The sequence below is a fragment of the Aquincola agrisoli genome (assembly GCF_036621135.1).
Lineage (GTDB): Bacteria > Pseudomonadota > Gammaproteobacteria > Burkholderiales > Burkholderiaceae_C > Aquincola > Aquincola agrisoli.
On record NZ_JAZIBG010000017.1, the window covers coordinates 57,015 to 113,591 of the forward strand.

A 56,577-nucleotide genomic window follows, 5' to 3' on the forward strand; every position below is an offset into this window, starting at 1 on the left:
GCTCTACCGCGAAGGCCTGGCGATGCAGGTCGACCGCGGCGACGACGCGATCCGCGAACGGGTGATCTTCAAGGCACTGAGCATCCTGGAGACGGACATCAAGCAGCCGCCCTTCGACGATGCGCTGCTGCGCGGCTGGTTCGAGCAGCACCGCGAGAAATACGACGAGCCGGCGCGCTACGACTTCCAGGAAGCCGTGCTGTCCGGCGACATGACCGAAGCCGCCGCGACCGGCTTCGCCCACACGCTCAACACCGGCGCGCCGGGCGATTCCGGCGCAGGCCTGCGTGTCTTCAAGGGCCGGCCGCACGCCAACATCGTGCAGAGCTACGGCGAGGACTTCGCGACGGCGCTGGAATCGACGCCGCCGGGCGAATGGCGCGCGATCGCCGGCCGCGACGGCTGGCGCGTGATGCAGCTGACGTCCACCACGCCGGCCAGGCCGGCCGACTTCGACACCCTGCGCGGCGTGGTGCTGCAGGACTGGACGGACGCCGTGATGGCGCAGCAACGCACGGACGCGGTGCGCAAGCTGGCCGAGCGCTACAAGATCCAGATCGAGGCCGAGCAACCATGAACGCGCTCTGGAAGAAGCTGTGCCTCGCGGGAATGGCGCTGATGGCGCTGCTGGCCGCCACGGCCTCGGCGCACGAGCTGAGCATGGCCGAGATGGCGCTGCGCGAGACCTCCCGCGGCGAGTTCACCTGGCAATGGACGGCGCGCGAACGCGCGACCACCCGCGACATCAACCCGGTGTGGCCCGCGGGCTGCACGGCCGAAGGCAACTTCCTGCACTGCGGCCCCGGCGGCCTGCAGGGCACGCTGTCGGTCGACGGCGTCGGCAAGCGCTACTCCGCCGCGATCGTCAAGATCCAGTGGCTCGACGGCCAGACCCGGGTCTACACGCTCACCTCCGGACAGCCCACCGTGCAGCTGTACGGCGCGGCCGACGACGAACGCGGCGTGGGCGAGATCGCCTCGGCCTACACCCTCCTTGGCATCGAGCACATCCTCACCGGCACCGATCACCTGATCTTCGTGATCAGCCTGCTGTTCCTCGTGGGCTTCAACCGGCGGCTGGTGTGGACCATCACCGCGTTCACCGGGGCGCACAGCATCACGCTGGCGTTGAGCGCGCTGGGGCTGCTGACGCTGCGCCCGCCGCCGGTCGAAGCGGCGATCGCGCTGTCGATCATGTTGGTGGCCGGCGAGGCGCTGCACAAGGAAGCCACGCTGTCGCGCCGCTGGCCTGCGCTGGTGGCCTTCCTGTTCGGGCTGGTGCACGGCCTGGGCTTCGCCGGTGCGCTCAAGCAGATCGGCATGCCCGAGCAGCACCTGCCGATCGCGCTGCTGACCTTCAACGTGGGCGTGGAGATCGGGCAGCTGGCCGTGGTGCTCGCCGCGTGGGTGGTCTACAAGACGCTGTCGCCCTGGCCCCGCTTCGCGCAGGCCCGCACGCCGAGCCTCTACGCCATCGGCAGCGTCGCGGTGTACTGGGCCTGCGGGCGGATCTTCGCGATCGTGGCCTGATCAGGCCCGCACGGCCGTCAGCGTCAGCACGAGGATGGCGCTGGCGGTCAGCCAGGAGCCGACGACCCGCACGCCGATCCGCGCCCAGGGGCGTCGCGCGCCGTGCACGAGGCCGGCGACGCAAGCGGTGCACAGCGATGCGCCGATCATCGTGCCCAACAGCGCGCTCCAGCGCTGCGAGCCGCCCATGCCGTCGGGCGCCGAGCCGAGGCCGACGGCCAGGCCGACCAGCAGCGACAGCAGGCCGAGCGCCAGCGCCGGCCACTGCCGCGCGGCCACCACCGTCCCACCGAGCAGCGCCGCCAGCGCCAGCAGCGGCAGCTCCGGCTCCAGGCCGCCGGCGCGGCCGCTGAACCCCAGGCCGGCGGCGAGCGCGGCCATCAGCGCCGCCATCGCGTGCCGGCTCGCCGGGACACCGCGCTGGCCGAACAGCAGGCCCAGCGCGAGCAAAGCGATCAGGTGCGAAGGGCTGACGAAGGGATGCAGCAGGCCGCTGTAGAAGGCGCCGATGCCCTTGATCTCGCCGTGCGCCCAGGCCGCCGCCGGCAGGGCCAGCGGCGCCAGTGCCCCGGCCCGTGCGGCACGGCGGCTCACAGGGCCGCCCGCAGGAACACCAGCCCGGCCAGCGCGATGGCAGCGCCGCAGGCGCGCACGGCCACCCGCCCGGCCGACGAGCGCACCAGCGCGCCCAGCCCGATGCCGCCCAGGTGCAGCAGGCCGGTCGAGACGACGAAGCCGAGGCTGTAGACGATCGGGTTCGCGGCGTGCGGCAGCTCGGTGCCGTGCGCATGGCCATGGAACACCGCGAAGACGCCGACGATGGCACCGGCCACCCACAGCGGCGGCCGCACGGCGAGCGCCACCATCGCGCCCAGCAGCACGGCCGACAGCGCGATGCCGATCTCGACGCCGGGCAGCGGCACGCCGAGCAGGCCGAGCGCGCCGCCCACCGTCATCACCAGCGGAAACACGACCGGCAGCACCCAGAGCGCGGGCTGGCCGAGGAAAGCCCCCCAGAGCCCGACGGCGACCATCGCGGCCACGTGGTCGGGCCCCAGCAGGGGATGCAGGAAGCCGGCCGCGAAGCCGCCCCCCACGCCTTCGACGGAATGGGCGAGCACGGGGCCGGCCGCAACGGCCAGCAGGGTACAGACGACGACGCGCAGGGTGGAACTCATGATGGAGGCAGGTCAACTACAGGCCGGGCGAATGTAGTCGGCCTGTGTGACATGTCATCGAAACGTCTTTGGGCGCTACGCGAAGGCCCTCGGCCGCGGCAGCCAACCGAGGTGGTAGCCCTGGCTCGGAAGGCACCAGGCCTGCAGGCGGCGGGGCGTTTCGCGCCGCGCGCCCGCCAGGCGGCCGGCCACCGCGGCCGCCCTGCCCCAGCCTTCGGCGTCGAGCGACTCGCGCCAGGCCGTCAACGCCGGCATCGCCTCGGGTACGAGCCAGGCATCCCAGCACGCCTGGTCGTCCTGCGGCCGCTTGAGGCCTTCGTGGAGGATGTCGGCCAGGCGGCGCAGGCGCAGGCGCGAGCGCTCGCTGGCGCAGGCCGGCAGCAGGTCGCGCACGAGGCGGTTCTTGCCGGCTGGCCGTCGGGCGTTGACGATGAACAGCCGCTGGATCTGCTGCTGCGCCAGCCGGACTGCGCGCGAAGGCAGCGGTGCACACAGCGGCAGCGGCGGCGCGTCGTGCGGGCGGGTGGCGAAGGCCGGGCCGAGCATCAGCACCGCGAGCCGCAGCCATTGCACGGGCGTCAACCCATCGGTGGGCACCTCCCGCGTCGACAGCGCCAAGGCCTCCTCGAAGCGGCGCGCGCCCTTGGCTCGGTTCGCACGCGTGCTCATCACCGCGAGGTTGCTGGCGGCATAGGCCGCGTCGTTGTTCAGCCGGTCGACGGACCAGTCGGTGTCGGCGCGCTCCCCGTGGGTCAACGGCTCGCGTGTCACCGGGCAGTGGGTCAGGTCCAGTTCGCGCAGCAGGTCGACGGTGACATCGTCGTCGACGATGCGGCCGCGGCGGCAGGCGCCCAGGCGAAGCTGCAGCCATTTGCGCTCGAAGCGGTCGGGCGTGCGGCGCGCCAGGCCGTCGAAGGCGGCGGCGCTGAAGCCCTCCTGCACCGCCTCGGGCCAGCCGGTGTGCTTCGGCAGCCGGGTGCCGACGTAGAGATCGTGGCCGAGGCGGCGCGCGGCCTCGACGGGGTCATGTTCGTTCCAGGCCGTCATGGCGGATCCTCATCGATGCGGCGCGGCGGCGCAGGCGCAGCCGCGCCGGTCAACTGGTCGTGCGGCAGGCCTGCGCAAAGGCAAGGCCATGCCGGGCGGCGAAACGGTGAGGTGGCCGGGCGCGGGCGCCGGATGCAGCGCACACGCTGGCGCAGACACAGGGCGTCGATGCCGCTGGCGATCCGTGGCGTGCATCGCGGCACCGGCGTGGCCGCGGCGGTGCCGCAGGCAGCGCCGGCGAGGCACCCACCGGATCGGATCACCCCACCGTCGGCGGCCCGGGGAGGGCCGCGGGATCAGCCGCGGGGCGGGCGCTCCAGCCGCGCAACCGGGCGGCTGGGCCAGAAGGCTTCGGCGTGGGGCGGCCAGCTCCCGCGGACGGCCAGCGGGGCAGGCAGCGCCAACGGGGCGGCCAGGGCCAGTGGCAGCGTCATGCTGCCCGCACCGGCAGCGGCGTCCGGCGAGGCATCGGCCTCCGCGCTGCGCCCGCCGAGCGCGACCACGCTGTCATCGCCGGCGTGGTGGTGGTGGCGGGCGAAGAAGCCGTGGTGATGGGCGTGCGCGTCCTCAAGCTGCCGCTGCTGCTGTCGGGCCTGGGCGCGCAGCGTGTCGAGCAAGGCCGACGCCTGGGGACCCATCCACTCGCGCAGCTGGTGCTGCAGCGCGGCGGTGAACGGTACCGACGAAGAGGCCGCCGCCTGGTGGCGGTGCTCGGGGCCGAGCACCCGCAGCAGCACGCCCGCACAGCCATAGAGCGGTATCGCCACCAGCAACGCCCACAGGACGAGCCGCCGGAGTTGCCTAGACAACTGCAGCGGAAACCGGCAATGCTGCACAGACGCGTCCACGGGAATTCGGGCCCTCGATGAACCGCCCGATTGTCCCGTCTTGTGTGAAAGCCTGATGACGCGCGCGCCCCGCGCAGACGCGTTCAGCCGCCGGCCGTGAGCACCACCGAGGCGGCGGAGCGGGTGGCCGGGCCGTGGAACACGGCCTCGATGTTGTTGCCGTCGGGGTCGAGCACAAAAGCGCCGTAGTAGCCGGGGTGGTAATGCCGCTCGCCGGGGCCGCCGTTGTCCCGCCCGCCGGCGGCCAGCGCCGCGCGGTGGAAGGCATCGACGGTCTGCCGGTCGGGCGCCTGGAAGGCCAGGTGCACGTGCGAGACGGGGCCGTCCGCGCGATCCACGTACAACTCGTCGGCAAAGAAGTAGCCATCGCCCGCCTCGAGGAGGCCGGGGTGCCCGAGCGCAGCGAAGACCGCGCGATAGAACCGCTGGCTGCTATCGACGTCTGCGACGCGCAGGTGGATGTGGTCGATCAACCGGCCTCGATGAAACTGCATGGCTGCCTCCTGATGCGGGAGGCTTCATTCTGCTCATGCACCGGACCGTGACGATTCCGGAGCGCAAAAAGCAAAACGGCGCGTAAAGCGCCGTTTGCCGTCTTGCGCCGGCAACCTGTGGCTGCCGGTTTGCCTTTGTTGCACATCGCTTGGATATCAAGCGACGCTGAACTTGGCGTCCCCTAGGGGATTCGAACCCCTGTAATCACCGTGAAAGGGTGGTGTCCTAGGCCTCTAGACGAAGGGGACTTGATCTTCGTGCATCTTCAACGACGCTCACTTGGTGGAGGTAAGCGGGATCGAACCGCTGACCTCTTGCATGCCATGCAAGCGCTCTCCCAGCTGAGCTATACCCCCTTTTTCCAACCTGCCGCATTGTGTGCAGCGGGCTTCAAAGAAAGCGTCGTTTGAAGCGAGACCAAGAGTATAGCGACCTTTTCAGAGATTGCGCAAGCGATTCACCACAATTTCTTTCGGGAAGAGTTCGAGCACCGCATCCACCGAAGGCGTCTGGGCCCGGCCGCACACCGCAACGCGCAGCGGAATGGCCAATTGCGGCATCTTCAGCCCATGCGCGGCCAGGGCCTGCTTGAGCGCCTGGCTGATGGCAGCCTTGTCCCAGGCGGCCAGGCCGGACAGCGTTTGCGCCAGCTCGCGCAACACGGGGCGGGCGGCCTCGGTCAGCTGTGCGGCGTCGGCCTCGGTGGCCTTCACATCGGCGTAGTACATCGCCAGCCAGTCGGCGAGCTCGGCCGTGGTGGCGCACCGGTCCTTGAACAAGGCCACCCGCCGCAGCAGCAGTTCACTCTCTTCCGCCGCAATGCCGCGCGCGGAAAGTTGCGCCACGACCAGCCGGGACAGGCGCTCGTTGTCCGCCTGCTTGATGTAGTGCGCATTGACCCAGCTGAGCTTGGCCGGATCCCATTGCGCCGGGCTCTTGGAGAGGTGTTGTCCGTCGAACCACTCCACCAGCTCGCGGCGCGAGAAGAGCTCGTCGTCGCCGTGGCTCCAGCCCAGCCGGGCCAGGTAGTTCACCATCGCCTCGGGCAGGTAGCCGGCCTCCTCGTAGGCCGTGACGCTGACGGCGCCGCGGCGCTTGGAGAGCTTCTGGCCGTCGTCGCCGAGGATCACCGGCACGTGGCCGAACAGCGGCAGCGGCGCGCCGAGGGCGTTGAAGATGTTGATCTGCCAGGGCGTGTTGTTGACGTGCTCGTCGCCGCGGAAGACATGGCTGATCCTCATGTCCCAGTCGTCGATCACGACGGCGAAGTTGTACGTCGGTACGCCGTCGGGCCGCACGATGATGAGGTCGTCGATCTCGCGGTTGGCGATGCTGATCGGCCCCTTCACGAGGTCGTCCCAGGTCACGACGCCGTCGAGCGGGTTGCAGAAGCGGATGGCCGGCGCGACGCCCTCCGGCACGGGCGGCAAGGTCTTGCCCGGCGCGGGGCGCCAGCGCCCGTCGTAGCGTGTCTTCTCGCCGCGGGCCCGCTGCGCCTCGCGCATCTCGTCCAGCTCCTGGGGCGTGCAGTAGCAGCGATAGGCCGTGCCGGCAGCGAGCATCTGGTCGACCACCTCGCGGTAGCGGTCCAGCCGGCGCATCTGGTAGACGGGGCCTTCGTCGTAGTCGAGGCCGAGCCAGCGCATCGCCTGGAGGATCTGCTCGACCGACTCCTGGGTCGAGCGGGCGACGTCGGTGTCCTCGATGCGCAGCACGAACTCGCCGCCGTGGTGCCGCGCGTAGGCCCACGAGAACAGCGCCGTACGGGCGGTGCCGAGGTGGAGGAAGCCGGTAGGCGACGGGGCGATGCGGGTGCGGACGGTCTGCTTCATGGGATCGGAAGGGGGCTGTGTCGAGGCGGGAGGCGTCACGCCTGCTCGGGAGCGCTTTGCAGCGCGAGCCGGCTGCGGTTGGCCTGCTCCTCGTCGTCGCCCTGGGCGCGGCGCTGCGCCTCCATCGCGCTGAAGTCGGCGGCGCTCACGTCGCCGGTGATGTAGTGGCCGTCGAAGCACGAGGCTTCGAAGCTGTCGATGTGCGGGTTGAGCGTGCGCACGACGCGCTTCATCGCATCGACGTCCTGGTAGATCAGCGCATCGGCGCCGATGTACTCGCGGATCTGCTCCACGCTGCGGTCGTGGGCGATCAGCTCCTCGCGCGTCGGCATGTCGATGCCGTACACGTTGGGATACCGCACCGGCGGCGCGGCGGAGGCCATGTAGACCTTGCGGGCGCCGGCCTCGCGGGCCATCTGCACGATCTCCTTGCTGGTGTTGCCGCGCACGATCGAATCGTCGACCAGCAGCACGTTGCGGCCCTTGAACTCCACGCCGATCGCATTGAGCTTCTGGCGCACCGACTTCCTGCGCACGCCCTGCCCCGGCATGATGAAGGTGCGGCCGACGTAGCGGTTCTTCACGAAGCCCTCCCGGTAGGGCTTGCCCAGCTTCTGGGCCAGCTGCATGGCCGAAGGCCGGCTGGACTCGGGGATGGGGATCACCACGTCGATCTCGTTCGGCGGCATCGTCGAGATCACGCGCTGGGCCAGCGTCTCGCCCATGTTGAGCCGCGCCTGGTACACCGAGATGCCGTCGATCACGGAATCCGGGCGCGCCAGGTAGACGAACTCGAACATGCAGGGGTTCAGCGACGGCGCCTGCGCGCACTGGCGGCTGTGCACCTGGCCCTGCAGGTCGATGAAGATGGCCTCGCCAGGCTTCACGTCGCGCGTGGGCACATGGCCGGTGCCCTCGATGGCGACGGTTTCGCTGGCGACCACGACGGTGCGCCCGCCGGGGCCCTCCGCCTCCCCGTACACCAGCGGGCGGATGCCGAACGGATCGCGGAACGCGAGCAGCCCGTAGCCGGCGATCAGCGCGACCACGGCATACGATCCCTTGATCCGCTTGTGGACCTCGCCCACCGCCTCGAAGATCACGTCGGGGTTCAGCGTCTTGTCGCGGGCCGCGCGCGCCAGCTCATGGGCGAGCACGTTGATCAGCACCTCGGTGTCGCTCTCGGTGTTGATGTGCCGCCGGTCGATGTCGACCAGTTCCTGCTTCAGCGACAGCGCATTGGTCAGGTTGCCGTTGTGCACCAGCACGATCCCGAACGGCGCGTTGACGTAGAAGGGCTGGGCCTCTTCCTCGCTGTAGGCGTTGCCGGCGGTCGGGTAGCGCACTTGCCCCAGGCCCACGTCGCCCGGCAGGCCGCGCATGTTGCGGGTGCGGAACACGTCGCGCACCATGCCGCGCGCCTTGTGCATGAAGCACTTGGTGCCTTGCATCGTGACGATGCCGGCGGCGTCCTGGCCGCGGTGCTGCAGCAGCAGCAGCGCGTCGTAGATCAATTGGTTGACGGGGGTGTGAGAGATCACACCGACGATGCCACACATGATGCTTCCTTCAACCCGGCAGATGCCGGGCCACGTTGACCGGCAACACCGGCTTCAAGCCCTGCAGCATGGCATCGAGCCACGCCGCTCCTTGCGAACCCTGCCATTGCGGCGACCGCGCCGCGGGCGTGAAGGCCACCACCGTGGCCAGCGCGAGCAGCAGCACTGCCCCGCGCAGCAGCCCGAACCCCGCACCGAGCACGCGGTCGATCAAGCTCAGCGGCGTGGCCTGCACCAGCAGGCTCACGAGGCGCGCGAGCAGGCTCCAGACGATCAGCGCCCCCAGGAACATGAGCGCGAAGCCCGCACCGAAGTTCAATGCGCTGCCCGGCTCGCCGATGGGCAGGTGCGGTGCGACGAGCGGCGTCAACGCCTGCGCGGCGACGTAGGCGGCGATCCACCCGACGAGCGACATCACTTCGAAGACGAAGCCGCGCCACAGGCCCACGACGACCGAGATGGCCAGCACCGCCAGCAGGGCCCAGTCGATCCAGCTCAACGATGCGGCGGGGCCGAGGTCGGTCATCGCGCCACCGTCACAGGGTCAGCACGGCGGCCGCGAGGCCGGCAGACTTGATGCGCGACGACGCCTTGTCCGCCTCCTCGCGGTTGGCAAACGGCCCCACACGCACCCGGGTGCGCTTGCCGGCGCTGGTGTCGACCACCTGCGTGTAGGTCTTGAGGCCGAGCTTTTCGACCTTGGCACGTGCTTCGCGGGCCGAGGAGGCATCGGCGAACGCGCCGACCTGCACGACGAACCGCGAGGCGGCCTCGTCGGCCGCACGCGTGTTCTCCGCCGAGGGACGGCCCTCCAGCAGCGCACGGGCGCGCTGCGCGTCCGTGTTGGCCGGGGGCGCCGGTGGGGGCGAAGGCGGCGAAACAACGGGGGCAGGCGTGCGCTCGGTCTCGGCCGCGGCACGGTCGCGCGTCGGCGAAGCCGGGACAGCCGGGACGGCCGAGGGCTTGGATGCGGCAGCGGCGGCCTGCGGCGGCGCGATGTCGCGCCCGGTGTCCTCCGGCTTCTCGGCGGCCGCGGGCGCCCGCGGCGCCGTGCGGGCGGCCGGAACGTCCGGCGGCACGGCGCCTTCCTTGCGGGGGATGTCGATCGCGATGTCGACGGGAATCGGCCGGGGCTGGGTCTCGAACAGCAGCGGGAAGCCGATCACGCCGACCCCCAGCAGCACGACCGCGCCGATCAGGCGGCGGCGGGCGTTCGTCCGTGCGCGCTGCACGGCTTCCGCCGGATCGGCGGGCTCTCGGGCAGTGGCTGGTTGGCGCTTGAGGAAGGACAGCAGGCCCATGCGTGGGGATGAGATCGGGGCGTTTGGAGGGGCAGGCCGGACGCGGCCTGCCGACGCTCAGCCCGCGTGCTTGGCGCTCAGCCGGGGCAGACCGTCCTTCAGCACGCCGCCCACGGTGTAGAAAGAACCGAAGACCACGATTCTATCAGCGGGGTCTGCGGCGGCGACGGCCGCACGCAGCGCCGCAGCAGGGCTCGCATGGGTTTCGACGGCCGGCGGGTTGGCGCAATGCAAGGCCTGCACCGCGGCGGCCAGTTCCGCCGCGGTGGCGGCACGCGGCGTCTCGAGGTCGCAGAGGTACCAGTGATCGACCAGCGGCGCGAGCTTGGCCAGCAGCGCGGGCAGGTCCTTGTCGCGCATCGCCCCGAACACCGCATGCGTGCGCGGGAAGAAGCCCATCTGGTCGAGGTTGAGCGCGAGCGCCGCCACCGACTGCGGGTTGTGCGCCACGTCGAGCACCAGCGTGGGCTGTCCCGGCACGATCTGGAAGCGGCCCGGCAGGTCGACCAAGGCCAGCCCCTGGCGCACCGCCTGTGCGCTGATGGGCAGTTGCTCGTACAGCGCCTCGAAAGCCGCCAGCGCGCCCGCCGCGTTCAGCAGCTGGTTGGCACCGCGCAGCGCCGGATACGCCAGCGCGTTGAAGCGCCGCTGCCGGCCAGCCCACTGCCACTGCTGGCGATCGCCGCTGTGGCGAAAATCCCGCCCCGCCAGCCACAGGTCCGCGCCGATGCGCCCGGCGTGGTCGATCACGCTCTGCGGCGGCATGGGGTCGCTCACGATCGCCGGCTTGCCAGGCCGCATGATGTGCGCCTTCTCGCGGCCGATGTCCTCGCGCGTGGGGCCGAGCCAGTCGGTGTGGTCGAGGTCGATGCTGGTCAGCACCGCGCAATCGGTGTCGACGATGTTCACGGCATCGAGCCGGCCGCCCAGGCCCACTTCCAGGATCACCAGGTCCAGCGGCGTGTGCATGAACACCCGCAGGATCGCCAGCATCGTGAACTCGAAGTAGCTCAGCGTGGTGTCGCCGCGCGCGGCTTCCACCGCCTCGAAGTGCGGCAGCAGCGTCGCCTCGTCGGCCATGCGGCCGTTGACGCGGCAGCGCTCCTCGAAGTGCACCAGGTGCGGCTTCGCGTAGAGGCCGACGCGGTAGCCCGCCGCCAGCGCGATGCTCTCCAGCATCGCGCAGGTCGAGCCCTTGCCGTTGGTGCCGGCCACCGTGATCACCGGCACCTCGAAGCGCACGCCCAGACGCTGCGCGACCGCGCGCACGCGGTCCAGCGTCATGTCGATGTTCTTCGGGTGCAGGCGCTCGCAGTGGGCCAGCCAGTCGGCCAGCGTGCGAGGTGTTTGCATCAGGCGACGGCGTCGGCGCTCTGGCGCTGCAGCATGCTGAGCGCGCGGGCGATCGTGCTGCGCAGCTGGCGGCGGTCGACGATCATGTCGATCGCGCCCTTTTGCAGCAGGAACTCCGAGCGCTGGAAGCCTTCGGGCAGCTTCTCGCGCACGGTGTTCTCGATCACGCGGGGGCCGGCGAAGCCGATCAGCGCCTTCGGCTCGGCGATGACCACGTCGCCCACGAACGCGAAGCTCGCGGACACGCCGCCCATCGTCGGGTCGGTCAGCACGCTGATGTAGGGCAGCCTCGCCTTGGCCAGGTGCGTCAGCGCCGCGTTCGTCTTGGCCATCTGCATCAGGCTCAGCAGGCCTTCCTGCATGCGGGCGCCGCCGGTGGCGGTGAAGCAGACGAACGGCACCTTCTGCTCGACCGCCGCCTCGACGCCGCGCACGAAGCGCTCACCGACCACCGAGCCCATCGAGCCGCCCATGAAGTCGAACTCGAAGCAGGCGGCGACCAGCGGCACGGTGTGCACCGCGCCGCCGACGACCACCAGCGCATCGGTCTCGCCGGTGGTCTCCAGCGCGTCCTTCAGCCGCTCGGGGTACTTCTTGCTGTCCTTGAACTTCAGCGCGTCGACCGGCAGCACTTCATGGCCGATCTCGTAGCGGCCTTCCGGATCGAGGAAGGCATCGAGCCGCTGGCGGGCGCCGATGCGGTGGTGGTGGCTGCACTTGGGGCAGACGTTGACGTTCTGCTCCAGGTCGGCCTTGTAGAGCACCGTCTCGCAGGACGGGCACTTGATCCACAGGCCCTCGGGCACCGTGCGGCGCTCGTTCGGGTCCGTCGGCTGGATCTTGGGCGGCAGCAGCTTTTCAAGCCAACTCATGTCAGCCCCTCGTCCAACGTGTACGTTGGACGGTCCCCCGAGGGGACGCTGTCCGGCTTGGGGCGGCCCGGCTCGCGGCCCGCTGATGAGCATGCCTTCGGCTTGTCATGTCTTCACTCCTTCGTCTAGCGCGGCGCGGATCTCGGCGATGAACGCCGCCGCGGCCGGGGCGACATTGTCGCGCGGCTGGGTTTCGAGGATCTGGACGAGGCGCGAGCCGATCACGACGGCATCGGCGACGCGGCCCACCGCCTGGGCCGTGGCGGCATCGCGGATGCCGAAGCCCACGCCGACCGGCACGTTCACGTGCGCCTTGATGCGCGGCACCATGTCGGCCACGGCCGAGGTGTCGAGGTGGCCGGCACCGGTCACGCCCTTCAGCGACACGTAGTACACGTAGCCGCTCGCCACCTGCCCGACACGCGCCATGCGCTCTTCGGTCGACGTCGGCGCGAGCAGGAAGATCGGGTCCATCCCCGCTTGGCGCAGGATCGCGGCAAAGGCCTCGCACTCCTCGGGCGGGTAATCGACGATCAGCACGCCGTCGACGCCGGCCTCCTTGGCATCGGCGACGAAGCGGTCGACGCCGTAGCGCTCCACCGGGTTGGCGTAGCCCATCAGCACGACCGGCGTGGACTGGTCGCGCTCGCGGAACGCGCGCACCGCGGCCAGCACCTGCGGCAGGCCGATCTTCCGGGCCAGCGCACGCTCGGACGCCTGCTGGATCACCGGGCCGTCGGCCATCGGGTCGGAGAACGGCACGCCGAGCTCGATGACGTCGGCCCCGGCCCCGGCCATCGCCAGCATCAGCTCAGGCGTGACGTCGGCATACGGATCGCCGGTGGTCACGTAAGGAATCAACGCCTTGCGGCCCGAGGCTTTCAGCGCGGCGAAGGTGGTGGCAATGCGGCTCATGATGTCAGCCCCTCGTCCGACGTGTACGTCGGCCGGTCCCCCGAGGGGACACGGGCCGGCTTGGGAGCGGCCCGGCGCGCGGCCCGTGGAAAAGTCAGCCCCTCGTGCGACGCGTACGTCGGCCGGTCCCCCGAGGGGACACGGGTTCGATGAATGCAGGTCACAGCGCGGCCCCCTTCATCAACGACACGCCGGCCAGGTCGGCGACGGTATTGATGTCCTTGTCGCCCCGCCCCGAGAGATTGACGAGCAGGTGCTGGTCGGGGCGCATCGACGGCGCCATCTTGATCGCCTGCGCAACCGCGTGGCTCGACTCCAGCGCCGGGATGATGCCCTCGACGCGGCAGAGGCGATGGAAGGCGGCCAGCGCCTCGTCGTCGGTGATGCCGACGTATTCGGCGCGGTCGATGTCCTTTAGGTAGGCATGCTCCGGGCCGACGCCGGGGTAGTCGAGGCCGGCCGAAACCGAGTGCGTCTCGATGATCTGGCCGTTCTCGTCCTGCAGCAGATAGGTCCGGTTGCCGTGCAGCACGCCGGGCGAGCCCGCCGACAGGCTGGCCGCGTGCCGGCCGGTCTCGATGCCGTGGCCGGCCGCCTCGACACCGATCAGCCGCACCTTCTCGTGCGGGATGTACGGGTAGAAGATGCCCATCGCGTTGCTGCCGCCACCCACGCAGGCGATCACCGCGTCGGGTTGGCGATCGGGGCCGATCATCTCGGGCATCTGCACGAGGCATTCGTCTCCGATCACGCGCTGGAAGTCGCGCACCATCATCGGGTACGGATGCGGGCCGGCCACGGTGCCGATGATGTAGAACGTGTTCTCCACGTTCGTCACCCAGTCGCGCAGCGCCTCGTTGAGCGCGTCCTTCAGCGTCTTGCTGCCGGACTCGACCGGCACGACCTTCGCGCCCAGCAGGTGCATGCGATAGACGTTCGGCGACTGGCGCTTGACGTCCTCGCTTCCCATGTAGACGACGCACTCCATGCCGTAGCGCGCGCAGATCGTCGCGGTGGCCACGCCGTGCTGGCCGGCGCCGGTCTCGGCGATCACCCGCGGCTTGCCCATGCGCTTGGCCAGCAGCGCCTGGCCGATGGTGTTGTTGACCTTGTGCGCGCCGGTGTGGTTCAGGTCCTCGCGCTTCAGGTAGATCTGGGCGCCGCCCAGCTCGCGCGACAGCCGCGCAGCGTGGTAAACCGGGCTCGGCCGGCCGACGTAGTGCTTCAGTTCGTACGCGAACTCGGCCTGGAACGCCGGGTCATGGCGGTAGCGCTCGTAGGCCGTCTTCAGCTCATCGAGCGCGTGGATCAGCGTTTCGGCGACGAAAGTGCCGCCATAAGGCCCGAAGTGCCCTTCGGCATCGGGCTGTGCATAGGGTGCGTTCATGGTGATCGGTTCAGGAAAGAGGGTTCGACGCGGCGCGGGCATCGGCCTCGCGCACCGCATCGCAGAACCGGCGAATCAGCTTGGCATCCTTGATGCCTTTGCTCGCCTCGACGCCGGAGCTGACGTCAACGGCCCACGGCCGGACGCGCAGCACCCCATCGATCACGTTTGCAGGATTCAACCCACCAGACAAAACGACCGGAGCGGGAACGTCGGCGGGAATGAGCGACCAATCAAAGACCTTTCCACCGCCGCCGTAGCCGTCGACGAAGGCGTCGAGCAGCAAGGCCTGGGCTGAAGGGAAGCGGGCTGCGAAGTCTAACAAATCGAAGCCCGGCGCCACACGGGCCGCGCGCAGGTATGGGCGCGCGGCCGATTCGCAGTCGGCCAAGGTTTCGTCGCCGTGGAATTGCAGCAGCGCCGCGGGCACCGCGCCCACCGCGCGGGCGACATCATCCGCAGCCGCGTTGACGAACAGGCATACCGGCGTCACGAACGGCGGCAGGCGCCGGGCAAGCACCCCCGCGCGCTCCGCGCTCACGTGGCGCGGGCTCTTGTCGTACAGGACGAAGCCGACCGCATCGGCACCGGCCTGCACCGCCGCGTCGAGATCGGCCTCGCGGGTGATGCCGCATACCTTGATGCGCGTGCGGCGCGTGCTCATTCAGGGCAGCCAGTCCTGGGCTGGCGTGTGTTCGGGCAATCCATGGCCCGCATCGTAGTACGGGCCGACGAAGTACAGCCCTTCCGCGGCAAAGGTGGGCGCCGCGGCGCTGCGGCTGCGCGCATCCCGCACCTCCGCCATCCACGAAGGCGGACGGCCGCCCTGCCCCACCGCGACGAGGCAGCCCATGATGTTGCGCACCATGTGGTAGACAAAGGCGCTGGCGTCGAAATCGAATCGCCAGTAGGCACCCCGGCGTTGGATCTCGATCGCGCGCATGGTCTTCACCGGCGACGCGGCCTGGCAATCCGCGGCGCGGAACGAGCTGAAATCGTGCTCGCCTATCAAGGCCGCAGCGGCCTGGCGCATCGCATCGCCATCCAGGGGACGGAACACCCAGCCGCACAGGCCCTGCTCCAGCGCAGGCCGCACCGGCGATTCGAGCAGAACATAGCGATAGCGCCGCCCCCGCGCGCTGGCACGGGCGTGGAAGTGATCGGCCACTGGCCGGCACCACTGCACGGCGATGTCCGGCGGCAGGAAGCGGTTGGTGCCGCGGACCCAGGAAAACGGCTCGCGCTCCACCGGCGCGTCGAGATGAACGACCTGGTTGAGGCCATGCACACCGGCGTCGGTGCGGCCCGCGCACAGGGTCGCGACAGGCTGCGCCGCGAAGCTCGACAGCGCACGCTCGAGGTGGTCCTGCACCGTGCAGCCATCGGGCTGGCTCTGCCAGCCGTGGTAGGCGCCGCCGCGGTAGGCGATGCCGAGCGCGATGCGGCGCCCGGCCGCGGACTCAGCCAAGACTGTCGAGCAGGCTCTGAGCGCGCGCCTTCAGCGGTCCACCGGCCTTGGCCACGACCTCTTCCAGCAAATCGCGCGCGCCTTCGAGATCCCCGATCTGCCGGAACTCGTCCGCGAGCTCGAACTTCCGCTGCAGAGGATCGTCGCCTTCAGCAGGCAGCTCGAACGCGGACGCGTCGCCCGGCACACCCAGATCGCCAAGGTCGAATTCGAGATCTCCCGGCGCGGTACGCTGCGACGCGGCCGGCGACGGCGCCGGCGACGGATCCATCTCCAGATCGAGCGACATCGAATCCAGGTCGAGGTCCATCGGGCGGGTCGGCGCACCGCTGAACGGCGGCGCGAACTCCGACGGCGGCGCTGTAAGCGGCAGGTCGAACGCCAGGCTGTTGTCGTTGCGGTTCAAGGTGGAGGGCAGGCCGATCGGGCGCGTCGCCTCCATCGACGACAGGGGCGACAGTTCGCCGGGCTCCGTCGGCATGTCCAGGTCGAGGTCGAGCTCCATCGACGAGAGCGAGCGCAGTTCTTCGCCGTCGATGCTCGGGCTGGTCGTGGCAAAGCCCGTGGCCGGCATCACCGACTGCGGCAGCGTGCTGGCACCCAGTGCCTCGACGCCCTCGCCAGCAACCGCCGCCGGCGGCTGCCCACCCGGCTGGTAGAGCGGATTTTCGGGGTCGATCTGCTGGCCGAGCGCCTGGGCCTTGGCCCACTCCTCGCCTTCGCCGCGCGTCATGCCGAACAGCTGGGTCGCGAGCAACTCGAAACCCTTGGTGTCGCGCCGCTTGGCGTAGACCTCCAGCAGCTTGGTGCGCACGGCCAGGCGGCCGGGATCGCTGCGCATGGCCTCCTTGAGGATTTCCTCGGCCTGCAGGTCACGGCCGTAGGCCAGGTAGACGTCGGCCTCCGCCACCGGATCGACATCGCCGATGGCATCCAGTTGGCTCAGCGAGTAGTTCATCGACGACGACGAATTGCCGTTCGCCTCGCGCGTGTCGATCCGCTGCCCGCCCGTGGCGCCGAAGAACGAATCGGGCTGCAGACGGCTTTCGAGGAAGGAGGTCTCCCCGCTGTCCGCCTGCGAACGCTTGCGCCAGCGGTAGTAGCCCAGGCCCGCCAACAGCACCACCAGCAGGCCCGCGGCCGGCAGCAGCATCGGGTTGTCCGCCAGGACGCTGTCAGCCGGCGCATCGGGTGCAGGAGACGGCACCACCGCAGGCGCGGACGCCGGAGTGGCTGCGGCCACGGGCGGCGCCGACGCGACCGCCACCGCGGGCGGCGGCACCACGGCGGAGGCCGCGGCCTCGGTCGATGGCGGCGCCATCGGCACCGGCGTGGCCGAAGCGGACACGGCGGGGGCCGAGGCCGGGAGCGCGGGCACGACCCCGCCGGCCGAAGGCACCGAGGCCGAGCCCGCCGTGCCGGAACCGGCCTGCAGGCGCTTCAAGTCCTCCACGTTGCGGGCGAGTTCGGCGACACGCGCCGCCTCGTCGCGACGCTGCGCTTCCCCGGAAGCGCGCGCCTCCGGGGCCGACGCCTGCACCGCCCCCTGCGACAGGCGCAGCCGATCCGGCGTGCTTGCCGCGGCTTGCTTGCGGTCATCGACCTGCGCCTGGACCTGGCCGCGCGCCTGGCGCGGTGGCTCGTCGGGACGCACGGCCGGCACCACACCCGCCAGCCGTTGGCGGTAGGCGCTGAAATCGGCGCTCTGCGCCTGGATCAGCTGCTTGGCCTCCGGCGTGCCGATCTGCCTGGCCGCTTCGGCGCTCGGCACCGTGAGCACCGCGCCCGCGCGCAGCCGGTTCATGTTGTTGTCCATGAACGCCTGCGGATTGCTGCGGTAGAGCGCCACCAGCATCTGGTCGAGCGACACACCCGGAGGCTGCGTGTTGGTGGCGATGCGGTAGAGCGTCTCGCCCTGTCGCACGGCGTAGGTATCGCCGCCGGGCGCTGCCGGCCGGGATGCAGCGGGCCGCGGCGCAAGTGCGGGCGCGGGCGTAGGCGCGGGTGCGGGAGGACTGTTCGCGGTGACCGGCGCCCGCGCCGGCGCAGGCACGGGGGCCGGCGCGGGTGGCGCCGGGCGTGCCGAAGGTGCCGGCCTCGGTGCGGCGGACGGCGGCACCGGTGGGGGGAGCGGCGCGGCGGACAGCGCTGGCGGCACGGGTGCCGCGGCGACCACGGGCGGCGGCGCGGCGCGGCCCGGCGGGTCGAACAACATCGTGTATTCCCGCACCAGCTTGCCGCTCGACCAGGAAATGTCGAGGATCACATCGACAAACGGCTCCTGCACGGCCCGATCGCTGGTGAGCCGCACGTAGGGGCGCCCGTCAGGCCGCCGCAGCAGTTGCACCTGAGCGCCCGGCAGCACGGCGTTGTAGTCGACCCCCGCGGCCCGATAGGCCTCGGGCGACGCCACGCGAAGCCGCAGCGTGGCAGCCTCCTCTGGCGAGATGCTGGTCACATCGATTTCGGCCCGCAGCGTTTCGCCGAGGGCCGACTGGACGGCGACGCGTCCGAGGCCGAGCGCCCAACTGCCCGGCGCCGCCGCACACAGCAGCGCTGCCAACGCGACGGCAGACAAGGACGGGCCGCGCGCGGTCAATGAGCGTTTCTTCAAGGCGTCTCCCCGGAGCACTCGGCGGAATGCGTGCGTGCAGTTCCGTCGCCAACGATGTGTTTGGAAGAAGGGCGCCGGCAAATGAGCGGCGGCCTGTAAACGGGTTTTTTCACAATATCAGCGAGCATATAGGCTGACAAGCTCATGCAAGTTCTGTCAATTGCGGCAACCCCAGGCCAGCAGCGGCCGCATCCCCCGGTTGTCGCCGCCTCGCAACATCCGAGGGCGCGGCCACCGGTCACGCTTCCAGCAGGATGCGCAACATGCGGCGCAGCGGCTCGGCCGCACCCCAAAGCAATTGGTCGCCGATGGTGAAGGCGCCAACGTATTCCGGCCCCATGGCCATCTTGCGCAGCCGGCCGACGGGAATCGTCAGCGTGCCGGTGGTGGCCACCGGTGTCAGGTCGCGCAGCGTGGCTTCGCGGTTGTTCGGAACGAGCTTGACCCATGCGTTGTCATTGGCGATCAGCTGTTCCAGATCGGCCAAAGGCACGTCTTTCTTGAGCTTGAAGGTGAGCGCCTGGCTGTGGCAACGCATCGCACCGATGCGCACGCAGAAGCCGTCGACCGGAATCGCCGCCGAGCCGAAGCCCTCGCCTTGGCCGAGGATCTTGTTCGTCTCGGCCATGCCTTTCCACTCTTCCTTGCTGACCCCGTTGCCCAGATCCTTGTCGATCCAGGGGATCAGCGAACCACCCAGCGGCACGCCGAAGTGCTGCGTTTCGTCGGCCGACAGCGCGCGCTGCTTTTCGACGAGCAGGCGGTCGATCTCGAGGATCGCGCTCTTCGGGTCGTCGAGCAGCGGCTTGACCGAGGCATTCAGCGTGCCGAACTGCGTCAGCAGCTCACGCATGTGCTGCGCGCCGCCGCCGGACGCGGCCTGGTAGGTCTGCGTGCTCATCCACTCGACCAAGCCCGCCTTGTACAGCGCGCCCACGCCCATCAGCATGCAGCTGACGGTGCAGTTGCCGCCAATCCAGTTGCGGCCGCCGCTGGCCAGCGCGTTCTTGATCACAGGCAGGTTGACGGGATCGAGCACGATGACGGCGTCGTCCTTCATCCGCAGCGTGGAGGCCGCGTCGATCCAGTGGCCCTTCCAGCCCGCGGCGCGCAGCTTCGGATACACCTCGGTGGTGTAGTCGCCGCCCTGCGCGGTGACGATGATCTCGCAGCGCTTGAGCGCCTCGATGTCGTACGCGTCCTGCAGCTTCGTTTCGTTCTTCGCCATCGACGGCGCGGCGCCGCCGGCGTTGCTGGTGCTGAAGAACACCGGCTCGATGTGATCGAAGTCGCCCTCGGCGCGCATGCGATCCATCAGCACGGAACCGACCATCCCGCGCCATCCAACCAGACCTGTGAGTGCCATTTCAGTTCGCCCTTTCGTGTTGAGAAACCTGGTCCCCCGGCTCGCTTCGCCGGGGTCCAGGGTTGGGGCGAGACGAACCGGAGCTTGCTAGCTCTTGGTAATGCCCTTGGTGGTCTTGGCGATCGCGTTGACCACGGCGTCGCCCATCTCGCGCGTGCCCACCTTCTGCGTGCCCTCGCTCCAGATGTCCGGCGTGCGCAGGCCGGCGGACAGCACAGCGCCGACGGCCGACTCGATACGGTCGGCAGCCTGGGGCTGGTTGAGGGAGAAGCGGAGCATCATGGCAGCGGACAGTATTGTAGCCAGCGGGTTGGCCACGCCCTTGCCCGCGATGTCCGGCGCGCTGCCATGGCTGGGCTCGTAAAGACCCTTGTTGTTCTTGTCCAACGATGCAGACGGCAGCATGCCGATCGAGCCGGTCAGCATCGCCGCCGCGTCCGACAAAATGTCGCCGAACATGTTGCCGGTGACGATCACGTCGAACTTCTTCGGCGCCTTGACGAGCTGCATCGCCGCGTTGTCGACGTACATGTGGTCGAGCGCTACGTCCGGGTACTGGGCGTGCACCTCGGTGACGATGTCCTTCCAGAACTGGAAGGTCTCGAGCACGTTGGCCTTATCGACGCTGGTGACGCGCTTGCCGCGCTTGCGTGCCGCCTGGAACGCCACGTGCGCGATGCGCTCGATCTCCGGGCGGCTGTAGCGCATGGTGTCGAACGCTTCGTCGGCGCCAGGGAAATGCCCGTCGACCGCGGTGCGGCGGCCACGCGGCTGGCCGAAGTAGATGTCGCCGGTCAGCTCGCGGATGATCAGGATGTCGAGGCCCGACACCAGTTCGGGCTTCAGGCTCGAGGCATGCGTGAGCTGCTCGTAGCAGATCGCCGGACGGAAGTTCGCGAACAGCCCCAGGTGCTTGCGCAGCCCGAGGATCGCCTGCTCGGGCCGCAGCGGGCGGTCGAGCTTGTCGTACTTCCAGTCGCCGACGGCCCCGAACAGCACCGCGTCGGCGGACTTCGCGAGGTCGAGCGTCGCATCCGGCAGCGGATGGCCGCTCGCTTCATAGGCCGCGCCTCCCACCGGGGCGGTCTCCATTTCCAACGGCAGGTCCAGCACCTTCAGCACCTTCACCGCCTCGGCCACGATCTCAGGGCCGATACCGTCGCCCGGCAGTATCGCGATCTTCGCCATCAGTTTCCTGCTCCTTGAACCATGCGTTGCCCCAGCCACGGCATGCGGGCCAGCCGCTGCGCCTCGAACGCGCGGATCTTGTCGGCGTGACGCAGCGTCAGGCCAATGTCGTCCCACCCGTTCAACAGGCACTGCTTGCGGAAGGGCTCGACGTCGAAAGCCAGCTCGTCACCGCCCGGCGTCACGACACGCTGCCGCGGCAGATCGATCGTCAACTGGTAGCCCGGGAAAGCCGCCACCTCGTCGAACAGCCGCGCCACCTGGCTTTCAGGCAACACGATCGGCAGGATGCCGTTCTTGAAGCAGTTGTTGAAGAAGATGTCGGCGTAGCTTGGCGCGATCAGCGCGCGGAAGCCGTACTGGTCGAGTGCCCACGGCGCATGCTCGCGGCTCGAGCCGCAGCCGAAGTTCTTGCGGGCCAGCAGGATCGAGGCGCCCTGGTAACGCGGCTGGTTCAGCACGAAGTCCGGGTTGGGCTTGCGCGAGGCGGGGTCCTGCCCCGGCTCGCCGGGATCGAGGTAGCGCCACTCGTCGAACAGGTTCGGGCCGAAGCCCGACCGCTGGATCGACTTCAGGAACTGCTTCGGGATGATCGCGTCGGTGTCGACGTTCTCCCGGTCCATGGGCGCGACCAGCCCTTGGTAAACGACAAAAGACTTCACGGGGTCACTTCTTCTTGGCGGCGTCTTCGATCTTCTCGCCGCCGCGCTGGATGTCCTTCCCAGCGCCGGCGATGGTGTTGCAGCCCGCCATGAACACCAGCGAGAACACCGAGATCAGGGCCAGAACCTTCTTCATGAGCTTTCTCCTTCGGATTGAACGCGGTCAAGCGATGCGTCTGACGTCGACGAAATGCCCCTCCATCGCCGCCGCGGCAGCCATCGCCGGGCTCACGAGGTGGGTCCGGCCGCCCGCACCCTGGCGGCCTTCGAAATTGCGGTTGCTGGTGGAGGCGCAACGCTCGCCCGGCTCCAGCCGGTCCGCGTTCATCGCCAGGCACATCGAGCACCCGGGCTCCCGCCACTCGAAGCCGGCAGCCTTGAAGACCTGGTCGAGGCCCTCCCGTTCGGCCTGCGCCTTCACGAGGCCCGAGCCCGGCACGACCATCGCCAGCTTGACATTGGCGGCGATGCGCCCGCCGATGCGCCGCACGACGGCGGCGGCCTCGCGCATGTCCTCGATGCGGCTGTTGGTGCACGAACCGATGAAGACCTTGTCGATGCGGATGTCGGTGATCGCCTTGTTCGGCTGCAGCGCCATGTACTCGAGCGCCCGTTCGATCGCGGCACGCTTGTTGGCATCCTTCTCGCGTTCGGGGTCCGGCACGCGGCCTTCGACCGGCACCACCATTTCAGGCGAGGTGCCCCAGGTCACCTGCGGCTGGATCTGCGCGGCATCGAGTTCAACGACGGCATCCCACTTGGCGTCGTCGTCGGAACGCAGGGTGCGCCAGTAGGCGATGGCCTGCTCAAGCTCCACGCCGGAGGGCGTGAAGGGCCGGCCCTTCACGTAGGTGATCGTCGTGTCGTCCACCGCCACCAGGCCGGCGCGCGCACCGGCTTCGATCGCCATGTTGCACACCGTCATGCGGCCTTCCATCGTCAGCGCGCGGATCGCGCTGCCGCCGAACTCGATCGTGTAGCCGGTGCCGCCTGCGGTGCCGATCTTGCCGATGATGGCCAGCACGATGTCCTTCGCGGTGCAGCCGCGCGGCAGCGTGCCTTCCACCTTGACAAGCATGTTCTTGGCCTTGCGGGCGAGCAGCGTCTGGGTGGCCATCACATGCTCGACCTCGCTGGTGCCGATGCCGTGCGCCAGCGCGCCGAACGCGCCGTGCGTGCTGGTGTGGCTGTCGCCGCAGACGACCGTCATGCCGGGCAGCGTCGCACCGCTTTCCGGGCCGATGACGTGCACGATGCCCTGGCGCTTGTCGAGGAACGGAAAGTACGCGGCCGCGCCGAACTCGCGGATGTTGGCATCCAGCGTCGTCACCTGGAGCTTGGAGATCGGGTCGGCGATCCCGTCGTAGCCCGCCTCCCAGTGCTGCGTGGGCGTGTTGTGGTCGGCGGTGGCGACGATCGAGCTCACGCGCCAGGCCTTGCGGCCCGCCATGCGCAGGCCCTCGAAGGCCTGCGGGCTGGTCACCTCGTGGACCAGGTGGCGGTCGATGTAGAGCACGGCGGTGCCGTCGTCTTCGGTATGGACGACGTGCTCGTCCCAGAGCTTGTCGTAGAGGGTGCGTCCGGTCATGGCTGGTGGGCGGCGTTCAGGCCGCCATTGTCTCGCTTCGGCGGCCGGCAGGCGCGCCCGCCGGCATGGGTCGCAAAGTGTAAGCCGCGCCAACAAAAAGCCCCGGCTCGGCCGGGGCTCTCGACACGCGGAAAACGATCGATCAGCGCTGTTCGATCGGCTTCACGTCGCGGGCAACGGAGCCCGAGAACAGCTGGCGCGGACGGCCGATCTTGTACTCGGGGTCGCCGATCATCTCGTTGAGCTGGGCAATCCAGCCGACCGTGCGGGCCAGCGCGAAGATCGCGGTAAACAGGCTCACCGGGATGCCGATGGCGCGCTGAACGATGCCGGAGTAGAAGTCGACGTTCGGGTAGAGCTTGCGGGCGACGAAGTATTCGTCTTCCAGCGCGATCTTCTCGAGGGTCATCGCCAGCTTGAAAAGCGGGTCGTTGTGCAGGCCCAGCGCGTTCAGCACTTCGTGGCAGGTTTCGCGCATCAGCTTGGCGCGCGGGTCGTAGTTCTTGTAGACGCGGTGGCCGAAGCCCATCAGCTTGACGCTGCTGTTCTTGTCCTTCACCTGCTTGATGAACTCGCCGATCTTCTCGGCGCCGCCCTGGCGCTGGATGTCTTCCAGCATGTTGAGCGCCGCTTCGTTGGCGCCACCGTGCGCGGGGCCCCACAGGCAGGCCACGCCCGCCGCGATGGCCGCGAACGGGTTGGTGCCCGACGAGCCGCACAGGCGCACCGTGGAGGTGGACGCGTTCTGCTCGTGGTCTGCGTGCAGGATGAAGATGCGGTCCAGCGCGCGCACCACCACGTCGTTCGGCTCGTACTCCTCGCAGGGCGTGCCGAACATCATGCGGGTGAAGTTGGCCGTGTAGGACAGCTCGTTCTTCGGGTAGATGTACGGCTGGCCGATGCCGTACTTGTAGGCCATTGCCACCAGCGTGGGCATCTTCGCGATCAGGCGGATGGCCGAGATCTCGCGGTGCTTCGGATTGTTGATGTCCGTGCTGTCGTGATAGAAGGCCGACAGGCCGCCGACGAGGCCCGTCAGCACCGCCATCGGGTGCGCATCGCGGCGGAAGCCGCGCAGGAAGAACTGCATCTGCTCATTGACCATGGTGTGGTTGGTCACGAGCTTGACGAAGTCGCCCTTCTGCTGGACGTTGGGCAGCTCGCCGTTCAGCAGCAGGTAACAGGTTTCGAGGAAGTCGCACTGCGTGGCGAGCTGCTCGATGGGATACCCGCGGTACAGCAGTTCGCCCTTGTCGCCGTCGATGTAGGTGATGGTCGAATTGCAGGAAGCCGTCGACAGGAACCCGGGGTCGTAGGTGAACTTGCCGGTCTGCGCATACAGCTTGCGGATGTCGATGACGTCCGGGCCGATCGATCCCTTGTAGATCGGGAGGTCCATGCTCGGGCTGCCGTCGGAGAACGACAGGGTGGCTTTCACGTCGGATGGAGTCATCTCATTTACCTTTCTGGAGGTTCGTTCCGGGATCTCATCATCGCGAGGACGTCATGCACCTCGGGACGGTTCATTTCGTCGCTGGGCTCAGAACGACGCAACAACAGATCGAGCAAATCGTTGTCCGACAGTTCCATCAGCGACAGCAAGCCCTGGGCCTGCAACGGCGTCAATTGGTCCTCGTACCGGCTGAAGAAGCGCTCGATGAACAGGTCGTTCTCGAGCAGCCCCCGCCGGCAGCGCCACTTGAGGCGGTTGATCGCACCAGGCTCGAGCACGGCAGTGTCCATGTCCACCCTTGCTGGGTCCTGACCCTGGTGCACCGTCATGCCCTCAAACGGCGCGGCGCACCATCAGTTCCTTGATCTTGCCGATCGCCTTTGTCGGGTTGAGGCCCTTCGGACACACGTCCACGCAATTCATGATGGTGTGGCAGCGGAACAGGCGGTACGGATCCTCGAGGTTGTCGAGGCGCTGCGACGTCGCCTGGTCGCGGCTGTCGGCGATGAAGCGGTAGGCCTGCAGCAGACCGGCCGGGCCGACGAACTTGTCCGGGTTCCACCAGAAGCTCGGGCAACTGGTCGAGCAGCTCGCGCAGAGGATGCACTCGTAGAGGCCGTCGAGCTCTTCGCGCTCCTGCGGCGTTTGCAGGCGCTCCCGCTCGGGCGGCCGCTCCTCGTTGATGAGGTACGGCGTGATCGAGTTGTACTGCTTGAAGAACTGCGTCATGTCCACGATCAGATCGCGGATGACGGGCAGGCCCGGCAGCGGCTTCAGGACGATCGGGTCCTTCAAGTCGCGCAGGTTGGTCAGGCAGGCCAGGCCGTTCTTGCCGTTGATGTTCATCGCGTCCGATCCGCAAACGCCTTCGCGGCAAGAGCGTCGGAAGGAGATCGCCGGATCGATGGCCTTCAGCTTGATCAGGGCGTCCAGCAGCATGCGTTCGTGGCCGTCGAGTTCGATCTCGACGGTCTGCATGTAGGGCTTGGCGTCCTTGTCCGGGTCGTAGCGGTAGATGTGGAACGTGCGCTTCTGCGTCATGGCTGGGTAATCCTTGCTGTCGATCAGAACGTGCGGACCTTCGGCGGCACCGACTCGACGGTCAGCGGCTTCAGGTTGACCGGCTTGTACTCGAGGCGGTTGTCCGAGCTGAACCACAGCGTGTGCTTCATCCAGTCGCGGTCGTTGCGGCCCAGCGGGAACTCGGCGTCATCGGCGGGACGCTCGTAGTCCTCGACGGTGTGGGCGCCGCGGCATTCGGTGCGGGCGGCGGCCGAGATCATCGTGGCCTTGGCCGCCTCGATCAGGTTCTCGACCTCCAGGGCCTCGATGCGCGCCGTGTTGAAGACCTTGGACTTGTCCTTCAGCGTGATCGCCGGCACGCGCTCGGCCACCTGCTTGATCTTCACGACGCCTTCGTCCATCGACGCCTGGGTACGGAACACCGCCGCATGCGCCTGCATCGTCGAGCGGATGTCGTTGGCGACGTCCTGCGCGTACTCGCCCGTGGTGCTGCTGTCCAGGCGGGACACGCGGGCCAGCGTGCGGTCGACCGCATCCTTGGGCAAGGGCTTGTGGTTCTTGTTCTTGTTGTTGAACTCGACGATGTGGTTGCCGGCCGCCCGGCCGAACACCACCAGGTCGAGCAGCGAGTTGGTGCCCAAGCGGTTCGCGCCGTGCACCGACACGCAGGAGCATTCGCCCACCGCATACAGGCCGTTCACCACTGCGTTCGGGATCTCGCCGTTCGGCGCGACCACCTGGCCGTGGATGTTCGTCGGGATGCCACCCATCTGGTAGTGGATGGTCGGCACGACCGGGATCGGTTCCTTCGTGATGTCGACGTTGGCGAAGTTGTGGCCGATCTCGAACACGCTGGGCAGGCGCTTCATGATGGTCTCGGCGCCCAGATGGGTCATGTCGAGCACCACGTAGTCCTTGTTGGGACCACAGCCGCGGCCTTGCTTGATCTCCTGGTCCATGCAGCGCGAGACGAAGTCGCGCGGCGCCAGGTCTTTCAGCGTGGGCGCGTAGCGCTCCATGAAGCGTTCGCCGTTGCTGTTGCGCAGGATCGCGCCTTCGCCGCGGCAGCCTTCGGTCAGCAGCACGCCGGCGCCGGCCACGCCGGTGGGGTGGAACTGCCAGAACTCCATGTCCTGCAGCGGAATGCCGGCGCGCGCCGCCATGCCCAGCCCGTCGCCGGTGTTGATGAAGGCGTTGGTGCTGGCCGCGAAGATCCGGCCCGCGCCGCCGGTGGCCAGCAGCGTGGTCTTGGCTTCGAGGATGTGGATGTCGCCGGTTTCCATCTCCAGCGCGGTGACGCCGACCACGTCGCCATCGGCGTCGCGGATCAGGTCGAGCGCCATCCACTCGACGAAGAAGTTCGTGCGCGCCTTGACGTTCTGCTGGTACAGCGTGTGCAGCATCGCATGGCCGGTACGGTCGGCCGCGGCGCAGGCGCGCTGCACCGGCTTTTCGCCGTAGTTGGCGGTGTGCCCGCCGAACGGGCGTTGGTAGATCGTGCCGTCGGCGTTGCGGTCGAACGGCATGCCGAAATGCTCGAGCTCGTAGACGACCTTGGGCGCTTCGCGGCACATGAACTCGATGGCGTCCTGGTCACCCAGCCAATCGGAGCCCTTGATGGTGTCGTAGAAATGGTAGTGCCAGTTGTCCTCGCTCATGTTGCCGAGGCTGGCACCGATGCCGCCCTGCGCGGCCACCGTGTGCGAGCGGGTCGGGAAGACCTTGCTGAGCACGGCCACGTTGAGGCCGGCGAGCGAGAGCTGCAGCGAAGCGCGCATGCCGGAGCCACCCGCGCCGACGATCACGACGTCGAACTTGCGCTTGGCGATGGAAGAAGTAACGGCCATTTCAGAGTCTCCAGAGCACTTGCACCGCCCAGCCGGCGCAGCCGACCAGCCACGCGATCGTGAACACCTGCAGCGTGAGGCGCACGCCGACGGGCTTCACATAGTCCATCCACACATCGCGGATGCCGACCCAGACGTGGTATAGCAGCGAGAGGATCACGACGAAGGTCAGCAGCTTCATCCACTGCTGCGCGAAGATGCCCGACCAGCGGTCGTAGTCGAGCGGACCGGGCAGCAGCACCTGGACCAGCAGGACGATGGTGAAAAGGGCCATCAACGCGGCGGTGACGCGCTGGCTGAGCCAGTCGCGAAAGCCGTAATGCGCGCCGACGACGAGGCGCTTGGAGCCGTAGTTTGTAGACATGGTCAACGAAGTCTCGGGGAAACTCAGTACAGGCCGAACAGCTTGGCGCCCAGCAGGACGGTCAGCAGCAGGCTGCTCGCCAGCGTGAAGACCGCCGAGTGGTGGCCTTGCTGCTTGGAGACGCTGTGCGTGGCGTCCATCCACAGGTGCCGAAGGCCAGCGATGAAGTGCAGCAGGTAGGCCCAGATCAGCGCGAGCGCGACGAGCTTGAGGAACCATCCGGGCACGAACCCGATCCCAGCACTGAACGCGCTGGCGAAACCGTCGTACGAGATCTCCGACGTCACGCTGGCGTCGAACATCCACATCACGAAGGGCAGCAGGAGGAACATCACGACGCCGCTGATGCGATGCAGGATCGAGACGATGCCCGCCGGCGGAAGGCGGTAACCGACGATCTGCGTGACATGGATGTTCCGGTAGACGGGACGGGGTTTGAGGGTGTCTGCCATGTGCATCCTTGTTACCGACGGGTGGTTGTAATCGCAGTGAAACCGCGGGAGTTTATTGCAACGCAGCAGCAGGGGCGTGCATATGTCGTACGCCCAACCGGCTTGGTCAACTGAGATCGTTGCGATAGAAGTGGGTAGTGGTGTTGTAGAGGCCGCGCCGCCACTCGACCGGCCGGTCGCCGTAGGTGAAGGACAGCCGCTCCACGGACAGCAAGGGCGCGCCCAGGGGCAGCTCGAGCAGTTCCGCCGACTGTTCGTTGGCCACGACAGCACGGATCTTCTCCTCGGCACGGATCATCCGCACGCCGAACTCGCTCTCGAAGAGCCGGTACAGCGGCGCCCGCGACTCCGACAGGCGCTCGGCCGTCAGGCCCTTGAACTGCGCGCCGACGAGCCAGATGTCGTCGAGCACGATCGGTCGCTCGCGGAAATACAGCAGCCGGCGCACCTGCACCACCGGCTCGCCGCCGCGGATGTCCAGGGCACGCGCCACGTCAGCGGGCGCGCGCAGCCGGCGGCAATCGAGGAAGCGCCGCGGCATGCCCCCGGCTTCGCCCTCGTCGGGCATGAGGCGCAGGAAGCGGAACTGCACCTTCTCCTCGGCATGGGTCGACACGAAGGTGCCCTTGCCCTGGCGGCGCACCACGAGGTTCTCGGTGGCCAGCTCGTCGATGGCCTTGCGCACGGTGCCCTGGCTGACCTTGTAACGTGCCGCCAGCTCGGTCTCGCTCGGGATGGGTTCACCCGGCTTCCATTCGCCACCCTGCAGGCTGCGGGTGATCAGCGCCTTGATCTGCCGATAAAGCGGACTGAAGGACGGCGCTGCGGCGGAAGGGCCGCCGTCCGACTCGGGCGATGGCAACGCGGGACTCATTGCCGCCATTGCAACACAAAAGCATGTCTTACATAAGACATAAGATCGATGGCATGCCGCACGCCGGCCACCACCGGGCTAAACTGGCCGGCTTTTCCCGATACGCGCTGTCGTCTCCTTCCCTACCCTTCCTTTCTTCAGGAGTCCTCCATGAGCAAGTCGCCCGTTCGTGTCGCCGTCACCGGCGCCGCCGGCCAAATCGGTTATGCCCTGCTGTTCCGCATCGCCTCCGGCGAGATGCTCGGCAAGGACCAGCCGGTCATCCTGCAACTGCTGGAGATCCCCGACGAGAAGGCCCAGAACGCGCTGAAGGGCGTGATCATGGAACTCGACGACTGCGCGTTCCCGCTGCTGGCCGGCATCGTCGCAACCGGCGATCCGGAAGTGGCCTTCAAGGACGCGGACTACGCCCTGCTCGTTGGCGCCCGCCCGCGCGGCCCCGGCATGGAGCGCAAGGACCTGCTGTCGGCCAACGCGCAGATCTTCACCGCGCAGGGCAAGGCGCTGAACAAGGTCGCCTCGCGCAACGTGAAGGTGCTGGTCGTCGGCAACCCCGCCAACACCAACGCCTACATCGCGATGAAGTCGGCCCCGGACCTGCCGGCCAAGAACTTCACCGCCATGCTCCGCCTCGACCACAACCGCGCCGCGTCGCAGATCGCCGCCAAGCTCGGCAAGCCGGTCGATTCGATCGAGAAGCTGGCGGTGTGGGGCAATCACTCGCCCACGATGTACGCCGACTACCGCTTCGCCACCATCGGCGGCGCCTCGGTCAAGGACAGCATCAACGACGAAGCCTGGAACAAGGACACCTTCCTGCCCACCGTCGGCAAGCGCGGTGCGGCCATCATCGCCGCACGCGGCCTGTCGTCGGCCGCCTCGGCGGCCAACGCCGCCATCGACCACATGCGCGACTGGGCCCTGGGCACCAACGGCAAGTGGGTCACGATGGGCGTCCCGAGCAAGGGTGAATACGGCATCCCGAAGGACGTGATCTTCGGCTACCCGGTCACGACCGAGAACGGCGAGTACAAAATCGTCGAGGGCCTCGCGATCGACGCGTTCTCGCAGGAGCGCATCGACTTCACGCTGAAGGAATTGCTGGAAGAGCAGGACGGCGTCAAGCACCTGCTGTAAAGCACCTCAGGCCGGCCGATGTGCCGGCCTTTTTGCTGTTGGAGGCAGCCAGCCATGAGCCAGAAGATTCATCCCCGGCAAGCGCTCTTCGAGGAGGGGGACGCTGCCGAATCGCTGCCGGTATGCGATCACTACGCGGGCGTCGAGGAGCGGATGCGCAAGAGCATCGAACTCCAGGCGCAGATGGGCCCGGTGTTCGACGTCACGCTCGATTGCGAGGATGGCGCGCCGGTCGGCGGCGAACGCGAGCATGCGGCCCTGATCGCCGAATTGGTCGACTCGCCGCAGAACAGCTTCGGCCGCGTGGGCGCACGCGCCGTCACGGCCGACCACGAGGCCTTCGGTGACGTCGTCGACACCCTCGTGCGCCGCGCCGGCTCGCGGCTGGCCTACCTGATGCTGCCGAAGGTGCGCAGCGTCGCCGAACTGCAGCGCGGCATCGACGTGCTGGATGCCGCGGCCCGCAGCGCCGGGCTGCAGCGCGAGATCCCCGTGCACGCGCTTGTGGAGACGCACGGCGCGTTGCACGAAGCGTTTGCACTGGCCGCACACCCGCGCATCCAGTCGCTGTCGTTCGGGCTGATGGACTTCGTCTCGGCGCACCGCGGCGCCATTCCGGCCAGCGGCATGAGCGTCAAGGGCCAGTTCGAGCACCCGCTGGTGGTCCGCGCCAAGCTGGAGATCGCGGCGGCCTGCCACGCGCACGGCAAGACGCCCTCGCATTGCGTCGTCACGGAGTTCAAGCACCCCGCCGCATTGCAGGAAGCCGCGACGAAGGCGTGCCGCCAGTTCGGCTACACGCGCATGTGGAGCATCCACCCCGCGCAGATCCGGCACATCGTCGACGCCTTCACCCCGTCCACTGCCGAGGTCGACCTCGCGATCGACATCATCTCGGCCGCGCAGGCAGCCGACTGGGCTCCGATCCGCCACAACGACACCCTGCACGACCGGGCCAGCTTCCGGTACTTCTGGCACGTGCTGGAACGCGCGCACCGCACGTCCTACACCGGGGGCCCGCAACTACCTGCCGAAGTACGCCGCATATTCTTCGATGCCCACTGATGGATCGGCGCATCATGCGGGCCCGCGCAATGCGGTCGCGCGGACACAATTTCGTCGGCTGCAGCGCCGTAATCAGCGCGACAATCAACGAGTTACGCCGCTTTCCTTAGGGGATTCTTCATGAACTTCCGCCGCTCGCATGCCCTGCTCCCGCTGATCTGCGCCGCGCTGGCCGCGCCCGCGCTCTCCCACGCCAACGAACCGGCCGCCAAGCCCGCCGCCAAGGCGAAGAACACCCAGCCCGCGCGCAAGCCGGCGGCCAAGGCCAAGAAGCCCGCGCCGGCGCCCGTCGTCGAGGCACCGCTGCCCGATGCACCGCCGGAACAGCTGGCTGCCGCGGACCAGACGTATTTCGGCGGCTACAGCTGTGAGTTCGACCAGACACTGTCGGTGGCCGTGAACCCGAAACATCCGGGATATGTCGACGTCGACTTCAAGAAGCAGGTCTACGTGATGAAGCCGGTGATGTCCAGCACCGGCGCGCTGCGCCTGGAGGACGTCAAGGGCCGCGCCCTGATGATCCAGATCGCCAACAAGTCGATGCTGATGGACGTCAAGGCCGGCCAGCGCATGGTCGACGAGTGCCTGCACGAGCGCCAGCGCGCTGCGCGCCTGGCGATGCAGTCGGCACCGCCCGTGTCGTCGCTCGGCATCGACCCGGCCAAGGCCGCGGCCGTGGCCGCCGCGCCGGCGGCGATCGCCGAACCCGCGGCCCCGGCTGCCTCGACCCCTCCCTGACGACCCGGCAGGAGGCGGCGGCCGATGGCTGCCATCTGAACGCTTCCATCGGAAGGCGACGGTATGTAGAATCCTTGCATACTGAATCATGCCTGCAGGTACCGCCATGGAAGCCACTGTCGCTGAACGCGGACAGATCACGCTGCCCAAAGCCGTGCGCGATGCGCTGGGCTTGACCAAGGGCAGCGTCCTGAAGATCGAGCTGGACGGCGGGCGCATCATCCTGCGCAAGGATGTGAGCGAAGCCCTGCGCAAGGTGCGTGGCAAGTTCAAGCTCGCCGATGGCCTGGACACCACCGACGCCGCCCTGCGCGCCATCCGCGGCCGCGCCCCCGGCGACCCGGCCGACGAGTGACCGCACGATGATCGCGGTCGATTCCTCCGTCCTGATCGACGTGCTGATCGGCGACCCCCACTACGCCGACGCGTCCGAAGGCTGCATCACCGAGGCGCTGGCCGCAGACGACGTCGTCGTCTGCGATGCGGTCGTCACCGAGGTGCAGGCGATGCTCGACGCCTCGGTCAGCCTGATGGACACGCTGGCCACCCTCGGCATCCGCCACCTGCCCGGCACCGAGCAGGCGGCGATGCGCGCCGGCCACATGTACCGCCGCTTCCGCGCGCGTGGCGGCCGGCGCGAACGCGCGGCCACCGACTTCCTCATCGGGGCCCACGCCTTGCTTCAGTGCAACGGCCTGATCACCCGCGACGACGCCTTCTACCGAGAGTATTTCAAGGGACTCAAGCTCATCGTGCCCAAGGCCTGAGCCCTTCCGCTTCCCGATCCGCACGCCCTCATGGAGCCCGACAACATGCTGCAAGCCTATCGCCAACATGCCGCCGAACGCGCCGCGCTCGGCATCCCGCCGCTGCCGCTCGACGCCAAGCAGGTCGCCGAGCTGATCGAGCTGATCAAGAACCCGCCCGCTGGCGAGGACGCATTCCTGCTCGACCTGCTGACGCACCGCGTGCCCCCCGGCGTCGACGACGCCGCCAAGGTCAAGGCCAGCTTCCTGGCCGCCGTCGCGCACGGCGACATCCAGGTCGGCCTGGTCAGCAAGGCCAAGGCCACCGAACTGCTGGGCACCATGGTGGGCGGCTACAACGTGCATCCGCTGATCGAGCTGCTCGACGACGCGGAGGTGGCGGGCGTCGCGGCCGAAGGCCTGAAGAAGACGCTGCTGATGTTCGACTACTTCAACGACGTCGCCGACAAGGCCAAGGCCGGCAACGCGAAGGCCAAGGAAGTGATGCAGTCCTGGGCCGACGCCGAGTGGTTCACCTCGCGCCCCGAGGTCGAGAAGAAGATCACCGTCACCGTCTTCAAGGTGCCCGGCGAGACCAACACCGACGACCTGTCGCCGGCGCCCGACGCCTGGAGCCGCCCGGACATCCCCCTGCACTACCTCGCGATGCTGAAGAACACGCGCCCCGACGCGGCCTTCAAGCCCGAGGAAGACGGCAAGCGCGGCCCGATGAAGTTCATCGACGACCTGAAGAAAAAGGGCCACCTGGTCGCCTACGTCGGCGACGTGGTCGGCACCGGCTCGTCGCGCAAGTCGGCCACCAACAGCGTGATCTGGGCCACCGGCCAGGACATCCCGTTCGTGCCCAACAAGCGCTTCGGCGGCGTCACGCTGGGCGGCAAGATCGCCCCGATCTTCTTCAACACGCAGGAAGACTCCGGCTCGCTGCCGATCGAGGTCGACGTCTCCAAGCTGGAGATGGGCGACGTGATCGACGTGCTGCCCTATGACGGCAAGCTCGTGAAGAACGGCGAGACCGTGGCCGAGTTCAAGCTCAAGAGCGACGTGCTGTTCGACGAAGTGCGCGCCGGCGGCCGCATCAACCTGATCATCGGCCGCTCGCTCACCGCCAAGGCCCGGGAGTTCCTCGGCCTGCCCGCCTCCACCGTGTTCCGCCTGCCGCAAGCCCCCGCCGCGACGCAGGCCGGCTTCACGCTCGCGCAGAAGATGGTCGGCCGCGCCGTCGGCCTGCCGGAAGGCCAGGGCGTGCGCCCCGGCACGTACTGCGAGCCGCGCATGACCACCGTCGGCAGCCAGGACACCACCGGCCCGATGACCCGCGATGAGCTGAAGGACCTGGCCTGCCTGGGCTTCTCGGCCGACCTGGTGATGCAGTCGTTCTGCCACACCGCGGCCTACCCCAAGCCCGTGGACGTGAAGACGCACCGCGAGCTGCCGGCCTTCATCAGCAACCGCGGCGGCGTGGCCCTGCGCCCGGGCGACGGCGTGATCCACAGCTGGCTGAACCGCCTGCTGCTGCCCGACACCGTGGGCACCGGCGGCGATTCGCACACCCGCTTCCCGATCGGCATCAGCTTCCCGGCCGGCTCGGGCCTGGTGGCCTTCGGCGCCGCCACCGGCGTGATGCCGCTGGACATGCCGGAATCGGTGCTGGTGCGCTTCAAGGGCCAGATGCAGCCCGGCGTGACGCTGCGCGACCTGGTGCACGCGATCCCGCTGTACGCCATCAAGGCCGGCCTGCTGACCGTGGCCAAGGCCGGCAAGAAGAACATCTTCTCCGGCCGCATCCTCGAGATCGAAGGCCTGCCCGACCTGAAGGTGGAACAGGCCTTTGAGCTGAGCGACGCCTCGGCCGAACGCTCGGCCGCCGGCTGCACGATCAAGCTCAACCCCGAGCCGATCAAGGAATACCTCACCAGCAACGTCGTGCTGATGAAGAACATGATCGCCGACGGCTACGCGGACGCGAAGACCCTCGCGCGCCGCATCGAGAAGGTCGAGGCCTGGCTGGCCAACCCGCAGCTGCTCGAGGCCGACAAGGATGCCGAGTACGCCGCGGTCATCGAGATCGACCTGGCCGACATCAAGGAGCCGATCCTGTGCTGCCCGAACGATCCGGACGACGCGAAAACGCTGTCCGAGGTGGCCGGGACCAAGATCGACGAAGCCTTCATCGGCTCGTGCATGACCAACATCGGCCACTTCCGCGCCGCGGCCAAGCTGCTGGGCGGCCAGCGCGACATCCCGGTCAAGCTGTGGGTCGCGCCGCCGACCAAGATGGACCAGAACGAGCTGATCAAGGAAGGCCACTACGCGAGCTTCGGCACCGCCGGCGCCCGCACCGAGATGCCCGGCTGCTCGCTGTGCATGGGCAACCAGGCGCAGGTGCGTGAAGGCGCGACGGTGGTGTCGACCAGCACCCGCAACTTCCCGAACCGCCTGGGCAAGAACACCAACGTGTTCCTGGCCTCGGCCGAACTGGCCGCGATCGCATCGAAGCTCGGCAAGATCCCGACCGTGGCCGAGTACCACGACGCCATGGGCATCATCAACAAGGATGCCGGCAGCGTGTACCGCTACATGAACTTCGACCAGATCGAGGAGTACGCCGACGTGGCGAAGGGCGTGACGGCCTGAGCCTCGCCGCCTCCAAGGCAGAACGGCCCGCCGGCATCGTCCGGCGGGCCTTTTTTTCAGGCCGGCAGCCGCAGCGTCGTCAAGCCGCGCGGACCGTCAATGCGCCGGCGCGATCTGCTCCGCGTAGTCGTACAACGCGCCGAGGATGTCCTGCCCGCGCTCGTCGGCGGTTTCGCTGAGGGTATCGATCTGTTCGAAGAACGCCTGCAGCGACAGGCCCCCGCCCGCACCGTCGTGCAGGCGGGCGGCGCAGTGTGCGCGCCACCGCTGCTGCTCCGCGTCGGACAGCGTTGAGGGGAAGTTGCGCGCGCGGTAGCGGAAGAACAGCTCGTCCAGCCGCTCGTCGGCGAACGCCGGCGGGCGGGCGGCGAGTGCCTCTGGGGACGAGCTGCGCAGCCGCTGCAGCATGCGCCGGTCCTCGTTGCCGATGAAGCCGCCGTACAGGTCTTCGTCGACATCGGGCGCCTCGGCCGGCTTGGGCCGCTCGAACACCTCCGGCCAGATGCCGGCCATCTGGCCCTGGCCGCGCGCGGCCACTTCCGCGTGGCGCAGCGCCTGGTCCACATCGATGTTCCAACGTGCCACCACGGCCGGCGTCAGCGTCTTCAGGTTGCCGATGACGATGGGGGACTTGTTCACGTGGATCGTCTTGATCGGCAGCCGCGCCACCCCTCCGGGCAGCGCGTCGGCGCGGCTGAACATGCGCTCCCGGATGGCGGCCGCGTTCAGCGTGAACAGCTCCTGCGGGTTCTGCGCCAGGTCCCACACGATGACCTCGTTCTTGTTCGTCGGGTGCGGCGCCAGCGGCCACACCAGCGCCATGCAGCCGCGCTCGGGCCCGTACATGCCCGACAGGTGCAGGAACGGCTTGCCCTGCCGCTGCGCGCTCTCCATCTCGGCCATCACGGCGTGCTTGCCGCGCAGCTTCAGGCAGAACTCCCACAGCCGCGGCTGCCGCTCGCGGATCAGCCGCGCCAGCGCGATCGTCGCGCGCACGTCCGACAGCGCATCGTGTGCCGCCTCGTGCGCCAGGCCGTTGGCGGCGGTCAGGTGCTCCAGCTTGAACGAGGCGCGGCCGTCTTCATGCGTCGGCCACTCGATGCCCTCGGGCCGCAGCGCCCAGCAGGTGCGCACCACGTCGAGCAGGTCCCACCGCCCGCAGCCGTTCTGCCATTCGCGGCCGTAGGGGTCGATCAGGTTGCGCCAGAAGAGATGGCGCGTCACCTCATCGTCGAAGCGGATCGAGTTGTAGCCCACGCCGATGGTCTCGGGCTGCGCGAGCTGCTGCTCGATCGCCGCGGCGAAGGCGTGCTCGGGCAGCCCGCGCTCCAGGCAGGTCTGCGGCAGGATGCCGGTGAGCAGGCACGACTCGGGGTTGGGCAGGTAGTCGGGTGCCGGTGCGCAATACAGCATCTGCGCGTCGCCGATTTCGTTCAGCGCCTCGTCGGTACGGATGCCGGCAAATTGCGAAGGCCGGTCGCGCCGCGGCGAGATGCCGAAGGTCTCGTAGTCGTGCCAGAAGAAGCTCAGAGCCATGTCGAATCAGGAGTGGGGTTGGGCCAGGGCGCATTCGACGGCCAGCGCGGCCGCCGCCAGCCGCGCGTCGTCGCCGCGCACCGAGGCCAGCATCAGCCCGACCGGCAGCTCGCCCGGCGCGTGGCACGGCAGGCTGAACGCACAGCCGTCGAGGTAGTTGATCGCAAAAGTGTTGCGCAGCAGCAGGCCGTTGGCCTTGAAGAAGGCCTCGTCGGACGCGGCCAGCTCGGCGATCGGCGGCGCGACGATCGGCACGGTCGGGCACAACAGCGCGTCGAAGCCTTCTAGCCTTCCCTCCGCACGCGCGATCCAGCCCGCCCGGCGATCGTGCAGGCGGATGTAGTCCGCCGCGCTCACCGGCTCGCCAAGCGCGATGCGCGCGGCCACGCGCGGGTCGAACGCGGCCCGGTCCGTCGCCAGCCGCTCGCGGTGAACCGCAAACGCCTCCGCCGACGAGAAGCCGCCGGGCGCGTTGAGCGTGGCGATCTCGGCCAGTTCGGCGAACGCGATCTCCTCGATCAGCGCGCCGGCCTGCGACAACCGTTGCACCGCGCGCTCGAACGCGCCGGCCACGGCCGGCTCGATGCCGTCGAACATCAGCGTGCGCGGCACGGCCAGCCGCAGGCCGGCCACCGGGCGGCGGCGCACCGACAGCGGCATGTCGGCGATCGCGGCATCGGCGACCAGGCAGTCGTCGACGCAGCGCGCCATGGCGCACACGGTGTCGAGCGTGCGCGACAGCTCGAACGCACCGGTGCGCGGCACGCGCGCCTGCGTGGGCTTGAAGCCCACCAGCCCGTTCAGCGCGGCCGGGATGCGGATCGAGCCGCCGGTGTCGGAACCGAGCCCGACGACCGCCAGCCCCAGCGCCACCGACACCGCCGCACCCGACGACGAGCCGCCGGGGATGCGCGCGACCTGCACATCGGCCGGGTTGCGCGGCGTGCCGTGGTGCGGGTTGATGCCCACGCCGGAGAAGGCGAACTCCGTCATGTTGGTCTTGCCGACGATGGCCGCGCCCTGGCGCCGCAGGCGTGCCACGCACGGGGCGTCGGCCGCCGCGGGCGGCTCGTCGCGGCACGCGACCGAGCCGGCCAGCGTGGTTTCGCCGGCCACGTCGAAGAGGTCCTTGATTGACACCGGCAGCCCGGCCAGCGGCGCGAGCTGCACGCCCGCTTGCAGCGCGGCATCGGCATGGCGGGCCGCGGCGAGCGCGGCGTCCGCGTAGAGCTGCGTGAACACGTGCTGCGCGGCCGGCGAGCGGGCGCCAGCCAGCGCCTGGGCGACCAGCGCTTCGTGGCTCAGCTCGCCGCGCGCGATGCGCTCGCGCAGCGTGGCGATCGGTGGGAGGGCGGTGCGATGCGTCATGGCCGGGCAGTGTGCCGTAGTCGGGCGCCGCATCAGAACGCCTCCCGCACGCGCACGAAGCTGGCGAAGCGCGGCACGCCCTTGGCGGTGAAGCCGTGGTGGCGGTAGGTGACGAGCACGCCGACCGGCGGCGGCGCCTCGCGCTGCGCATCGGTGAAGCCGGTGCCGAGCTGGAAGACGACGCCCTCCGGCGTGCGCAGCCGCAGCGCCCCCAGCCGGCCCGTGTGCCGGCCCTTGCCCGGCAGGTGGCCGATGACCACCGCCTCGGCGTCCTGCCGGGGCTTGAGCTTCAGCAGCGCGTCGCTGCGGCCGGTGTGGTACGGGGCATCGGCCCGGTGCAGCATCAGCCCTTCGCCGCCGGCCCGCACGACCGCATCGAGCCGGCGCCGCAGCGCCGGGCGGTCCGGCACGCGGGCCTGTTCCACCGCGACGAGCTGCGGCCAGCGGGCCTCGGCCACGAGGCGGTGGATCTCCGCCACACGTTCCTCGAACGTGCCCCCGGCACCGGGCAGCTCGAACACGAGGTACTTCACCTGCCGCCATTGGCCGTCGTCGGGCACCTCGCGCCGCACGATGCCGGACAGCGCGTCGAAGCGGCCGCGGCCGAGCCACAGCTCGCCGTCGAGCGCCTGCAGCGGCAGCCGCGCCGTGAACCAGTCCGGTGCGGGCACGCGGCCCCCGCCGCGAAAACGCAGCGTGCGGCCATCCCACTGGGCTCGCACGCCGTCGAACTTCTCGCTCACCAGGTAGTGCGCGGGATCATCGCCGGGGCCAAACTCGCGCGCCAGCAGCATCGCCGGCGGTGCCGCGGCCTGCACGCCGGCCGGCTCGGCCGGCATGCCCTGTGCGCCGGCGGTGGCCAGCCAGGCGGCCTGCCCGATCCATGCGACGGCCGCCGCCAGCAGGCGGCGCCGGGTCCTGCTTGGCGTGTGCGGCATCACGATGCCCTCCCCGGACCAGCATACGGCCGCCGCTTCGCACCGGGGAAGAAGTTTTCCCCGCGGGACTGCACTGTCGTCCCCGGCTCGGCACAATCGCCCGCACCCCTCACCCGGAGCTGCCCATGCCAAAAGCCCACGCCTTCTCCAAGACGCTGAAGACCTTCACCACCGCCTCCGGCAAGTCAGGCCGGTTCTTCTCGCTGCCGCAGCTCGCGAAGACCTACCCGAACGTGAACCGGCTGCCCGTGTCGATCCGCATCGTGCTGGAGTCGGTGCTGCGCAACTGTGACGGCCAGAAGGTGACGCCCGAGCACGTGGCGCAGCTCGCCAACTGGCAGGCCACGGCCGAACGCATCGACGAGATCCCCTTCGTCGTCGCCCGCGTGGTGCTGCAGGACTTCACCGGCGTGCCGCTGCTGGCCGACCTGGCCGCCATGCGCTCGGTGGCGGCCGGCCTCGGCAAGAACCCCAAGGCCATCGAGCCGCTGGTGCCGGTGGACCTGGTGGTCGACCACTCCATCATGGTCGACCACTACGGCACGAAGAAGGCGCTCGACCTGAACATGCGGCTGGAGTTCCAGCGCAACCAGGAGCGCTACCAGTTCATGAAATGGGGCATGCAGGCCTTCGACACCTTCCGTGTCGTGCCGCCGGGCTTCGGCATCGTGCACCAGGTGAACCTCGAGTACCTGGCGCGCGGCGTGCACAAGTCGAAGGACGGCACCTACTACCCCGACAGCCTGGTCGGCACCGACAGCCACACCACGATGATCAACGGCATCGGCGTGGTGGCCTGGGGCGTGGGCGGCATCGAGGCCGAGGCCGGCATGCTCGGCCAGCCGGTGTACTTCCTGACGCCCGACGTGGTCGGCTTCGAGCTGAGCGGCGCGCTGCGCGAAGGCGTGACCGCCACCGACATGGTGCTCACCGTCACCGAGATCCTGCGGCGCGAGAAGGTGGTGGGCAAGTTCGTCGAGTTCTTCGGCGAAGGCACGCGCAGCCTCTCGGTGCCCGACCGCGCCACCATCGGCAACATGGCGCCCGAGTACGGCGCGACGATGGGTTTCTTCCCGGTCGACGAGAAGACGATCGAATACTTCAAGGGCACCGGCCGCACCAAGGCCGAGATCGAAGCCTTCGAGGCCTACTTCCGCGCGCAGAAGATGTTCGGCGTGCCGATGCCGGGCGACATCGACTACACCAAGGTCATCCAGCTGGACCTCGGCAGCGTCACGCCCAGCCTGGCCGGGCCCAAGCGGCCGCAGGACCGCATCGAGCTCGGCAACGTGAAGTCGCAGTTCGCGTCGCTGTTCGCGAAGCCCGTGGCCGAGAACGGCTTCAACCGCCCGGCCGAGCTGCTGCTCACGCGCCACGTGGTGCGCGCCGAGGAAGCCCGCGCGCAGCACCAGCCCGAGCCGCCCCACCCGGCCGAACCTGCCGGCGCCCCGCGCCCGCTGGCCGAGATGAGCGGCAACCGCCCGACGCTGGAGGCCGCCGAATCGCAGGCGCCCGTCGAGCAGAAGAAGACCCCCGAGGTGTCGATCGGCAACGGCGACGTGCTGATCGCCGCGATCACCTCGTGCACCAACACCTCCAACCCCAGCGTGATGCTGGCCGCCGGCCTGCTCGCGAAGAAGGCCGTCGAACGCGGGCTGAAGGTGGCGCCGCACATCAAGACCTCGCTCGCCCCCGGCTCGCGCATCGTCACCGAATACCTCGAGAAGGCCGGCCTGCTGCCCTACCTGGAGAAGCTCAACTTCAACCTCGCGGGTTACGGCTGCACCACCTGCATCGGCAACGCCGGCGACCTGACCCCGGAGCTCAACGAGGTGATCACGAAGAACGACCTGGTCTGCGCCGCGGTGCTCTCGGGCAACCGCAACTTCGAGGCACGCATCCATCCGAACCTGAAGGCCAACTTCCTCGCCTCGCCGCCGCTGGTGGTGGCCTACGCGATCGCCGGCACCGTCAACCGCGACCTGATGACCGAACCCGTCGGCCACGACAAGAAGGGCCGGCCCGTGTGGCTCGGCGACATCTGGCCCACGAGCGACGAGGTCTACGCGCAGATGAAGTACGCGATGAACGGCAAGGCCTTCAAGGCCAACTACGACAAGGTGAAGTCGGAGCCGGGCCCGCTGTGGAACAAGATCAAGGGCGTGGCGGGACAGGTGTACGACTGGCCGTCCTCCACCTACATCGCCGAGCCGCCCTTCTTCAAGGACTTCGCGCTGCAGCCGCCGGCCGCCGAGGCCGCTGCCGCGGGCATCCGCGGCGCGCGCGTGATGGCCCTCTTCGGCGACTCGATCACCACCGACCACATCTCGCCGGCCGGCTCGATCAAGGAAAGCTCGCCCGCCGGCCAGTGGCTCAAGGCGAACGGCGTGCAGAAGGCCGACTTCAACAGCTACGGCTCGCGCCGCGGCAACCACGACGTGATGATGCGCGGCACCTTCGCCAACGTGCGCATCAAGAACCTGATGATTCCCGCGGGGGACGACGGCTCGCGCGAGGAAGGCGGCGTCACGCTCTTCCAGCCGGGCGGCGAGAAGATGTTCATCTACGACGCCGCGATGAAGTACATCGCCGAGGGCACCCCCACCGTGATCTTCGCCGGCGAGGAATACGGCACCGGCTCCAGCCGCGACTGGGCCGCCAAGGGCACGCAGCTGCTGGGCATCAAGGCCGTGGTGGCGCGCAGCTTCGAACGCATCCACCGCTCCAACCTGGTCGGCATGGGCGTGCTGCCGCTGCAGTTCAAGCCCGGCGATTCATGGGAGAGCTTGGGCCTGAAGGGCGACGAGGTGATCGACGTGGCGATCGGCGGCGCACTCAGGCCGCAGGCCGATGCGGTGCTGGGGATCCAGCGCGCCGACGGCAGCCGCCAGGAGGTGGCGGTGACGCTGCGCATCGACACGCCGATCGAGGTCGAGTACTACCAGCACGGCGGCATCCTGCCCTTCGTGCTGAGGCAGCTGCTCGACGCCTGAATGCCGCAATCGATAACAAATGAAAATACTGATTTAGGTATCAATTGACGGCATGGCGTGCCGAAGAAGGGGGCAACATGGTTGCACCCCCTCCGTCCGGCCCGTCATGCACGTCTGCACCTCCGAATACCGCCCTGCCACCGGCTGGGTACCCGCCCTGCCGGCCGGGCTCGACGGCCACCACACGCTGGTCCTGGTGTTCGGCGCGGGCGGCTTCATCGACGACCCGGCACCGTTCTTCGACCTCGCCGACGCCTTCCCGTCGTCCGTCCACCTGGGCTGCTCTTCCGGCGGCGAGATCTCGGGCGACTGGCTGCTCGACGACACCCTGACGGTGGCGGTCGTGCGCTTCGAGCACGCACGGCTGCATGCCGCCACCACCACGGTGGCGGAGCTCGCGGACTCGGAAGACGCCGGTGCGCGGCTGGCGGCGCAGATGCCGCGCAAGGGCCTGCGCATGGTGTTCGCCGTCTCCGACGGCCTGTGCGTCGACGGCACGGCCCTGCTGCGCGGGCTGACGCGCTGCCTGCCCGAGCATGTGCCCGTCACGGGCGGCATGGCCGGCGACCGCGGCCGCCTCGCGACCACCTGGGTCTACGGGCACGACCGCCACCTGCCGGCGCCCGCACGCGCCTGCCTGGTGGGGCTGTACGGCGAGCGCCTGTGCTTCGGCCAGGGACACGCCACCGGCTGGGCCGATCTCGGGCCGGAGCGCCGCATCACCCGCGCCCGGGGCAACGTGCTGTTCGAGCTCGACGGCCAGCCCGCCCTCGAGCTGTACAAGCGCTACCTCGGCGAGCTCGCCATGGAGCTGCCCGGCTCGGCCCTGCGGTTCCCGCTGTCGGTGCGGCGCGCAGAGGGGCCGGGCCCCGAGGCGCCCCTGGTTCGCAGCGTGCTGGCCGTCGACGAGGCGCGGCGCGCGCTGGTGCTGTCGGGCAGCGCGCCCGTGGGGGGCATGGCCCGCCTGATGCGCACGCGCGTGGACGACCTCGTGGCCAGCGCGGCGCAGGCCTCGGCCGCCGCCGCAGCGCGTCTGCCGGCCGGCGCCGAGTCGCTGGTGATCTCGGTGAGCTGCCTCGGGCGCCGCATCGTGATGGGCGAACGCACCGGGGACGAACTCGATGCGGTGCTGGACCACGGCGCCCGTGCCTGCGGACGGGTCGGTTTCTATTCCTTCGGCGAGTTCTCGCCGGCCCTGCCGGGCGGCTGCACCGAGCTGCACCACCAAACGCTCGCCCTCACCGCACTGGCCGAGGCGTGAAGCGCCTGCCCCCGATGCACGCACCGAGCTCCGCCGCGCCGCTGCACGAGACCCTGCTGCGGCAACTGCGTCGCGCCGGCCTCACGACCGAACAGCCGCCCGCCGAACCCGAGGCATGGGCGGCGCTGCTGCACGGCCTGAGCCGCAGCTACTGCGAGGCGGAGCAGGACCGCCGGCTGCTCGAACGCGCCCAGGACATCGCCTCGCGCGAGCTGGCGAGCCTCAACCACGCACTCGAAACCAGCCGCAGCCGCCTGGCGAGCCTGCTGTCGCTGTCGTCGGACTGGCTTTGGGAGCAGGACGAACAGGGCCGTTTCACCCACGTGTCGATCGGCCGGCACGCGGCCACCACGCTCGACCCGGCCCACCTGATCGGCAAGGCCTGCGTCGGCGAAGCCAGCATCGCCGCCCGCCCTGAAGCGCTGGCGGAGTACAGCGGGCGCTGCGCCGACCGGCTCGCATTCCGCTGCTTCACGTTCACGCTCGCAGCGCCGGAGGGCGGCCACCACCACCTGCGCATCAGCGGCGAGCCGGTGTACTCGAACGGCCGCTTCCTCGGCTACCGGGGGGTCGGCAGCGACGTCACGCGCTCGGTGGAGGCGGAGCAGCAGGTGGAGCAGCTGGCGCGCTTCGACGCGCTCACCGGCCTGCCCAACCGGCATCTCTTCGCCCTCGAGCTCGACCGCGCCCTGGTGCGCGCACACCGCGGCCAGGGCGGCTTCGCGGTGATGCTGCTCGACCTCGACCGCTTCAAGAACATCAACGACCACCTGGGCCACGCGGCCGGCGACGAACTCCTGAAGCACACCGCCGGCCGTCTGCGGGCGCTGCTGCGCGACAGCGACGTGCTGGCGCGGCTGGGCGGTGACGAGTTCGTGCTGCTCGTCGACCACTGCGCCGACGCCGTGGCGCTGTCGTCGGTGGCCACCCGGGCGCTCGAGGCCATCGCGCAGCCGCTGTCGGTGGACGGCCTCAAGCTCCAGGTGTCGTGCAGCATCGGCATCGCCCAGTACCCGGCCGACGGCGAGGACGCGGCCGCGCTGCTGAAAAACGCCGACGCCGCGATGTACCTGGCCAAGGCCCAAGGCAAGAACACCTTCGAGTACTACACGGCGCAGCTCGCGCAGCGCGCCGCCGAGCACTTCTCGCTGGAGGGCGACCTGGTGCGCGCCGCCGGGCAGGGCGAGCTGCGGCTGGTCTACCAGCCCAAGTTCCGCCTCGCCGACGGCAGCATGTCGGGCATGGAGGCGCTGCTGCGCTGGCAGCATCCGCAGCGCGGCCTGCTGATGCCGGACATGTTCATCGGGCTGGCCGAGGAGAGCGGCCAGATCGTCCCGATCGGCCGCTGGGTGCTGCAGGCCGCCTGCCGCCAGATCCGCGAGTGGCGTCGCCACGGCATCGAGGTGCCGCCCTGCGCCATCAACTTGTCGATGCGCCAGTTCGCCGCGGCGACACTGATCGACGACGTGCTGGGCACGCTGGCGGAACACGGCCTCGGCGCCGAGGCGCTGGAGCTGGAAATCACCGAGAGCGTCCTGATGCACGACCCGGACCGGGGCGGCCGCATGCTGCACCGCCTGCGCGAGGCCGGGGTGCGCATCGCGATCGACGATTTCGGCACCGGCTACTCCTCGCTGGCCTACCTCAAGCGGTTCCCTGCCCACACGCTGAAGATCGACCGCTCCTTCATCCGCGGCCTGCCCCAGGGCCGCGAGGACACCGCGATCACACGCGGCGTGATCGCGATGGCGCACAGCCTGGACATGCGGGTCGTCGCCGAGGGCGTCGAGTCGCCCGAGCAGCTGGCGCTGCTGTACCACCACGGCTGCGACGAAGCGCAGGGCTTCCTGCTCGGCCGCCCGGCGCCGCCCGGGCCGCTGCCGCCCAACGTCGCGGTGGGCGCGCACGTGGCCGCCGTGTTCGACGAGCTGCGCCGGGAACACGACGTTTGACGCTACCCTCGGCCTCCTGATGGCCGAACCCTTCAAGAACCTCCTCAACGCCGCCCTGGTGCGCCAGGCCGGCCACCACCTCCAGCGGGCCTGGCCCGCCTTCGACCGGAGCCGCTTCGAGGCGCTGGCCGAGGGCGGCCTCGACACACTCGAACTCAAGGCCCGCGCCGGCCACATCAGCGCGGCGCTCGAAGCCACGCTGCCGGCCGACTTCGATGCCGCCTGCGGGGTGCTGGAGGCCTCGCTCGCCCCCGCGTCCGAAGGCACCCCCGCCCGCCCCGCCGTGGACGGCCTGGCGGGCTGGATCGTCTGGCCGATGACGGACTACGTCGCGCGCGCCGGCCAGGTGCACCCCGAGCGCGCACTGGCCGCGCTGCATGCGATGACGCAGCGGCTCACGGCCGAGTGGGCCTTGCGCCCCTTCATCGTCAACCACCCTGCTCTCACGTGGGACACGCTGCAGCGCTGGTGCGTTGACCCGAGCGCCCACGTGCGCCGCCTCGTCAGTGAAGGCAGCCGGCCCCGGCTGCCGTGGGGCCTGCAGCTGAAGTCGCTGATCGCCGACCCCTCGCCGACCCTGCCGCTGCTCGAACGCCTGCAGGACGACCCCAGCGACTATGTGCGCCGCAGCGTCGCCAACCACCTGAACGACATCGCGAAGGACCACCCCGGCCTTGTCACCGGATGGCTCGCGCGCCACCTGCCCGGCGCCACGGCCGAACGCCGGGCGCTGCTGCGCCACGCCAGCCGCACGCTGATCAAGCGCGGCGATGCCGGCGCGCTGGCCGCCTGGGGGTTGGGCGCAGCGCTGCAAGGCCATGCCGTGCTGGTGGTCACGCCGGCGCAGGCCGTGCTCGGCGGCGACGGCGTCACGATCGAGGCGACGCTCGTGTCCACCGCCCGCGGGCCGCAGGCGCTGGAGGTCGACTATGCGGTCCACCACGTCAAGGCCCGTGGCGGCGCGACGGCCAAGGTGTTCAAGGGCTGGCGGCTCACGCTCGCCGCAGGCGAGCAGCGTGTGCTGCGCAAGCGCCACGCACTGAAGGAGATCACCACCCGCCGCTACCACGCCGGGTGGCACCGGGTGGACCTGCTGGTCAACGGGAAGGTGATGGCCGAGGCGGGCTTTGCGCTGGCACTCGCCGGCCCCTGACCCCTCGGCGCGCCCGTCAGGCGCGTCTCGCCCACTCCGCCGCGTCGAAGCCGACGGTGACGCCGCCGTCGGCCCACTCCACCACCGGCCGCTTGATCACACTGGCCTGCGCCGCCATCAGCGACGCGGCGCTGGCATCGTCGGCCACACCTGCCCGCGTGGCGTCGTCGAGCTTGCGCCAGGTGGTGCCCTTGCGGTTGACCAGTGCCTCCCACCCCACGGCCTGCAGCCAGGCCTGCAGCCGGGAGGCCGGCACGCCGGCCTTCTTGAAGTCGTGGAACTGGTAAGGGATGTCGTGCGCTTCGAGCCAGCCGCGGGCACGCTTGACCGTGTCGCAGTTGGGGATGCCGTAAACCGTGATCGTCATTCTGATTTGTCGTTGCCACCCGCGTCACAGGCCGGGTCGATGCCCTGGGCCGCGTCCTTCACCTGGCCGCCGACCACGGACACCTGGAACCACAGGCATCCCCAGGCATCGTAGCGGTACGACCACACCTCGCCGCCCTGCCAGCCGCCATGGCGGCGTTCCGAAGGATGGCCCAGCTCGCGCAGCAGCGTGTCCACCGGCACCCCGGGCTGCGCCTGCGCGAAGAGGTTGGGTTCGGTCAGCACCTGCTGCCAGCCGGTGACGCGGCCATCGGCACCCAGGTCGACCATGTAGGTGTGCTTGCCCATCGGTCCACGTGCGTACTCGAGCCGCGTGCCGCCCTGCGGCAAGGCGTGGCGGCCGGTGGGTTCGCCCATCGACGCCGCGACCTGCTGCGCCGTCTGGCCCGTTTGCACGGCGCCGGGGCCGTAGGCGGCGCAGCCGGCCAGAGCAAGGCCGGCCAGCACAGGCAGGGCCGATGAGAAGGTGGAAGCAGCCATGGGACACCTCGGTGTTTGTGCGTGTGCCTCCATGCTGCGCCGGCTGGCGCGCCGCTGCAAGCCGTCGGCGCCCGCACCGCGCCAGCCGCGGGGCCTTGCGTGCCTACAGGCCGCGCGCGGCGGTGCGCTTGGCCAGCTCCAGCTTGGCGATCGCGCGGCGGTGCACTTCGTCGGGGCCATCGACGATGCGCACGGTGCGCTGGTGCGCATAGGCCCGGGCGAGCCAGAAATCCTGGCTGACGCCGGCGGCGCCGTGCGCCTGGATCGCCCAGTCGAGCACCTTGCAGGACACGTTCGGCGCGACGACCTTGATCATCGCGATCTCGGCCTGCGCGGCCTTGTTGCCCACCGTGTCCATCTTGTGCGCGGCGTTCAGCGTGAGCAGGCGGGCCTGGTCGATCATGCAGCGCGACTCGGCGATGCGCTCGTGCCAGACCGACTGCTCGGCCAGCGGCCTGCCGAAGGCCACACGCGTCTGCAGGCGGTCGATCATCATCTCCAGCGCTCGCTCGGCCGCCCCGATGGAGCGCATGCAGTGGTGGATGCGGCCCGGGCCGAGGCGGCCCTGCGCGATCTCGAAGCCGCGGCCCTCGCCGAGCAGGATGTTCTCCACCGGCACGCGCACGTCGGTGAGCGACACCTCCATGTGGCCGTGCGGCGCGTCGTCGTAGCCGAAGACGCTGAGGTGCCGCTCGACCTCGACGCCCGGTGTCCCGGCGGGCACCAGGATCATCGACTGCTGGGCATGCCGCGGCGCATGCACGTCCGTCTTGCCCATCACGATGTAGATCGCGCAGTGCGGGCTGCCCGCGCCCGACGAGAACCACTTGCGGCCGTTGATCACGTAGTGATCGCCGTCGCGGCGGATGTCGCACTGGATGTTCGTCGCGTCCGACGACGCCACCGCTGGCTCGGTCATCAGGAAGGCCGAGCGGATCCTGCCGTCGAGCAGCGGCTGCAGCCAGCGGTCCTGCTGCGCGGGCGTGGCGTAGCGCTCCAGGGTTTCCATGTTGCCGGTGTCGGGCGCCGAGCAGTTGAAGACTTCGCCCGACCAGGCCACGCGGCCCATCACCTCGCACAGCGGCGCGTAGTCGAGGTTGCTGATGCCCGGCACGCCGCGGTACTCGTGCGGCAGGAACATGTTCCACAGGCCCTGCCGGCGGGCGATGACCTTCAGCTCCTCGACCACCGCGGGCTGCTGCCAGGCGTCGCCGCCACGGCGGAAGGCGTCCATCTCCGCCTCGTAGCGCGCCTCGTTCGGGTAGATGTGCTCGTCGAAGAACGCGGTCAGGCGCTTCAGCAGATCGACGGTCTTGGCCGAATAGTCCCAGGTCATGCGTGTCTCCTTCGCTTGGGGCAACCGGATGATTGAACCACCGGCCCGTGCCGCGGCCGGTCGCGAAGGTGACGCCGGGCCGGGCAGTAGCGCGCGCCATGCGACCATGCCCGGGTGAACGGCCCTTCCCTCCTCCGCCGCGCGACCTGCACACGCTGCTGGCGGCCACAGGCGAGCTGCCTGTGCGCGCTCGCCCAGCCGACCGCACACCGCACCGAGGTGCTGGTGCTGCAGCACCCGCAGGAGCAGCGCCAGCCGAAGAACAGCGCGGCGCTGCTGCGCCTGTCGCTGGCGCGGTGCGAGGTGGTCGTCGGCGACCGCTTCGCGCCTGAAGCGCTGCAGGCCCTGCTGCATCGCTCCGCAGGGCGAGCGTGCCTGCTTTATCCCGACATGCCGGCCGCATCGCCACCGCCGCCGGCCTTGATGCTGCCGCCGGGTGTGCCGTTGCGGCTGGTGGTGATCGACGCGACCTGGCGCAAGAGCCTGCGGATGCTGTTCGAACACCCGGCCCTGGCCGGGTTGCCGCGGCTGTCGTTGGACGCCCCGCCGCCCACCCGCTATCGCGCGATCCGGGCGGCGCGGCGTGCCAACCAGGTCTCGACGCTGGAGGCGACCGTGCAGGCGCTGGCGGTGTTGGAGGGGCCGGCGTTCGACGGCGCGCCGCTGCTCGATGCGTTCGGGCGGTTCGTGGAAGGGCTCGCGCAGCGGCACAGGCAGGTCGGCACCGGACCAACGGCAACGACCGGCGGATCGCCCGGCCCGAAGGCGGCGCCTCACTTGCCCGACAGCCACCCCAGCAGGTCCAGCAGGGGCTGCACGCCGGCCAGCAGGCCGGCGAACGACAGGTAGCCCACGCTGGTCTTGAGGCCGTAGATCTCGGGCAGCCGGGCGATGCTGACGCCGCCGTTGCGCAGCCGGGCGCCGTCGAAGAGCAAGGCCCCGGCGGCGAGCAGGAACACCAGCAGCGGCACCACCCGCAGCAGCGTCTGCACCGGCACCCCCGCCGCCCCCGACACCAGCGCCTGGCTCAGCAGGTAGGGCACGGTGATGCCCATGCCGAAGACCGCCGCGCGCATGAAGCCATCGCGGCCGCGGATCAGGTGGAAGACGTAGCCGAAGAGAAAGCCGGCAACCGCCCAGACCGCCATCGCATTGAGCAGCTCGCCGCAGAACGCCAGCACGCGCGACCCCGAGCCGTCGTGGGCGATCACGCGGTACTGCGGATCGACGACCACGAACTTGCCGAGTGCGGTGAGCCAGGTGCTCTTGGTGCTGGCGGCCGCGCCGGCCCACTGGAACTGCACCAGCAGCTGCAGGAACAGGCCGACCGCGATGCCGGCCAGCGCGGCGCGCCGAGCATTGCCCAGCGGCGTCTCGCCCGGGCCGTGGAAGAACAGCCGGCGGCGCGCCTCGTCCTGCGGCATGCCGAGGGCCTGGTCGAGGACCCGCTGCGCCTTGTCGATCTCCGCGCGCTGCGCATGCAGGTGCGCCGCGGAAGTCCGGCCTTCGCCGAACAGCTTCTCCACGCTGGCGCGGCGCGAGCGGAGCAGGCGGCTCTCGGCCATGTGCGCCGCCAGCTTCTGCGCCAGGCCGGGCGCGGGCGGCGCGGGGGCGCCGCGTCCGCGGTCGACGATCCCGTGCATGAACACGGCCCAGCCCGCGACCATCACCAGCGCCACGGCCAGCGGCTCGCGGTTCCACAGGCTGAGGTAGCCCGCGAAGGTGGCGGCCATCAGGCCGACCAGTGCCGCGGGCAGCAAGAAGGGCGGCGCGGCGGGCCCGACGAGCGGCGGCAGCCGGCCGGCCTCGTGCTCCTGCGCCACGGCCAGCGGCACCAGCACCGCCAGCAGCGCGCCGAAGGCCTGGAAGAACGACATCAGCTGGAACGTCGTCGCGTGCAGGATCTGCGGCTGCGCCCACGAGCGGTCGACCATCGGCCAGACGATCACCAGCGCCGCGAGCAGCAGCCAGCGTGTGCGCAGCACCCGGCGCAGGCGGGCGCCGCCGGCCGGGGACAGCATCGCGGCGGCGACCTCGCGGAACGCGCGCAGCAGCACGACCACCACCAGCACGACGAAGGCGCCCGATGACACCGAGACGAGCGCGATGGCGGGATCGCCCATCTGCAGCCCCGGCACCATCGCCCGCGCCATCGGATCGCCGTCGCCCAAGCCGATGGCCGCGACCCAGGCCAGGTCGGCCACGCCCTGCGTCAGCGGCAGGGCGAAGAGCAGCAGCCCGGCCCCGACGGCCGCGCCGATCACCGGCGCCGCCGGCACCGCGACGCGGAACAGCCAGTAGGTGGCCGTCCAGAAGAGCAGCAGGCCACCGGCCCCCCACGCGCCCAGCAGCAGCATGAGCGCCGTGCCCCGGGCCGAGGCCGGGTCGTCGGCCGCGTCCGGTAGCCATCCGCCGGGCAGTTCGGCCAGCAGCGCGGGGGCATCGACCGACAGCAACTGCAAGGCCCTGTGCGCGCCCAGCGCGGCCAGCAGCAGCCCGACCGCCAGCAGCGCCGCCGTGGAGGCGGTGACCCGGTGCAGCCAGCCGCCGCGCGGCGCACCGGCACCGCGCAGAATCGGCACGACCAGCAACGCGGCGCACAGGGCGATCGGCGCGGACAGGTCGCCGGCCGGCACGCCCGGCATGGGCACGCCCGCCAGGTTCAGGAAGCCGAAGGCGCCCACGAACAGGCGCGTGAGCTGCAGCAGCACCGGCTGCAATGCAAAGGCCGCCATGAACGCGAGCAGCGCCACCAGGCCGGTGTGGGCCGCATGCACACGCGCGGGCCGGGGCGCCGGCCAGCCCCGGCGCAGGGCCCACAGGATCAGCGCCGCCGGCGCGGCAGCGGCCAGGGCCCAGGCCGTGGCCGTCCACACGGGCGGCAGCAGGTGGCGCAGGTCGGCCAGCGCGACGAGCAGGCCCTGCCGCCGCTCGGCCGGCGCGGCCGCGGAGGCGGCGACGGACGGCGGCGCCGCCGATGCGGCAGCCTCCACCGCCGGTGCCGCCTGGCGTGCCGCTTCGTGCCCGAGGATCACGAGCTGCCAGTCCGGATGGTCGGGGGCGCCGGTCCATTCGAGGGTGTCGGCCTCCACCCGCTGCGGTGCACGGCCCACGATGCGCAGCGTGTCGCCGAAGCCGCGCAACACGAGGCGGTCGCCGTCGCGGTCGAGGAAGTCGCTCGACTTGAACAGGGTCACCTCGCCCTGTTCGACCACGTATGCGGTGCGCACTGGCGTGCAGGGGCTGCCGGCCGCACGGTCGCCAGCGGCCGCGCGCGGCAGGCGCCGCCAGGCCAGGTCGCTGGCCGCGCGTGGTGGTCCGATCACCATCGCGGTGAAGAGGCGGCCCAGCAGCTCGGGGCCGGGCAGCGCCGGCGCATCGCGCAGCACGGGATGGCCGTCGCGCAGGCAGGCCTCGGCCTCGACCGCCACCCGGCCCTGCGCGTCCCGCGCCAGTTCCAGCCGGCGGCCGCTGGCGCCCTCGTCGACGTCAAGCGCCGGCGCCGGTGCCGGTGCGGACGCCGATGCCCGGGCGGGCTCGGCGACCACGGCGGCCAGCTGCAGGTCGGCGACCAACAGCAGCGCGCGCAAGGCATCGCTGCCGTGCGACAGGCTGCCCAGCACGGCCAGCTGGCGGTTGGCCCCCTCCGCGCCCCGCGCCGGCAAGGGGTAGCGCAGCCGCTCGTCGACGGGCCAGGCCGACACCAGGTTCGCGCCGGGCCGCCAGCGCAGGCCCGAGAACCACGCGAGCCGGCCCCCGGTCAGGAAGCCGCTGAACGGCTCGCCGTTGACGAAGAGCACGCCTTCGGCGGCTTTTGGCATCAACACCAGCGCCTGGCCGCTGGCGGCGCAGTCCGACTGCAGCGCCGCCGCCTCCTGGCCGGCCAGCACGGCCAGCGCGGGGGGCAGCCAGACCGCGTGGCCGCAGCCGTCGGCCACCATCAGCACCGTCGGCTCGGCCGATCCGACGCCCAGCAGGCGCAGCGCCTGGCGCACGATCGCGCCATGCACCTGGAACAGCGCGAGCAGCACGACACCCGCCAGCAGCAGCGGCAATGCTCGCCAGGCGAAGCGGAGGCTGGCACCCATGCAGAACCCCTTCGGGAAGCGGTGGCTGAGCGTAGCAGCGCGGGGCCGGCGTGCCGATCCCATCGGCTGCGGACGGCCAGCGCTTAGCATTCGGCCGGCCCCCCGCGGCTCACGACCCCCGTTCCACCGTACCGACGCCATGGACCCGCTGCCGCCGCTCAATCCGCTCAAGGCCTTCGAAGCCACGGGCCGGCTGCTCAGCGTCTCGAAGGCCGCCGAGGCTTTGTCGGTGACGCCTGCCGCCGTCAGCCGGCAGATCCGGGCGCTCGAGGAGTTCCTCGCCGTGCAGCTGTTCGACCGGGTGCCGGGCGGCATCCAGTTGACGCCAGCGGGGGCCCGCTACCTGTCGGAAGTCAGCCCGCTGTTCGCGGCCCTGCGCACGGCCACCAACCGGGTGATGGGAGGCGGATATCGGCGCCATGTGCTGAAGATCCGTTCTCCCGCGACCTTCGCCGTGCGCTGGCTCATCCCGCGCCTGGCGAGCTTCCATCGGCAGCACCCGTCGATCGACGTGCAGCTGGCCACGTCGCCGGCGCCGCTGAACTTCGAGCGCGAAGACATCGAGGCCGGCGTGCAGCTGGGCGACGGCGACTGGCCGGCACTGCGCACGCAGCGGCTGGTGCCCAACCTGCTGGTGCCTGTCATGGCCCCGCGCCACGCAGCCCCGCGCGCGATGGCCTCGCCGCAGGCCCTGGCCGGCGAGACGCTGCTGCACTCGATGGCGCGCCCCGACGATTGGGCCCTGTGGCTCCAGGCCGCCGGGGTCACCGGCATCAACCCCTACCGCGGCATGAAGTACGAGACCTCCTTGCTCGCGTACCAGGCCGCGCTCGAAGGGCATGGCATCGCCATCGCGCAGCAAGCACTGGTCGAGAAGGAACTGGCCGAAGGCACCCTGGTCGCGCCGGTCGCCTTCACGCTGGACCGGGGGCGGCACACCTACTACTTCGCGTCGCCGCTGGACAAGCCCGAGACGGCCGCATTGCAGGCCTTCCGGGAATGGATGGCCGCCAGCGCCGCTGCGTAGCCGACGGCGCCGCCGGCCGCTGCCCTTGAGAAAAACTCAAAGCGGCGGGCCATAAAGTCGTTTGCCCGCACAGGGCCCGGCTTCCTATCCTCACTGCAGCTTCCCGCCCCCTGCCGTCATCCCGGCGCGCCAGGGTTCCAGGGGTGGACCACCGACATGCTCAGTGATTGCTTGAATGGCCTCAAGGTGCTCGACTTCTCCCACGTCGTGGCCGGGCCCGTGTGCGGAATGATGCTCGGCGACATGGGCGCCGACGTCGTCAAGATCGAGCCACCCGAGGGGGAGCTCGGGCGCCGGATCGGCCCGCCCTTCCTGAACGGCGAGAGCGTGGTGTCGCTCAGCGTCAACCGCAACAAGCGCGGCCTCGCGGTCGACCTGAAGTCGCCCGAGGGCCGCCGGACGATCCTCGAGATGGCGGTGCAGGCCGACGTGCTCATCGAAAGCTTCCGCCCCGGCGTGATGGCCCGGTTCGGCCTCGATGCCGAGACGCTCCGGGCGCTCAACCCTCGGCTCGTCTATTGCTCCATCTCCGCCTTCGGGCAGACCGGCCCCTGGCGCGAACGTGCCGGCGTCGACGGGATCATCCAGGCGGCCGCGGGGCTGATGAGCACCGTCGGCCATGGCCACTCCGACCCGATGAAGATGTCGACGCCGGTCGCCGACATGGTGACTGGCTACCTCGCCACCGTGGGCGTGCTGGGCGCGCTGGCGAAGGTCCGGCTGGGCCATGCGGGGCAGCACCTCGACGTCAGCCTCTACAACGCGACGCTCATGCTGCAGCAGGTGGGCTTCGCGTTCTACCTGGCCACAGGGCAGGAGCCCGAGAAGACCGGCAGCGCGGCACCGTATGCCGCGCCCAACGAGGCCTTCCCGACGGCCGACGGCTGGATCATGGTGGCCGCCTACCAGCCGGATCGATGGCGCGCGCTGTGCCGCGTGCTGGATCTTCCGGCACTGCCAGACGACGAACGCTTCGCCGACAACGCCGCGCGGGTCGCCCATCGAGCGGCGCTGTACGAAACCCTGGGCACGGCGTTCCAGCAGCGCGACACCGCGGCCTGGCTGCGGCTGCTGGGCGACGCGGACATCCTCTGTGCCCCTATCGCCCGCTACGCGGACGTGACCGCCTCCGAGCAGTACCGCCACAGCGGCATCGAGACCGCGCTCCACCATCCGGTGGCCGGCGACGTCCGGCTGCCGGGCTTCGGCCTGGCCGGCGGCGAAGACCTCCGCACGCCGGCATCGCCGCCGCCGCTGGTGGGCCAGCACTCGGCCGAGGTGCTGGCGGACTACGGCCTGTCGCCGGCGCGCATCCAGGCACTGCTGCTCGGCGGGGCCGTCCGCACCTGCGACGCGTCCCGTTGACCCGCTGCTTTCGCAACCCTGAACCGTCCGACCCACGACATGACCCATTCCCACGAAGCCGCTGCGCTGGTGACGAGCCGTCTCGAAGACGGCGTGCTCACCCTTTCCATGAACGCCGTGGACAACGGCAACGCGATGACCGTCGCGATGAGCGAGGCGCTGGCGCTCGCGTTCGAGCAGACCGCGAAGGCCCAGAGCGTGCAGTGCGTGGTGCTGCGCTCCTCGGCACGCCATTTCTGCACCGGCGGCAGCGTCGAGGACATGCAGGCGGGGGCGGACCTGATGCAAGGCAGCGTCGAAGACGTGCGGGATCGGCTGGCGTCCACGCTGCACCGGGTGACGCGGGCCACCCAGGCGATCGAGGTGCCGTTGATCGCGGCGGTGGACGGCGCCGCCGTGGGCGCGGGGTTCGATCTGGCGCTGATGTGCGACATCCGCATCGCGAGCGAGCGCGCCCGCTTCGCCGAAAGCTTCCTGCGGCTCGGGCTGATCTCGGGCATCGGCGGGGCATGGTTCCTGAGCCGGCTGGTCGGCCTGTCGAAGGCGATGGAGCTGACGTTCACCAGCGAATTCCTCGACGCGCCGGCCGCACTGGCCCACGGCATCGTGTCGCGCGTCGTGGCCCCCGACCGGCTCGACGACGAAGCGGCATCGCTGGCGCGGCGCATCGCGGCCACGCCGCCCCGGGCGCTGCGGATGGCCAAGACGCTGGTCCGTGAGTCGGCCACCGCACCCCTGAGCACGGCCCTCGAAATGGCCGCGTCGATGCAGGCCATGCTGCTGTGCGGCGCCGAGCACAAGAACGCGGTCGACACCTTCCTCGCCCAGCAGAAGCGCCGCTGAGCGGCCTGCCCCTTCGCCCGGAGACACCATGACGCCCACCCGCCGCACCACCCTTGCCTGCCTGCTGCTCGCCGCGCTCGGCCCGGCCGCCTTCGCGCAGGCGAATTTCCCCGACAAGCCCCTGACCTTCATCATCCCCTTCGGCGCCGGCAGCGCGACCGATCAGCTCGCCCGTGCGCTGGCCGCGTCGATCACCGAGCAGACGAAGCAGGCGGTGATCGTCGACAACCGGGCCGGCGCCGGGGGCATGCTCGCGGCACAGCAGGCGGCACGAGCGCCGGCGGACGGCT

52 protein-coding genes and 2 tRNA genes (2 of these 54 running past the window's edge) are annotated in these 56,577 nt (G+C 69.9%); 17 read left to right on the plus strand and 37 right to left on the minus strand.

Annotated features, from left to right (window positions below):
* Together V4F39_RS04935 and V4F39_RS04940 are read left to right on the plus strand one after the other, a co-directional pair.
* Positions 1–577 carry the 3' portion of a peptidylprolyl isomerase gene (locus V4F39_RS04935; protein ID WP_332288195.1) on the plus strand. The gene continues 290 nt to the left of window position 1, outside the view, so only the last 577 of its 867 coding nucleotides appear in the window; its start codon lies off the left edge, out of view; the stop codon is at positions 575–577.
* On the plus strand, positions 574–1,530 hold the full coding sequence (locus tag V4F39_RS04940) for a HupE/UreJ family protein (RefSeq protein ID WP_332288196.1): 957 nt from the start codon (positions 574–576) through the stop codon (positions 1,528–1,530). The genes V4F39_RS04935 and V4F39_RS04940 overlap by 4 nt, the downstream gene beginning before the upstream one ends.
* On the opposite strand, the gene V4F39_RS04945 is transcribed toward V4F39_RS04940, so the two are convergent.
* From V4F39_RS04945 to V4F39_RS05090, 30 genes are all read right to left on the minus strand, one after another.
* The gene (locus V4F39_RS04945; RefSeq protein WP_332288197.1) at positions 1,531–2,124 is read right to left on the minus strand and encodes a HupE/UreJ family protein; all 594 of its coding nucleotides are present in this window, start codon (positions 2,122–2,124) and stop codon (positions 1,531–1,533) included.
* Positions 2,121–2,708, minus strand: a complete 588-nt coding sequence (locus V4F39_RS04950) for a HupE/UreJ family protein (RefSeq protein ID WP_332288198.1) — start codon at positions 2,706–2,708, stop codon at positions 2,121–2,123. The genes V4F39_RS04945 and V4F39_RS04950 overlap by 4 nt, the downstream gene beginning before the upstream one ends.
* A 75-nt stretch (positions 2,709–2,783) precedes the next feature.
* Entirely contained in the window at positions 2,784–3,755 is a 972-nt protein-coding gene (locus V4F39_RS04955) for a hypothetical protein (RefSeq protein WP_332288199.1), read from the minus strand.
* Positions 3,756–4,051: 296 nt separating this feature from the next.
* Positions 4,052–4,603 (minus strand): hypothetical protein, encoded by a 552-nt coding sequence (locus V4F39_RS04960; protein WP_332288200.1) that lies wholly within the window; start codon positions 4,601–4,603, stop codon positions 4,052–4,054.
* 83 nt (positions 4,604–4,686) lie between these two features.
* Complete coding sequence (locus tag V4F39_RS04965; RefSeq protein WP_332288201.1) at positions 4,687–5,097, minus strand: VOC family protein; 411 nt, start codon at positions 5,095–5,097, stop codon at positions 4,687–4,689.
* Between the two features lie 173 nt (positions 5,098–5,270).
* A tRNA-Glu gene (locus V4F39_RS04970) sits at positions 5,271–5,346 on the minus strand.
* A gap of 32 nt (positions 5,347–5,378) precedes the next feature.
* Positions 5,379–5,454, minus strand: a tRNA-Ala gene (locus V4F39_RS04975).
* An 81-nt stretch (positions 5,455–5,535) separates the two neighbouring features.
* Positions 5,536–6,930, minus strand: coding sequence for a glutamate--tRNA ligase (gene gltX, locus V4F39_RS04980; RefSeq protein ID WP_332288202.1), 1,395 nt, complete (start codon positions 6,928–6,930; stop codon positions 5,536–5,538).
* 35 nt (positions 6,931–6,965) lie between these two features.
* On the minus strand, positions 6,966–8,489 hold the full coding sequence (purF, locus tag V4F39_RS04985; RefSeq protein ID WP_332288203.1) for an amidophosphoribosyltransferase: 1,524 nt from the start codon (positions 8,487–8,489) through the stop codon (positions 6,966–6,968).
* Between the two features lie 10 nt (positions 8,490–8,499).
* Entirely contained in the window at positions 8,500–9,015 is a 516-nt protein-coding gene (locus V4F39_RS04990; protein ID WP_332288204.1) for a CvpA family protein, read from the minus strand.
* A 10-nt stretch (positions 9,016–9,025) separates the two neighbouring features.
* Positions 9,026–9,790, minus strand: coding sequence for an SPOR domain-containing protein (locus V4F39_RS04995; RefSeq protein ID WP_332288205.1), 765 nt, complete (start codon positions 9,788–9,790; stop codon positions 9,026–9,028).
* A 57-nt stretch (positions 9,791–9,847) separates the two neighbouring features.
* The gene (gene folC, locus V4F39_RS05000; RefSeq protein ID WP_378235077.1) at positions 9,848–11,143 is read right to left on the minus strand and encodes a bifunctional tetrahydrofolate synthase/dihydrofolate synthase; all 1,296 of its coding nucleotides are present in this window, start codon (positions 11,141–11,143) and stop codon (positions 9,848–9,850) included.
* Positions 11,143–12,015 carry an acetyl-CoA carboxylase, carboxyltransferase subunit beta gene (gene accD, locus V4F39_RS05005; RefSeq protein WP_332288206.1) on the minus strand — a complete coding sequence of 291 codons (873 nt, stop codon included), beginning with the start codon at positions 12,013–12,015 and terminating at the stop codon, positions 11,143–11,145. Before accD ends, folC begins: the two co-directional genes overlap by 1 nt.
* A 105-nt stretch (positions 12,016–12,120) precedes the next feature.
* Complete coding sequence (trpA, locus tag V4F39_RS05010; protein WP_332288207.1) at positions 12,121–12,930, minus strand: tryptophan synthase subunit alpha; 810 nt, start codon at positions 12,928–12,930, stop codon at positions 12,121–12,123.
* A gap of 160 nt (positions 12,931–13,090) precedes the next feature.
* Positions 13,091–14,317 carry a tryptophan synthase subunit beta gene (gene trpB, locus V4F39_RS05015; protein ID WP_332288208.1) on the minus strand — a complete coding sequence of 409 codons (1,227 nt, stop codon included), beginning with the start codon at positions 14,315–14,317 and terminating at the stop codon, positions 13,091–13,093.
* 10 nt (positions 14,318–14,327) lie between these two features.
* A complete protein-coding gene (locus V4F39_RS05020; RefSeq protein ID WP_332288209.1) occupies positions 14,328–14,981 on the minus strand; it encodes a phosphoribosylanthranilate isomerase in 654 nt (217 codons plus the stop codon).
* Positions 14,982–15,785 carry a tRNA pseudouridine(38-40) synthase TruA gene (truA, locus tag V4F39_RS05025; protein WP_332288210.1) on the minus strand — a complete coding sequence of 268 codons (804 nt, stop codon included), beginning with the start codon at positions 15,783–15,785 and terminating at the stop codon, positions 14,982–14,984.
* The gene (locus V4F39_RS05030; protein WP_332288211.1) at positions 15,778–18,480 is read right to left on the minus strand and encodes a motility hub landmark protein FimV; all 2,703 of its coding nucleotides are present in this window, start codon (positions 18,478–18,480) and stop codon (positions 15,778–15,780) included. The genes truA and V4F39_RS05030 overlap by 8 nt, the downstream gene beginning before the upstream one ends.
* A 157-nt stretch (positions 18,481–18,637) precedes the next feature.
* A complete protein-coding gene (gene asd, locus V4F39_RS05035) occupies positions 18,638–19,765 on the minus strand; it encodes an aspartate-semialdehyde dehydrogenase (RefSeq protein ID WP_332288212.1) in 1,128 nt (375 codons plus the stop codon).
* 87 nt (positions 19,766–19,852) lie between these two features.
* Complete coding sequence (gene leuB / locus V4F39_RS05040; RefSeq protein ID WP_332288213.1) at positions 19,853–20,953, minus strand: 3-isopropylmalate dehydrogenase; 1,101 nt, start codon at positions 20,951–20,953, stop codon at positions 19,853–19,855.
* A complete protein-coding gene (gene leuD / locus V4F39_RS05045; RefSeq protein ID WP_332288214.1) occupies positions 20,953–21,615 on the minus strand; it encodes a 3-isopropylmalate dehydratase small subunit in 663 nt (220 codons plus the stop codon). Before leuD ends, leuB begins: the two co-directional genes overlap by 1 nt.
* Positions 21,616–21,619: 4 nt before the next feature.
* The gene (locus V4F39_RS05050; RefSeq protein WP_332288215.1) at positions 21,620–21,751 is read right to left on the minus strand and encodes an entericidin A/B family lipoprotein; all 132 of its coding nucleotides are present in this window, start codon (positions 21,749–21,751) and stop codon (positions 21,620–21,622) included.
* A gap of 27 nt (positions 21,752–21,778) precedes the next feature.
* Positions 21,779–23,203: a 3-isopropylmalate dehydratase large subunit gene (gene leuC, locus V4F39_RS05055; RefSeq protein WP_332288216.1), complete on the minus strand. Its 1,425-nt coding sequence runs from the start codon at positions 23,201–23,203 to the stop codon at positions 21,779–21,781.
* 142 nt (positions 23,204–23,345) lie between these two features.
* Positions 23,346–24,656, minus strand: coding sequence for a citrate synthase (locus tag V4F39_RS05060; protein WP_332288217.1), 1,311 nt, complete (start codon positions 24,654–24,656; stop codon positions 23,346–23,348).
* Positions 24,657–24,661: 5 nt separating this feature from the next.
* Complete coding sequence (locus V4F39_RS05065; RefSeq protein ID WP_332288218.1) at positions 24,662–24,946, minus strand: FAD assembly factor SdhE; 285 nt, start codon at positions 24,944–24,946, stop codon at positions 24,662–24,664.
* Between the two features lie 43 nt (positions 24,947–24,989).
* On the minus strand, positions 24,990–25,697 hold the full coding sequence (locus tag V4F39_RS05070) for a succinate dehydrogenase iron-sulfur subunit (RefSeq protein ID WP_332288219.1): 708 nt from the start codon (positions 25,695–25,697) through the stop codon (positions 24,990–24,992).
* Between the two features lie 23 nt (positions 25,698–25,720).
* On the minus strand, positions 25,721–27,526 hold the full coding sequence (gene sdhA / locus V4F39_RS05075) for a succinate dehydrogenase flavoprotein subunit (RefSeq protein ID WP_332288220.1): 1,806 nt from the start codon (positions 27,524–27,526) through the stop codon (positions 25,721–25,723).
* A gap of 1 nt (position 27,527) precedes the next feature.
* Positions 27,528–27,890 (minus strand): succinate dehydrogenase, hydrophobic membrane anchor protein, encoded by a 363-nt coding sequence (gene sdhD, locus V4F39_RS05080; RefSeq protein WP_332288221.1) that lies wholly within the window; start codon positions 27,888–27,890, stop codon positions 27,528–27,530.
* Positions 27,891–27,913: 23 nt separating this feature from the next.
* Positions 27,914–28,342 (minus strand): succinate dehydrogenase, cytochrome b556 subunit, encoded by a 429-nt coding sequence (gene sdhC, locus V4F39_RS05085; protein ID WP_332288222.1) that lies wholly within the window; start codon positions 28,340–28,342, stop codon positions 27,914–27,916.
* A gap of 106 nt (positions 28,343–28,448) precedes the next feature.
* Positions 28,449–29,216 (minus strand): GntR family transcriptional regulator, encoded by a 768-nt coding sequence (locus V4F39_RS05090; RefSeq protein WP_332288223.1) that lies wholly within the window; start codon positions 29,214–29,216, stop codon positions 28,449–28,451.
* A 150-nt stretch (positions 29,217–29,366) separates the two neighbouring features.
* Here V4F39_RS05090 and V4F39_RS05095 point away from each other — a divergent pair, with 150 nt between their 5' ends.
* The 6 genes from V4F39_RS05095 to acnB all read left to right on the plus strand — a co-directional run bounded on the left by V4F39_RS05095 (position 29,367) and on the right by acnB (position 35,560).
* Entirely contained in the window at positions 29,367–30,353 is a 987-nt protein-coding gene (locus V4F39_RS05095) for a malate dehydrogenase (protein WP_332288224.1), read from the plus strand.
* Positions 30,354–30,407: 54 nt separating this feature from the next.
* Positions 30,408–31,418, plus strand: a complete 1,011-nt coding sequence (locus V4F39_RS05100) for an HpcH/HpaI aldolase/citrate lyase family protein (RefSeq protein WP_332288225.1) — start codon at positions 30,408–30,410, stop codon at positions 31,416–31,418.
* 120 nt (positions 31,419–31,538) lie between these two features.
* Positions 31,539–32,156 carry a hypothetical protein gene (locus tag V4F39_RS05105; protein WP_332288226.1) on the plus strand — a complete coding sequence of 206 codons (618 nt, stop codon included), beginning with the start codon at positions 31,539–31,541 and terminating at the stop codon, positions 32,154–32,156.
* Between the two features lie 106 nt (positions 32,157–32,262).
* Positions 32,263–32,511 carry an AbrB/MazE/SpoVT family DNA-binding domain-containing protein gene (locus V4F39_RS05110; RefSeq protein ID WP_332288227.1) on the plus strand — a complete coding sequence of 83 codons (249 nt, stop codon included), beginning with the start codon at positions 32,263–32,265 and terminating at the stop codon, positions 32,509–32,511.
* A gap of 7 nt (positions 32,512–32,518) precedes the next feature.
* A complete protein-coding gene (locus V4F39_RS05115; protein WP_332288228.1) occupies positions 32,519–32,923 on the plus strand; it encodes a type II toxin-antitoxin system VapC family toxin in 405 nt (134 codons plus the stop codon).
* Positions 32,924–32,968: 45 nt separating this feature from the next.
* A complete protein-coding gene (gene acnB / locus V4F39_RS05120) occupies positions 32,969–35,560 on the plus strand; it encodes a bifunctional aconitate hydratase 2/2-methylisocitrate dehydratase (RefSeq protein WP_332288229.1) in 2,592 nt (863 codons plus the stop codon).
* Positions 35,561–35,656: 96 nt separating this feature from the next.
* On the opposite strand, the gene sbcB is transcribed toward acnB, so the two are convergent.
* From sbcB to V4F39_RS05135, 3 genes are read right to left on the minus strand one after another with little or no spacing between them, the layout of a single operon-like run.
* Positions 35,657–37,096 (minus strand): exodeoxyribonuclease I, encoded by a 1,440-nt coding sequence (sbcB, locus tag V4F39_RS05125; RefSeq protein WP_332288230.1) that lies wholly within the window; start codon positions 37,094–37,096, stop codon positions 35,657–35,659.
* A 6-nt stretch (positions 37,097–37,102) separates the two neighbouring features.
* A complete protein-coding gene (locus tag V4F39_RS05130; RefSeq protein WP_332288231.1) occupies positions 37,103–38,464 on the minus strand; it encodes an amidase in 1,362 nt (453 codons plus the stop codon).
* Between the two features lie 32 nt (positions 38,465–38,496).
* Positions 38,497–39,402 carry a DNA ligase gene (locus V4F39_RS05135; protein ID WP_332288232.1) on the minus strand — a complete coding sequence of 302 codons (906 nt, stop codon included), beginning with the start codon at positions 39,400–39,402 and terminating at the stop codon, positions 38,497–38,499.
* A gap of 125 nt (positions 39,403–39,527) precedes the next feature.
* On the opposite strand from V4F39_RS05135, the gene V4F39_RS05140 reads away from it, so the two are divergent.
* From V4F39_RS05140 to V4F39_RS05155, 4 genes are all read left to right on the plus strand, one after another.
* Positions 39,528–42,395 (plus strand): aconitate hydratase, encoded by a 2,868-nt coding sequence (locus V4F39_RS05140; protein WP_332288233.1) that lies wholly within the window; start codon positions 39,528–39,530, stop codon positions 42,393–42,395.
* 106 nt (positions 42,396–42,501) lie between these two features.
* Positions 42,502–43,656 (plus strand): FIST signal transduction protein, encoded by a 1,155-nt coding sequence (locus tag V4F39_RS05145; protein ID WP_332288234.1) that lies wholly within the window; start codon positions 42,502–42,504, stop codon positions 43,654–43,656.
* On the plus strand, positions 43,653–45,608 hold the full coding sequence (locus tag V4F39_RS05150) for a putative bifunctional diguanylate cyclase/phosphodiesterase (RefSeq protein ID WP_332288235.1): 1,956 nt from the start codon (positions 43,653–43,655) through the stop codon (positions 45,606–45,608). Before V4F39_RS05145 ends, V4F39_RS05150 begins: the two co-directional genes overlap by 4 nt.
* Before the next feature lie 19 nt (positions 45,609–45,627).
* Positions 45,628–46,761 carry a DNA alkylation repair protein gene (locus V4F39_RS05155; RefSeq protein ID WP_332288236.1) on the plus strand — a complete coding sequence of 378 codons (1,134 nt, stop codon included), beginning with the start codon at positions 45,628–45,630 and terminating at the stop codon, positions 46,759–46,761.
* 16 nt (positions 46,762–46,777) lie between these two features.
* Here V4F39_RS05155 and V4F39_RS05160 read toward each other — a convergent pair whose 3' ends face one another.
* The 3 genes from V4F39_RS05160 to V4F39_RS05170 all read right to left on the minus strand — a co-directional run bounded on the left by V4F39_RS05160 (position 46,778) and on the right by V4F39_RS05170 (position 48,964).
* Positions 46,778–47,128: an ArsC family reductase gene (locus V4F39_RS05160; protein ID WP_332288237.1), complete on the minus strand. Its 351-nt coding sequence runs from the start codon at positions 47,126–47,128 to the stop codon at positions 46,778–46,780.
* Positions 47,125–47,628: a hypothetical protein gene (locus V4F39_RS05165; RefSeq protein ID WP_332288238.1), complete on the minus strand. Its 504-nt coding sequence runs from the start codon at positions 47,626–47,628 to the stop codon at positions 47,125–47,127. Before V4F39_RS05165 ends, V4F39_RS05160 begins: the two co-directional genes overlap by 4 nt.
* A gap of 103 nt (positions 47,629–47,731) precedes the next feature.
* Positions 47,732–48,964: an acyl-CoA dehydrogenase family protein gene (locus V4F39_RS05170; RefSeq protein ID WP_332288239.1), complete on the minus strand. Its 1,233-nt coding sequence runs from the start codon at positions 48,962–48,964 to the stop codon at positions 47,732–47,734.
* A 114-nt stretch (positions 48,965–49,078) separates the two neighbouring features.
* On the opposite strand from V4F39_RS05170, the gene V4F39_RS05175 reads away from it, so the two are divergent.
* A complete protein-coding gene (locus tag V4F39_RS05175) occupies positions 49,079–49,813 on the plus strand; it encodes a tRNA-uridine aminocarboxypropyltransferase (protein WP_332288240.1) in 735 nt (244 codons plus the stop codon).
* On the opposite strand, the gene V4F39_RS05180 is transcribed toward V4F39_RS05175, so the two are convergent.
* Entirely contained in the window at positions 49,738–53,052 is a 3,315-nt protein-coding gene (locus V4F39_RS05180) for a hypothetical protein (RefSeq protein ID WP_332288241.1), read from the minus strand. The two genes, V4F39_RS05175 and V4F39_RS05180, sit on opposite strands and share 76 nt — an antisense overlap.
* A gap of 139 nt (positions 53,053–53,191) precedes the next feature.
* On the opposite strand from V4F39_RS05180, the gene V4F39_RS05185 reads away from it, so the two are divergent.
* The 4 genes from V4F39_RS05185 to V4F39_RS05200 form a co-directional block, all read left to right on the plus strand.
* On the plus strand, positions 53,192–54,079 hold the full coding sequence (locus tag V4F39_RS05185) for a LysR substrate-binding domain-containing protein (RefSeq protein ID WP_332288242.1): 888 nt from the start codon (positions 53,192–53,194) through the stop codon (positions 54,077–54,079).
* 156 nt (positions 54,080–54,235) lie between these two features.
* Complete coding sequence (locus V4F39_RS05190; RefSeq protein WP_332288243.1) at positions 54,236–55,444, plus strand: CaiB/BaiF CoA transferase family protein; 1,209 nt, start codon at positions 54,236–54,238, stop codon at positions 55,442–55,444.
* Positions 55,445–55,483: 39 nt separating this feature from the next.
* Positions 55,484–56,287 (plus strand): enoyl-CoA hydratase-related protein, encoded by an 804-nt coding sequence (locus V4F39_RS05195; protein ID WP_332288244.1) that lies wholly within the window; start codon positions 55,484–55,486, stop codon positions 56,285–56,287.
* Between the two features lie 28 nt (positions 56,288–56,315).
* A protein-coding gene (locus tag V4F39_RS05200) for a Bug family tripartite tricarboxylate transporter substrate binding protein (protein ID WP_332288245.1) crosses the window boundary here: on the plus strand, positions 56,316–56,577 show its start. 707 nt of this gene lie beyond the right edge of the window; 262 of the gene's 969 nt are visible here — the first part of the coding sequence; it begins with the start codon at positions 56,316–56,318; its stop codon lies beyond the right edge, outside the window.

Excerpts from the sequence above, each read along its gene's own strand:
- V4F39_RS04940 (WP_332288196.1), top strand. The coding sequence starts at position 574 with ATGAACGCGCTCTGGAAGAAGCTGTGCCTCGCGGGAATGGCGCTGATG.
- V4F39_RS04950 (WP_332288198.1), bottom strand. The coding sequence starts at position 2,708 with ATGAGTTCCACCCTGCGCGTCGTCGTCTGTACCCTGCTGGCCGTTGCG.
- V4F39_RS04955 (WP_332288199.1), bottom strand. The coding sequence starts at position 3,755 with ATGACGGCCTGGAACGAACATGACCCCGTCGAGGCCGCGCGCCGCCTC.
- V4F39_RS04965 (WP_332288201.1), bottom strand. The coding sequence starts at position 5,097 with ATGCAGTTTCATCGAGGCCGGTTGATCGACCACATCCACCTGCGCGTC.
- gltX (WP_332288202.1), bottom strand. The coding sequence starts at position 6,930 with ATGAAGCAGACCGTCCGCACCCGCATCGCCCCGTCGCCTACCGGCTTC.
- purF (WP_332288203.1), bottom strand. The coding sequence starts at position 8,489 with ATGTGTGGCATCGTCGGTGTGATCTCTCACACCCCCGTCAACCAATTG.
- V4F39_RS04990 (WP_332288204.1), bottom strand. The coding sequence starts at position 9,015 with ATGACCGACCTCGGCCCCGCCGCATCGTTGAGCTGGATCGACTGGGCC.
- V4F39_RS04995 (WP_332288205.1), bottom strand. The coding sequence starts at position 9,790 with ATGGGCCTGCTGTCCTTCCTCAAGCGCCAACCAGCCACTGCCCGAGAG.
- folC (WP_378235077.1), bottom strand. The coding sequence starts at position 11,143 with ATGCAAACACCTCGCACGCTGGCCGACTGGCTGGCCCACTGCGAGCGC.
- accD (WP_332288206.1), bottom strand. The coding sequence starts at position 12,015 with ATGAGTTGGCTTGAAAAGCTGCTGCCGCCCAAGATCCAGCCGACGGAC.
- trpA (WP_332288207.1), bottom strand. The coding sequence starts at position 12,930 with ATGAGCCGCATTGCCACCACCTTCGCCGCGCTGAAAGCCTCGGGCCGC.
- trpB (WP_332288208.1), bottom strand. The coding sequence starts at position 14,317 with ATGAACGCACCCTATGCACAGCCCGATGCCGAAGGGCACTTCGGGCCT.
- V4F39_RS05020 (WP_332288209.1), bottom strand. The coding sequence starts at position 14,981 with ATGAGCACGCGCCGCACGCGCATCAAGGTATGCGGCATCACCCGCGAG.
- asd (WP_332288212.1), bottom strand. The coding sequence starts at position 19,765 with ATGGCACTCACAGGTCTGGTTGGATGGCGCGGGATGGTCGGTTCCGTG.
- leuB (WP_332288213.1), bottom strand. The coding sequence starts at position 20,953 with ATGGCGAAGATCGCGATACTGCCGGGCGACGGTATCGGCCCTGAGATC.
- V4F39_RS05050 (WP_332288215.1), bottom strand. The coding sequence starts at position 21,751 with ATGAAGAAGGTTCTGGCCCTGATCTCGGTGTTCTCGCTGGTGTTCATG.
- leuC (WP_332288216.1), bottom strand. The coding sequence starts at position 23,203 with ATGACCGGACGCACCCTCTACGACAAGCTCTGGGACGAGCACGTCGTC.
- V4F39_RS05060 (WP_332288217.1), bottom strand. The coding sequence starts at position 24,656 with ATGACTCCATCCGACGTGAAAGCCACCCTGTCGTTCTCCGACGGCAGC.
- V4F39_RS05065 (WP_332288218.1), bottom strand. The coding sequence starts at position 24,946 with ATGGACACTGCCGTGCTCGAGCCTGGTGCGATCAACCGCCTCAAGTGG.
- V4F39_RS05070 (WP_332288219.1), bottom strand. The coding sequence starts at position 25,697 with ATGACGCAGAAGCGCACGTTCCACATCTACCGCTACGACCCGGACAAG.
- sdhA (WP_332288220.1), bottom strand. The coding sequence starts at position 27,526 with ATGGCCGTTACTTCTTCCATCGCCAAGCGCAAGTTCGACGTCGTGATC.
- sdhD (WP_332288221.1), bottom strand. The coding sequence starts at position 27,890 with ATGTCTACAAACTACGGCTCCAAGCGCCTCGTCGTCGGCGCGCATTAC.
- sdhC (WP_332288222.1), bottom strand. The coding sequence starts at position 28,342 with ATGGCAGACACCCTCAAACCCCGTCCCGTCTACCGGAACATCCATGTC.
- V4F39_RS05090 (WP_332288223.1), bottom strand. The coding sequence starts at position 29,216 with ATGAGTCCCGCGTTGCCATCGCCCGAGTCGGACGGCGGCCCTTCCGCC.
- V4F39_RS05095 (WP_332288224.1), top strand. The coding sequence starts at position 29,367 with ATGAGCAAGTCGCCCGTTCGTGTCGCCGTCACCGGCGCCGCCGGCCAA.
- V4F39_RS05100 (WP_332288225.1), top strand. The coding sequence starts at position 30,408 with ATGAGCCAGAAGATTCATCCCCGGCAAGCGCTCTTCGAGGAGGGGGAC.
- V4F39_RS05105 (WP_332288226.1), top strand. The coding sequence starts at position 31,539 with ATGAACTTCCGCCGCTCGCATGCCCTGCTCCCGCTGATCTGCGCCGCG.
- V4F39_RS05110 (WP_332288227.1), top strand. The coding sequence starts at position 32,263 with ATGGAAGCCACTGTCGCTGAACGCGGACAGATCACGCTGCCCAAAGCC.
- V4F39_RS05115 (WP_332288228.1), top strand. The coding sequence starts at position 32,519 with ATGATCGCGGTCGATTCCTCCGTCCTGATCGACGTGCTGATCGGCGAC.
- acnB (WP_332288229.1), top strand. The coding sequence starts at position 32,969 with ATGCTGCAAGCCTATCGCCAACATGCCGCCGAACGCGCCGCGCTCGGC.
- sbcB (WP_332288230.1), bottom strand. The coding sequence starts at position 37,096 with ATGGCTCTGAGCTTCTTCTGGCACGACTACGAGACCTTCGGCATCTCG.
- V4F39_RS05130 (WP_332288231.1), bottom strand. The coding sequence starts at position 38,464 with ATGACGCATCGCACCGCCCTCCCACCGATCGCCACGCTGCGCGAGCGC.
- V4F39_RS05135 (WP_332288232.1), bottom strand. The coding sequence starts at position 39,402 with ATGCCGCACACGCCAAGCAGGACCCGGCGCCGCCTGCTGGCGGCGGCC.
- V4F39_RS05140 (WP_332288233.1), top strand. The coding sequence starts at position 39,528 with ATGCCAAAAGCCCACGCCTTCTCCAAGACGCTGAAGACCTTCACCACC.
- V4F39_RS05145 (WP_332288234.1), top strand. The coding sequence starts at position 42,502 with ATGCACGTCTGCACCTCCGAATACCGCCCTGCCACCGGCTGGGTACCC.
- V4F39_RS05155 (WP_332288236.1), top strand. The coding sequence starts at position 45,628 with ATGGCCGAACCCTTCAAGAACCTCCTCAACGCCGCCCTGGTGCGCCAG.
- V4F39_RS05160 (WP_332288237.1), bottom strand. The coding sequence starts at position 47,128 with ATGACGATCACGGTTTACGGCATCCCCAACTGCGACACGGTCAAGCGT.
- V4F39_RS05165 (WP_332288238.1), bottom strand. The coding sequence starts at position 47,628 with ATGGCTGCTTCCACCTTCTCATCGGCCCTGCCTGTGCTGGCCGGCCTT.
- V4F39_RS05170 (WP_332288239.1), bottom strand. The coding sequence starts at position 48,964 with ATGACCTGGGACTATTCGGCCAAGACCGTCGATCTGCTGAAGCGCCTG.
- V4F39_RS05180 (WP_332288241.1), bottom strand. The coding sequence starts at position 53,052 with ATGGGTGCCAGCCTCCGCTTCGCCTGGCGAGCATTGCCGCTGCTGCTG.
- V4F39_RS05185 (WP_332288242.1), top strand. The coding sequence starts at position 53,192 with ATGGACCCGCTGCCGCCGCTCAATCCGCTCAAGGCCTTCGAAGCCACG.
- V4F39_RS05190 (WP_332288243.1), top strand. The coding sequence starts at position 54,236 with ATGCTCAGTGATTGCTTGAATGGCCTCAAGGTGCTCGACTTCTCCCAC.
- V4F39_RS05195 (WP_332288244.1), top strand. The coding sequence starts at position 55,484 with ATGACCCATTCCCACGAAGCCGCTGCGCTGGTGACGAGCCGTCTCGAA.